The organism is Bacillus proteolyticus (assembly GCF_001884065.1).
Taxonomy (GTDB): Bacteria; Bacillota; Bacilli; order Bacillales; family Bacillaceae_G; genus Bacillus_A; species Bacillus_A proteolyticus.
This window is the reverse complement of record NZ_MACH01000093.1, coordinates 1-57,671: the sequence shown is the minus strand read 5'-3', so window position 1 is coordinate 57,671 and position 57,671 is coordinate 1. Positions and strand designations below refer to the sequence as shown.

Below are 57,671 nucleotides of genomic sequence, written 5' to 3'. Positions count from 1 at the left end.
AGCTTTACCATAAACTTTAGCATGATGTTGCTCAATTACTTTTTGATTTTTACATACCATAAATAGTCCACTTACTGGGAATCCTCCAATATGTTTTGATTCAGGAATACCAGTTTTCTGAAGTAGAGGTAGACTACCGCCACCGCCGCCGATAAAGACGAATTTTGCAGTATGGTGTTCGATTTTCCCACTATTCATATCGTGTACTTTCACTTCCCACAAACCGTTCTTCGTACGTTTAATATTTTCGACACTATGTTTGTAGTTTAGCTCGACATTTTTAGTTTTTAAGTAATCAAACAACATGCGTGTTAACGCACCAAAGTTAACATCTGTTCCAGAATCGATTTTCGTTGCAGCCATTGATTCATTAGAGTTACGGCCTTCCATAATAAGTGGAAGCCATTTTTTTAATGTATCAGGATCGTCAGAAAATTCCATTCCTTGGAATAGAGGGTTTTTTGAAAGCGCTTCAAAACGATTTTTTAGAAACTCGACATTTTTTTCTCCTTGCACCAAACTCATATGAGGTAGTGGCATAATAAAATCTTGTGGATTACGAATTAAATTTTTCTTAACAAGATACGCCCAAAATTGTCTTGAAAGTTGAAATTGCTCATTTACTTTTACAGCTTTACCAATATCTATAGACCCGTCAGATTTTTCGGATGTATAGTTAAGCTCACATAGCGCAGAATGTCCTGTACCAGCATTATTCCATTCGTTAGAACTTTCTTCTCCGGCATTTGCGAGTTTTTCAAATACTTTAATTTCCCATTCAGGTGCCAATTCTTTAAGTAATGATCCTAACGTTGCGCTCATAATTCCAGCGCCAATTAAGATAACGTCTGTTTTTTGCTGCATGTTGCTCATGATAATCTCTCCATCCCCTATATTGGCAAAAAAGAGTAGGTGTTTTTATATCTAAGCCGTAAAAAGAAAACACCACCTAGGCCCCACCTAGGTATTTACCTTTTTTGTCTCAATTATATAACCATCTCATACTCTATTATAATAATTAATAGACTAAAATATCTAGTGTTATCTGATAATTTTAAACTATTTAACGCTTTATTTCGCAGAATTCTTCTGTCATAAGGGTAAAAAGCATTGTAGTAAAGCGGAATTTGGAGAAGAATTCCAGTTTGATGTTATCTCAAAAAAACTTACTAATACATTTATTTTTAAGTTTTTATCTTTAGGAATTTGTAAGAATCTGTTTTTATTACATCTAATTTGAAAAAATAGAGTAAAAAACAAATTAATGGTAAGATTATTCTGAAAATAAAACAGGAGGGATACCAATGCTTACAAAAGAACAAATCGCAAACTTTTTTCGGAATTTTTCTGAGAATGAATGTAAAGGATCTAGTGATTTATACGAGTATTTATCAATAAAAATTTCTAAAGATGAGGAAGTTCTTACGTTAGCTTCCTACGCACAACCTGGTCAACCAATCCCAAACTTATTATTAGGTGCAGTCCATTATTTATTGTTAAAAGGAAAAGAACACAGTTTAAAAAGGTATTATTATAGTTTAGTTGAAGATGCTGATACAAATTTTGAAAATGCCTTTCACCAATTTAAAGATTTTTGCCATGTATATCGTGAAGAAATAATTACTTTATTACAAACGAAACTCGTTCAAACGAATGAAGTAAGACGATGTGCTTATTTGTATCCAAGTTTCTGTTACATATTTAATAAAGTGAACAAACCGTTAGCGTTAATAGAGATTGGTACAAGTTCTGGATTACAACTATTTTGGGATCAATATCGTTATTCATATGGAATGGAAAAAGTGTATGGAAATACACAATCGAATGTTCATTTAACCTCTGAAATAAGAGGGGAGAATATGCCGTATTTGCTAAAACAAAGTCCACCTGTCGTAGAAAGAATCGGACTAGATTTACATGTGAACGATTTAAATGATGACGGAGACTATTTATGGTTACGAGCGCTTATTTGGCCAGAACATAAAGAAAGACTGAAACTATTCGATCAAGCAGCAACGCTTGTAAAAGCAAAATCAGTACAATTAATAGAAGGTGACGGGGTAGCACTTCTCCCGGCCATTGCAAATCAAATAAGTGAAGATGCGGTGATTTGTATTTTCCATACACATGTAGCGAATCAAATACCAGAAGGTGTGAAACATACGCTAGAAAAACAAATTAAAGAAATTGGTGCAAAACGTGATGTATTCCACCTATATAACAACATGTGGGATCGGGATCTTCATGTTGATTATTATATTCACGGAAACGAATATTGTGAAACGGTTGGGGAGACGGAAGGGCATGGGAAATGGTTTAGTTGGGGGCTTGGGGATGAGTCGCTTTGTTAATGTAATCCTATAGGATGGGGAACTTTTGTTTTAAAATTAAAATTTTTTGATTAATATGATAATAATTTATGGTAAGTTGTATATAAGGATAAGATAAAAAGGATGATAAGCATGAAAAAGAGACCAGAAGCAAATGAATATAACCCGTATTATTCAACGTACATAAACTTAATACCAGATGGAGATATCATACATATTCTAGAGCAACAAATGAAGGAAACGAATCTTTTATTGAAGGATATTTCTGATAGTGATGGACATTTTAGATATGCTCCTAATAAATGGAGTATAAAAGAAGTAATCGGTCATATTGCGGATACTGAACGTATTATGGCGTATCGATTGCTTTCCATAGCAAGAGGCGAGACAGCAGAACTTCCTGGATATAACGATGATATGTATGTTCTTAGAGCAGCTTTTGATAAGCAATCTATGCAAGATCTTCTTGAGAATTTAACAGTTGTTCGCCAATCTACTATGCATTTGCTTAAAAGTTTAGATAAAGAAGCTTGGTTACAAAGGGGAATTGCGAACAATTCTGAAGTCACGGTTCTTGCATTAACAAACATAATTGCTGGTCATGAGCTTCATCATCGTCAACTTATAAAAGAACGTTATTTGGGTTCTAAGGCATATCCAGCATGTTAAAATATGAAAATAAAAAGAGAATGATTCATAGGGTATTTTTGAATTATTCTCTTTTATTATTCTGCGTATCAGTGGAGTTATAAATGTTTTTTTACAAGGTTTATTCCTTCTCGTTGATGCTAATAGGGGGCACTATATTTGTAATGTAGTTGGTATGTATGTTAGTAGGAAAACAAGTACAATCTCGTTAAAAGGATAATTTTGTTTACATAATATTATTATGTAAACAAAATTAATGAATATACAACTTGTTAAATAGTTAATTATTTTTGATTTTTCAATGGCTGCATAAGTATGATGTTTGTAGGGGGGCGATCATATGAGTAAACACAAAAAAATCATAGCGATTTCAGGCAGCATTAGGAAAGGATCATCCAATACAAACATATTAAAAACTTTGGCCGCATTTATTCCAGATGGAGTAGATTACACTATATATAAAGGAATAGAGGAACTTCCTCATTTTAATCCGGATGTAGATCGAGTGGGAGCACCGGTTGTTGTTCAAGAGTTTCGAAAGGCATTAAGCGAATCACATGCACTGATTATTTGTACACCGGAGTATGCAAAAGGTATACCAGGAGTTTTGAAAAATGCATTAGAATGGCTTGTGTCTTCAGCGGAACTATATAAAAAACCAGTGGCGATCATAACAGCTTCACCGTCAATTGCGGGAGGGGATAAAGCCCATGAATCTTTGTTACTTACACTAGGCATGTTAGATACAGTTGTCGTTCAAAATGGCTCGTTATTAATCCCGTCTGTACGCACTAAATTTAGTGATGATGCAAAAGTTACAGATGAGGGAACAAAACAAGCTCTAATTTCTTTAATTCATAGTATAGTAGACGAAACAAGGGAATAATGATTTATTTTATATAAAGGCAATACTACTGTTAGTTTAAAGTAGTATTGCCTTTTAATTTTCTTTTGGTTGAAATTTTGTAATAACGATTAGGAAATCATGTCACCTATTTTAAGGTTTAGACAAAATATATATTAATTAAGGCTCGGGCTCGCGTCTTTTTTCGTCTTGGTCAAATAAATAACTAAGCTCAAGATTGTTAAGAGGAAGAGTACGCTTGTTCCAACCGTACCGAGACCAAGACCACCGGAATCGTGAGGCTGTGATAAATAATCGCCAAAAGAGGCGCCGAAAGGACGAGTTAAAATATAAGCGATCCAAAAGGCCAACACTGCATTTAATTTGAAGCGGTAGTAAGCGACGGTTACAGCACCAATTAATGCAGCGAATATGAGCGCTGAAATCCAGTAACCTAAGTTGAGACTCTCTGCTACGAGATCACCAGCTGCAGTACCTAAGGCGAAGGTGAACAGGATAGCCAGCCAGTAGAATGCTTCTCGCTTTGTCGTGTAAATAGAGTGAATGGACAATGTCTTCTCACTCGCGTACCAAGCGGCAAAAGTCGCCAGTAGCGCGAGGGTGAAAAAGATGGTGGTCGTCTCTAAAGCGACCCCGAAGTTGTCCGTAAGATTGTCAGTGACCAGCGTGCCGACAACACTAATCAGCAAGACAGTGAGCCAGTAAATCCCTGGAACATACTTCTTCAATCTGAACTGGAAGAACAGTGTGATGAGCAAGAGAGCACTCATAACAAATGTCGTTTTAGTCAAGCCAAAGTTCAAGTTGGTATTTAAGAAGTCCGCACCTGTTTCGCCCACTGTAGTTGCCATGATTTTGATAATCCAGAAGAAAATCGTGACTTCTGGAACTTTGCTCAGCATCTGCCAACCTCGTGATGAAACGGAAGTGACTTCATCAGGAAGAGGGATATTATCTCTATTCTTATTTTGGTCCGTCTCATAATTTTTCATATATGATTCCTCCTTACTAGTTATTTATGTATAAACAGAGTGTAACTAATAAGAATGAGATTCAGATGAAATTAGGATGAAAAGAACATTAAAAAAAGATGAAAAAAGAAATGAAATACATCCAGCATTGAAAAAGAACGATTCTTTCCATAATTTTTATGGAAAGAATCGTTCCTTTTTTGCTAGAAATATAAACTATAAATTTCAGTATCGACTATTAAAAGGGCGGAATACTTTGCGGGAAGTTGAAAATGTGTTGAATTCCTCTCTAGCGGAATTATATTCTGGATTTCCGGGAGTTACGATACGTCCTGTAAGTTCAATATTTTGATTACTCATTTAAGTCTTCTCTCCTTGTCACAAAATAAAATATCTAAAATGTTATTCGTCAGGTGTAAAATCAAATAGAAAAATAGAACTGACTATACGTTATAAGTAAATGAATGAGTGAGGTTGATTATTCCTAGAATGGGATTTTCGGGTCTATCAGGGAATCGAGATAATAAATAAAAGGCAACACTACATGTATCTCAAATGCAGCATTGCCTTAATAAAGTTAAATATATATGCTTAAAATTTCCCCAGGTAATCCATCAATCTCACAAACTACATCTGATGTAAAACCAACATTTATTAATATTTTTCGAGAGGGGATATTATTTGGATCGATAATTGCCTTTAGTACGTTTACATCTGTCTGCTTCGCTATTTCAATTAATTCTCTTGCAATATAACTACCATATCTTTTTCCCCAGTGTTCTGGCAAAATCATATACCCAATTTCAGCTTCTTTTACATTATCTTCATTCACTGTTACATGTCCAAGGCCGATAAATTCATTTGTTGCACTGTCATAAACTTTATAAGACCCGTACAGTTTATGTTTTTCATTGCGTCTTAACAATTTTTCATAGTCATTTTGCGCTTCTTCTAACGGAATGGAGCGCTCTGTAATTTGTGCCATGACTTTTTCGTTCGATACGAGCTGGAAGTATAGATTAAAATCTGTTGCTTCAAATTTTTTGAAATGTAGCTTATGCATATGACTCCTCCAAACTAATTTTCATTTGTTCTTCAGAAAAGATAAACGATAGTTAAATAGTGAATTCTATTTTATTGCCTTCCGGGTCACTAATTAGATATTCACTTTATTAAATTTGCAACCATATTGCAAGGAATAGGAATGGACGTTAGGAAAAATCAAATTGTAACGAAAAAGTTTAAATAATGGTATTAGATAATTTTTAGGTCATAACATGCATACAATGTCTAATTAAGTGAATTACGTACGTCGAAATTGCAAATAAGGAGGGATGTTTGTGGGGCAAATTGAACAAATGATGATTGTCGGCATTTCCATGTCTTTTATACTGTCCATTATGATATTAGGGTCTACATATTATAATCCTCGCCTTTGGTTAAATGATTATCCGAAAGAAATTCAAAAAGTAGTTTTGCCAAAATCGATAAATGAAAAAAAACAAACGTTTTATTTCGGAATTATTTACAATATTATTCTCTTCGGAACACCGTTTATTTCTACATATATACTACACCACCATGGAAAGTTATTGTATATTGAGGCCTATTTACATACTTTGGGGATTCTAATGATTTTCAATTTAGTAGATTTATTAATAATCGATTGGCTTATATTTTGCTGGATTACTCCAAGGTTTGTTGTTATTCCTAGTACAGAAGGGATGAAAGGGTATAAAGACTATATGTTTCACTTAAGAGGTGCAATAGCCGGAACACCATTTTTAGCAATTGTAAGTTTATTTTTGGCAGGAATCGCGACAACTATTTAGTATAAGGAAGAGGGAGATGAAACGTTAATACTTATACTTAAAGGAGAAAATAATGAGCCTTTTGATTAGAAAATTAGAAATTATGTTATTTAGGTTAAAGGATAGGTGTACCTCATGAAAGAAGTAAGAAAGATCATTCAAACTAGGAAAACAGGAGTAGACGAAATAGGTATAAAGGAAACTGAAGAAAAGTTAGGTGCTATTTTCCCAGAGCAGTATAGGCACCTTTTCAAATTAGTTAATAATGCTGAAATAGGAGAATGGACACTGTATCCTATTAAAGATAATAGAAATCTTAAAAAAACTTGGGATGATATTATTAGACAAAATGCTGAAATTAGAGATGAAGATATACCAAAAAACTTTATTATAATAGGTGATGATGGCTCAGGAGATAAACTGTGTTTCAAATCAAATAACGGAATAATGGGTGATATAATATATCTTTGGTATCATGAAGGTGCAGAGATTGAAGAATATGCCCCGAATTTAAAAGAGTTTATCATAACAACTGCTCAGGAAGATGACTTTGAGTGTTAATTTCCTTACAGGAAAAGTGAAAAGATTTTTTTGATTTAAATGAAGCGAGGATTAAATATGACAATGGAATTATATGGAACACATTACAATGAAATGAAAGGCTATAGAGTAATGGAAGGGAAAGATTCATATAATCATTATTTCGGTGGTCAAGATTGTGAATTACCACTATGTAAGTTATGCGGTGAGAAAATGCATCAAATCTTTAGTTTAGATTTGAAAAATGAGAGGCTTGCTGAACTTAAAAATGATGAAATGAATGTGTTACCATTCGTCTCTTGCTTGAATTGTGCGATGGTGTGGGAGCCGCAATATTTTCAATTAAGTAATGGGGGCAAAACGGTACAAATGATAAAGCAAGACAATACGGAAGAGTGGATTATGGAAGATGAGTATAAGCTACCGGTCAATCTTCCAAAAACTAATGTAAAGCTAACGAATATGAAAAATGAAGATATACCTACTGATGAAGATAGTTACTGGGAAGCTTTTGACTTATTCGGTTCGGAATATGTATGTAGATTGTTGGGAGCACCTTTATACGATGATGTTCCAGAAGATTTAGGATGTCCAACTTGTTCGAAAGAGATGAAATATGTTGCTACAATTACACAAGACCTTGAGGGACGGGAACTTATTTCAGTAGTTGATTTTCAGTTCGGCGAAATGAATATATATTATTATTTATGTAAAGAGTGTTCCGTTATGAAAACTGAAATACAAAGTACATAATAAAAATAAGACTGACTCATTCTGTCAGTCTTATTTTTGCATCGCAACATCATTCAGAATCGCATGAAATATATCTTTTTGCGTGAAATCATCTGTAAATACAGTTTCTCTAGCAACTTCAATTGTATCGTGCGAATTATACCATTTCCGTAATGCATCCTCACCAAATTCATGCCGTTTGTCCCTTGTGTTATGGCGTCTAAATGTTTCCTCCAATGATAGATCGAAGTAATATGTAAACGTATTTTCATCAAAATAATGTATTAATTTTTTCAGCATATCACCGTATCTATGACTGTTTAAAATACCTTCTAAAATAACAAATTCACATTTTCCTTTTCCGTACTTCGTAATTTCAAATAGTAAATCATGAGATAAGTTACTCATCGTGTCGTGTACTTTTAGCATATCTCTACGTACGACGTCTTGAGAGACTAGAAGTGTACCTTGGCCAAAATGTTCTTGCAGTTCTTTTGCGATTGTTGTTTTGCCACTTGCGGGGTTTCCTCGAAGAATGATTAAAGTTGATTTCAAATTCTCATCTCCAAATTGTTTTAGTAAGCGTTTCTCGCCAGTTTGTAGAAGTTATTGTTTTCAAAGTGATATGAGACATCGTAAATAACCTCCAGTTTATTTGTGGTTTGATTATATGAACTCTTTATTTTAAAGATACAATATTTTCTTGAAAAATAAACAGAATTATTGTAAAGTAATGATAATTAAATTTTATATTGTTTAAAAGCTATGAAAGGAAGTAGTAACAAGTATCTTTTCTTTTAGAGAGTCGGTGGGTGGTGTAAACCGATAGAAAGCGCTTGTGAATCCGTCCTTGAGCGAAATGTGGAACCCTTCAATATGAAGTTAGTAATCGTTTCCGGTTAAAAACCGTTAATTTTTTAAGTGGAAAGCTTATATTTTCTATGCTTTCAACTAGGGTGGCAACGCGGGTTAACTCTCGTCCCTTTTATAGGGACGGGAGTTTTTTGTGTTTTTTAGTGAAATTCCCTATCTTAAAAGCTTAATGTGAACGAAGACGGTGACATTAGTCACTTATTAAAGGAGAGATAAGATATGTTAGATGTAAAAGTATTACGTGCTAATTTTGAAGAAGTAAAGAAAAAATTGATTAATCGCGGTGGAAAGTTTCTTGAATTGGATACATTTGAAGAATTAGATCAAAATCGTCGTGAACTGTTAGTAAAAGTAGAAGAATTAAAAAGTAAACGTAATGGAGTATCTGAGCGTATTGCGAAGTTAAAGCGTGAAAAACAAGATGCTAATGAACTTATTAGTGAAATGCGTGAAGTAGGAGAAAGTATTAAAACATTAGATGATGAGTTACGTAATGTAGAAGAGGAATTGAATGCTATATTAATGGCATTACCAAATATACCTAATGAAACAGTTCCTATTGGAGCATTAGAAGATGATAATGTTGAATTACGTAAGTGGGGAGAAATAAACGAATTTTCATTTGAAGCAAAACCACATTGGGAAGTTGCTGAAAAATTAGGGTTATTAGATTTTGAGCGAGCAGCAAAAGTAACAGGAAGCCGCTTCGTATATTACAATGGCTTGGGAGCACGTTTAGAGCGAGCAGTAGCTAACTTTATGCTAGATTTACATGTTGAAGAACATGGATATACGGAAGTGATTCCACCGTTTATCGTAAATAGCGATAGTTTAATAGGAACCGGACAATTCCCGAAATTTAAGGAAGATGTATTTACATTAAAAGACACAGATTACTCTTTAATTCCAACGGCGGAAGTACCATTAGCGAACTATTATCGTGACGAAATATTAAATGATGCAGAATTACCTATTAATTTTACCGCTCATACGCCATGTTTCCGTTCTGAAGCCGGTAGTGCAGGACGTGACACGAGAGGACTTATTCGCCAGCACCAATTTAGCAAAGTTGAAATGGTTAAATATACTAAGCCAGAAGAATCATACGATGAGTTAGAAAAATTAACTGCGAATGCCGAAAGAGTACTACAATTGTTACGATTACCTTATCGAGTTATCGTATTATGTACAGCTGATATAGCATTTCCAGCTGCGAAAACATATGACATTGAAGTTTGGTTACCAAGTTATGGGGGATATCGTGAAATATCTTCTTGCTCAAACTGTGAAGATTTCCAAGCGCGTCGTGCAAGCATACGTTTCCGTCGTACACCAGGTGCAAAACCAGAATTTGTGCACACATTAAATGGTTCTGGGTTAGCTATAGGGCGTACAGTAGCAGCTATTTTAGAGAACTACCAACAAGAAGACGGCTCAGTTATAATCCCAGAAGTATTGCGTCCATACATGGGGGGAGTAGAGGTAATTAGATAAGAAAGATGTTGATGTAAAATAAAGTTTAACAGTTTATAAAATACTAGTAACGAGGTGCTACATGTTATTTCAAAACAATAATTTATCGGTTAGATATGTAATAGAAGAAGATGCACCTATCATCTCTAAATGGTTAACAGACCCAGAAGTCCTACAGTTTTATGAAGGAAGAGATAATCCGCAATCTGTAGAAGAGGTACTTGCTCATTTTATACATAATCCAAACAGTAATGAAAAAAGATGCTTAGTAGGATTTGATGATATGCCGATCGGTTACATTCAAATGTATCCAGTTGATTTTGAATGGAAAGCGTTATATGGATATGAAGAATCACAAAATGTATGCGGAATGGACCAATTTATCGGTGAACCACTCTTTTGGGGAAAGGGAATTGGAACAAAACTCGTTCAAGCAGCAATTACATACATTATGAAAGAAGTGGGTGCAGAAGCAATTGCAATGGACCCTAAAGTAAATAACGAACGTGCGATAAAGTGTTATGAAAAATGCGGATTTAAAAAAGTGAAGATTTTAAAGGAACATGAACTGCATGAGGGGAAATTAGAAGATTGTTGGATGATGGAATATAAACAATTATAATGATTTATGAAAGGGCTTATACAAACAAAGGGAGCTGTGTGAGATGAAAAAAGCATTAATAGTTATTGATGTGCAAGCGGGTATGTATACAGCGGGAATGCCAGTATATAATGGGGAAAGGTTTTTACAAACATTACAAGAACTTATTGGGGCATGTCGTTCAAATGATATTCCAGTTATTTATGTACAACATAACGGGCTGAAAGATCATCCTTTGGAAAAAGGGACAGATGGTTGGAAAGTGCATGCGGCAATCGCACCACAAGAGGGTGATAGTATCGTTGAAAAGACGACACCAGATTCATTCTATAAGACAAACTTAAACGAAGTGTTACAAGAAAAAGGAATTGAGCACGTAATAATTTCAGGAATGCAAACAGAGTACTGTGTGGACACGACAACGCGCAGAGCATGTAGTGAAGGGTACAAAGTAACGTTAGTGAGTGATGCGCATAGTACGTTTGATACTGATGTATTACGTGCTGAAGATATTGTGAAGCATCATAACGCAGTGTTTGGAGCATTTGCGGATGTTGTTGCATTTAAAGATTTGAAAGTGGAATCGTAAGTGGCTGTCTCTAAAAGAGTGGCCGCTTTTTTTATTTGAAAACAAGTTGTCGAAGTGAGTCGATAAATCGATTTCAAATAAAAAAATGCCGGAAAAGTTCGATTTACGGTCGATATAGAGTGAGGGAATCACTTGCTACGTGTTGATTAATCCAAATACATAAAGCGACCAAATCTCGAGCAACGTACTTACTTTTACGTTTTACGAAACCCGTCTCCTGCGCGAGCTGTTGAAGGATGTTTGGAGATAGAAATCACTGTAGTTTTTCAGCGAATAAATGAAACTCATCTTGAATCGATAAAGTCATACAAAACACCATCCTTTCTGTATATTTCAAAAAAAATAGCATCTTTTTTGATTATATGGATACAAATTAATCTTAGCTTGATAGCGATGTGGTGCTATCCCTCGAAGAAAAAATTCACTATCACAATCCGTATAATTAGTATTTTGCACTTCTCTACTAAATACACATCTACAAATTAGACATTCCCCTGTTCCTATACTTTATTATGACTCCTTAGGAAGTTTTCTCTGTTTTAAATACCCAGTGTAGAAGAGCTGGTTGATAATTTGGTATCATCCACTCAAAAATTTTGCCGATAAAATGGGCGGCAATTAGTGTACCGATTCTAATTGAGCCTAATGATTGAATGAAAATTACACATATTGTACCAGCCACACAAATATTTATTAAATCGCTTGAAATTTTTGCTTTACCGAATTTCAAATTAAATTTTTCACTAATTGCATAAGTTAACGCATCGTACGGCATTAATGGGAGTTTCGCTGGTGTATAGCCCATATAAAAATAGATGAGGAGTGATTTTTTTATTATGAATAATGACAGATTATAATAATTAGAGTTATAAGAGATGTGATTTTTAGTATATTTTCTCTGTTGGTGTATATATGTTGTTTTTATTCTTTTTGGATTTCAAATGAAATTTCTTTAGCTGCTTCTAAAGCTATTTTTTTCGCTTCTGTTTTAAAATTGGCTGCTGCTAAAACGTATCCACATCGATGTCCCATTGATGAAGGTGGTTTTAAGATAGTTCCTTTTTTAGGTTTTATATAAACTTTCTCTACACCAGGATATTTAGAACTACGGTTTTTCCCAGTAACTCGAATTAGTTTTCCTTTAGATTTAACTGTTAGGTAATGAGCGTACACATATTTATAATGTTTTTTATTTAGTGAAGTTTTATTTCCTAACATTAACTGAATAGTCTCTTGCACTAAGTTGATTCCATGTCCAATTTCAATTATGTCATTCATTGCTCCACCTGATATTCTGGGATTTATCTCAATTAATTTCCAAACATCTTTTATTCTCCGGAGTTCTAGATGACACGCTCCATTTTTCATATTAAAAGCCTGAATTACAGAGTTAACTGCATTGCAAAGACTATTGTATAGTCTTTTGTCTACCTGTCCTAGTAAAGAATAACCAGTAACAATAAAGCGTTCAAAAAGTGTAATTTCTTGTTCAATTACTGCTATAATATGGACTTTTCCATCTTGAACTAAAATTTCAACTAAGTACTGAGGTCCATCTATATATTCTTCAAGTAGAATTTCTTCATTAGGTAGTTTTTTTAAAAGACTTTGTATAGATAAGATTAATTGATCTTTATTTTTTACTAATAATACATCTTTGGATCCTGTTGATTTAGGGGATTTTACAATAAGAGGGAAATTCATCTCTTTAGTTTTTTCAAGAAAAGATGATAATGATTCTGTTGGTTTGTAAATTAAATATTTGAGTGAGATTGGTAATTCTTTAAGTACATTACGAGTTAATATTTTGTTTTCCATACGATAGATAGCTTTAGTAGATACAGTATGTGAGTTTGAGCAAAATTTTTCTGATAAACGCGCAGCCACATAAACATAAGGGTCAATAAAACTAAATATCCCTTTTATGTTTTTTCCTGATTTATTTAATTTTTCAATTGTTGTAATTATATTATCATAATCATTTATATCAGTGAAAATCATCTGATGTACATCAGGGAATATAGTGCGTTCATTAATAAATTTTGTTTTTTTAGTTAATAAAACAGTAAAGAAATTAAGTTTTTCAGCTGCTTTGATTGCTTCCCTACTTGATCCAGATTTATTTGTTTCAATGAAAACGATAGTATCCATTTTATGCCACCCTAACCTTAATTATTTTATAAACCCTTAGATTTATTATTTCTATAGGTAGAATATTAAAATGAGGCTAAGCTTGTTCTGGATTTTTCGAAAAATGGTTGAATGAGGAAGAACATGAATATATATATAATGAATTTGATATTTGTTTTGAAAAACATCTTTAGAAAGAAGGGAAGAAGAACTAACATGACTATAATTGGAATGCTTCATCATCGGAAAGATCCGAATGACGTAAAGAAAGCATATACTTATGCTGCTGTAGCTAAAGCTGAAGGTGTGGAATTTTTTTATTTTACTTTAGGGAAAGTAAATATAGAAACGAAGAAGATTTTAGGTAAAACTTATGAAAATGGTAATTGGATTGAACAAGAATTTTCTTTTCCAGATGTTATTTACAATGCAAGTGTTCATGTTAGTGATAAAAATCAGCAAATCTATGATTATCTACATGAAAAAGTTCCTTTTACAAGTCATTCAATTGGAAATAAATTAAGTGTATATAACAGAATAAATAGAGCAAAAAAATTTAAGCAATATCTTATTCCTTTTTATGAATTAAATGATGTTAATAAGTTTTTTGATATGATTAATCGTTATGAAAAACTTATTATTAAACCTATTTCTGGACATCAAGGTAGTGGTATTGTTTTCATTGAAAAAAATGGGATGAATTACAGTATGAATGAGTCAGAACAAATTTCATCTATTAATAAAAAACAATTACGGAGCTTTATATCTGATAAGATTCAAGAGCAAGGTTACATAGTTCAACAGTTTATTTCATGTCAAATGAAATCTGGTCATGTTTATGATTTCCGATTGCATGTTCAAAGAAATGGGGAAGGCAGGTGGGTTGTTACTTCTATATTCCCGAGAATAGGTCCATTAGGAAGTATTGTATCAAATATGGCTAAGGGTGGTTATAGTACTTATTTAGATGTTTTTTTAAAAGCCGAGTTTGATAACGATTGGTATAATATTAAAAGGTATTTAGAACGATTTGCAGTAACTTTTTCTAACCATTTTAATTCTTTATTTAGGGATGTATTATTCGATGAGTTAGGAATTGATGTAGGGATTGATAAAGATCAAAAATTGTGGTTATTTGAGGTGAATTGGAGACCAGGGGTACCTAATATATTTAATCTTGAACTAGATGTAGCTAGAAATTTAATTCACTATGCTAGATATTTGGCTGATAAATCTAAATAAGAAAAGAAAATAGAAAAATATAATCAAACCTAGAAACCTTTATATACCAATGTTTCTACTAATCTCTCTTTCTATATCCCCTATAAGGCTTTTCTCCATGCATTCCAAAATTCGGCGGATGCTGGACTGTCGCCAAGCCGACTTACCTAATACGAGAAAAATACCGGAACCCGGTAATACACCCTTCATTGTGGGTGGGGGCACATATTTATAAAAAAATACGCTTGTCCAATCCATTATCATTCTCCAGTCATTTAATATTACAAAGGGGGGAGAATATGGAAAACAATGAAAAAATCACGTTTCGATTTGTAAAAAAAGATGGAGAAGAAATTAATTTGGGAAATCTTGCTGATAAACGAAAAATTGTCATTGTCATTAATAATCAGATTACATTTGCACCGAATACAACACAAATTGCCAGTGGAGCCGGACAAAATAGTGCAGCAGGAAGTAATGCAGCAATCGATTCATCGAATACCCGACAGCAAGGAACGGTGGGCGCTGGAGGCGAAGCTATAAATAAAGGAATTAGTGGGGACCAGATTGAGCCGCATAAAAAGAAAAAAGAAACTTCGGATGAAGAGGAAGAATTTGTAATTATCATCAATAATCAAATTAATAAAACCCGTAAGGAACAGGCTGGTGCTACTCAAGTGGCAAGTGGTGGTGGAGAAGACAGTGCAGCGGGAACCAACGCTGCCATCGAAAGTTCTAATACCAAACAGCAACATGCAGTGGGAGGCGGAACGGATAGTTCGGCAGAAAATGCAGGTGAAGAAGGTGACCAAATAGAAAAATGCGATTAAAGAAAAGGGCAGAATCTGGATCTTCGGATACAGATTCTGCCTTTTTCTTTAATTAGTTATTACAGTTAAGATGGTTTACTCTCGATAAACACTGTTTTTTACTTTTTTAGAAGGGGTAGCACACATGCCATGCTCATCAACATTAGCGTTTTATTACACCAAAAAACAAAAAAATGTACAATTCCTCTTGGAGATGTCAATTTATTCATTTTGGGGTATTTGCTTTTTTTAGCTTGATGGCGATGGAGCTCCTTCATCAAAACATTACTTCTTTTTATCTTTATCCAACACATTCTGTTCTTCAGCAAACTCTGTACCGTATGCAAATCGGCGATTAATACGAATATTATCGTTGTTATGACGAGTACGTGAATGAGAAAAGCGATGGACGATTACTTCTGATAACGTAAAGACGATGGCAGAAAGGATACTGCCCCATGCGATTTGCATGTAGTTGTCTAATAAAATATTTCCGAAAATCCAAACGCTTAAATACGTAAGTAAGAAATCCGTCATAATGGCAGCAGAATCGCCAATTCGATTTAAAATGATTTTATCAACAAACATATAAGAAACGATTGTAACAAATAGACTAAAAGAAATAATTTGGACGAACGTAGCGGGAAAAAATAAAGCTAATCCGATACTAAAAGCGATAATACATGATATAAATTTGATTACTATTACAGTAAAATCATTCAATATTTACACCTCCGATTTATACATAGTTTTGCAATAAATTCAGGAGTTCATACATTGTTACGGATTTATTTAGATAAAACTTTTTCATGTTTGAAATTTTATCTAAATATTATAAAAACAACAAAAAAATGTTATAGTAAAATGAGAGTAGATGACATTTTTAGGTAAGGGGGAATCCGGAATGTGGATTACTTCAGAAGTAGAAATTCCTGATGAGTTAATTGATCATCTTGAACAAGGGAAGTTAGTACTATTCGTTGGAGCGGGAGTGTCTATGAAAGGGAAATCAAACTTACCGAATTTCGATGATTTAGTTGATGAAATTTCGAAAGCTTTATATGTCGAAAAACGTGAGATGACAGAACCACACGATTATTATCTTGGTAAAATTGCGAAAACGAAAGATGTACACCAAGTTGCAAGAGATCTTGTTAATATAGAAAAATCAAAACCGAATCCATTACATTATGCCATTCCAAGGTTGTTCCCGTTAGATACGGATGTTCGCATTGTAACGACAAACTTTGATCAACATTTTACGTATGCAATTAAGGAAATGAATAGAGAGCTAAATATTTATTATGCACCTGCATTACCGACAGGGAGAGCGTTTAAAGGCTTAGCTTACATACATGGGAATATAGAGCAGGAGAAAGAAGCTTTAATTTTAACAGATGGTGATTTTGGAAGGGCTTACTTAACGGAAGGTTGGGCGAGGAGATTTTTAGTTGATTTATTCTCGAATTACACCGTTTTATTCGTTGGGTATAGTCATAATGACCCAGTAATGAAATATTTAGCAACAGGTTTACCACCGAGTACAAGGCGTTATGCTTTCGTCGCACAAGGTGATAATACATACCATTGGGAGCATTTGGGAATAAGGCCGATTGTGTATCCAAATAAAGCAAATAATCATCAATCACTTGTGAAAGCGGTGAAACGATGGGCGGAATTAATGGGAGATAATTATATTACGAAAAGAATGCGTATTCGTGATATTGTAACTGTTCCTCCCTCAGTAGAGCAGGAGCAATTATCCTATATAAAACAGTCAATAAAAAAAATAGAAACCGTTCGGTATTTTGTTGAATTTGCTCGTGATTATGAATGGGTGGAATGGCTTGAAGCAGAAGGTAAACTAAGAAATTTATTTCTGCTTACAGCAAAGTATGATGAAGTTGATGAATTACTTGCGGAATGGTTAGTGGAGCAATTTCTATTTAGTCATCAAAAAGAACTGTTTCAATTGATTTTTAAAAATTATTCTAAAATATCCCCGTTATTATGGCGAACAATTTGCACTTACTTAAACGAAACGAAAGAAATGATGGATCCTTTGTTGTTTGCAAGATGGACATTGCTTTTATTAGAAACGGCAGAGAAAGATAGTAGCTCAATTGAAATGATCTCATATTTATTGCAAAAATGTTCTTTCCCTGAACATAAAGAAATTGGATTGTTGTTGTTAACATTTATTTTGGACGGGAAACTTAAACTGAAGCGTGTAAGAAGATGGGGAAATGATACGCAAGAGTCGATAGAACTCGAAGAATCGAGTCGTTTGCCAGTGCCTATTTTTTCTCATGTGGAGCGAGTTTGGAAAGAGAAAATGAGACCACATATTGCGTACTATGCAAATCCGATTATGGTTATGGGATTAGAAAAGATACAACTATTATCATTAAGACAACATGCGCTAAAAAAAAGAGATAGAGAAATTTTGGTGCAGGAGTTACAACAAAATGACTTCACATTTTTAATTCAAATTGTAAAAGAGTGTCTTACATATTTATGTGAAAACAATGAGAATAAAGCAAATTATTATATTACAGAAATGATAGAAACGGAAAGTGTACTTCAAAAGCAAATTGCGATTGAAGCAATGATTAAAAATGTATTCGTTACAGCGGATGACAAACTGAAATGGTTGTTACATGCAGATGTTCTTTTAGATTTCACATGTAAACATGAGGTTTTTCAACTTTTAAAGAGTTATTATGTAGATGCTTTAAAAGAAACGAAAGAAGAAGTAGTTCAATATGTATTAGAGTACCTTGCGGAAGAGAGGGCGTTTGATGCGTGTCTCATCTTAGACTTATTATTTACATGCGATTCAAATAGTCAATGCACGATAGATGGATATAAATTAATGAAACAGAAACACCCTCATTTTTCTTCTGATCGATACAGTATTCCAAAGAAAGAGTCAAATGAACAACGTATTACATGCAATGTAACAGCGGATGGATTACTGCAGCTGAAAGACGATGAAATAGTGGAGCAAGTGTGGCAATTTTCACAAGATGGTGTTTTTGAACAACGTCATTTTTTAGAGATGCTATCAAAAGCGTGTAAATTGAATGTAGAGTGGAGTATTTCGTTTGCATACCAACTAGTAGGCGTACACGAAATAAGTAATGAAGTATGGTTTGTTTGTATTAGAGAGTGGCGAAATAATAGGAATTTGACGAATGAGCAAATTCAAAAGATGATACCGTTATTACAGAAATTTGTTAGAAACACCGCGTTTCATTGGTTAATTAGTAGTTTTCTATATGAAATTAGTAATCGATTAGAAGAGTTAGATGTAAAAAGTATACGAGTTGTAAAGCGCTTTGCTTTTTCAGTATTTCCACAAGTTATGAGAGGGGAAACAGATTTTAAGATTGGAAAACAAGAGTTTTACAATGAATCTATACAGCATCCTGTTGGAAAGATGACAGCTGTATTACTAAAACTTTTAGCATATGATCATTTATACGATCGTAATGTGTATGAATATTTATTTTTATTTGAGGAACAGGTAAGGGTTACTTCGGATAGAACGAAATATATGTTTGCTCGTTTAACAGCAGATATTACGTTTTTATATCATATTGAGAAACAATGGTGTCGAAAATATCTTTTACCGTACTTAGATTTAAAGAAAGAAAGTGAGCTTACGAAATATGCGTGGGCAGGATTATGTTATACGCAAATTAATGTACCTTTATTTACAGAGATAAAGAAATATATTAAGTATGCGGTAGAGCATATAGATGTACTTCACCCCCATACGAGAGAAGCGTTTTTAAAATGGCTTAGCTTTGTATTTATTAAATGCGTATTATATTGGGAGCAAAAAACAGATTGGTTATATCCATTTTTTATGCAAGAAAATGAAGAGAATAAAATTAAATTTATGCAGTATTTATGCTATTACGTAAAAACGTTAAGTGGCAAGGAACAACAAAAATTTTGGACAGCTTGGCTTAGTGGTTTTTTAAGGGAGCGTCCGAAAATAGGTGTAATAACAACGAGAGAACATGTCATGTTCTTACGCATTATTTTATGTATGGATGAGGTTTTAGAAAAGGGACTAAATATTATTTCGAGTAAATTTCAGGGTGTGGAAGGGCAATGTAATCAAAAAGAAATGAAACAGTTATTTATAGAGATACTTGAAAAGAACGAGAGTATGAAAGCGTATAAAGGATTGTTTGCAGATGTGTTTTTTACTTTACTTCAGACGTGCCAAGAAGCAGATTTACTTGAAAATGAAATCATACAAATAAAAGAATTATTAATCCAGTATGGAGTAGAAAAACACGTGTTAAATTTAATAGAAAATGAGATAATTCGCATCGGAATTGTAATGGGGAATTTACAAGAGGAATTATAGGGCGAAAACGGAAATTTAAAAAATAAATAAAAAGTTGTTGACAGTGTTTTGAAAAGCGTTCTATAATACGAATCATACTTATTCAATTTCAAACACATTTGAATAAACAAAGTGCAATGAAGAGATCACAGTAGTGGTTAGTCTTACTGTAACAGAGAGCTGGTGGGTGGTGTGAACCAGTACAGGGATAATCATGAATTACAGTCTTGGAGCATCTTTTTCGTAGTAAAGATAGCATTGTCTTTATGAAGAAAGAGCGGTCAATTGATCGTTAACAGTGAAGAGAGGTAGACGGAAAGTTAGTCTACAACTAGGGTGGTACCGCGATAAATATCGTCCCTACTGATTTATTCAGTAGGGACTTTTTGTATTTTGACGGTCCAACTTGAAAATATAATAAACATGCGTTGAAAGGAAAAGAAGTAGTTGTTGTTTCCCTGTAACAGAGAGCTGGTGGGTGGTGCGAACCAGTACAAAAACAAGAGCGAATTACAGTCCTGGAGCATCTTTTTCGTAGTAAAGATATGTATCTTTATGAAGGGAAAGACGGTCACATTGATCGTTAACAATGAAGAGAGGTAGACGAAATAAGTCTACAACTAGGGTGGTACCGCGATAAATATCGTCCCTACTGATTCAATCAGTAGGGCTTTTTTGTACAAAAAAGTGCCTTATTAACTAGTAGTTAGTGTCTTTATGGTAATTATTAGTTTAAAATAAGAAGAGGTATCGATTCCACTTTAAATTTGTATAATTAACCAGTTCAGAAAATAGAGAATTTTTTATTCTCTTACTATACTTTTAAAACATTAGAGGAGGATTTCCAAATGGCAAATCACGAATTAGATCAATTACGTAAACAGGTAGATGAAATTAACTTACAACTATTACACTTATTAAACAAACGCGGTGAAATCGTTCAAAAAATCGGGGAGCAAAAACAAGTACAAGGTACGAAACGTTTTGATCCAGTACGTGAGCGTGAAGTACTGGATATGATCGCAGAGCATAACGAAGGACCATTCGAAACGTCAACAGTTCAACATATTTTCAAAACGATTTTCAAAGCAAGCTTAGAATTACAAGAAGATGATAACCGTAAAGCGTTACTAGTATCACGTAAAAAGAAAAAAGAAAATACAATCGTTAATGTGAAAGGCGAATTGATTGGAAACGGAACACAAACGTTCATTATGGGACCTTGTGCGGTAGAAAGCTTAGAGCAAGTTCGCCAAGTAGGGCAAGCAATGAAAGACCAAGGTTTAAAATTAATGCGCGGTGGTGCTTTCAAACCAAGAACATCTCCATACGATTTCCAAGGTTTAGGAGTAGAAGGTTTACAAATTTTACGCCAAGTAGCAGATGAGTTCGACTTAGCGATTATTAGTGAAATTTTAAATCCGAACGATGTGGAAATGGCATTAGAATACGTTGATGTAATTCAAGTTGGCGCACGTAACATGCAAAACTTCGATTTACTACGAGCTGTAGGTAAAGTTAACAAGCCAGTATTACTAAAACGTGGGTTAGCAGCAACAATTGATGAGTTCATTAATGCAGCGGAATACATTATTGCGCAAGGTAACGACCAAATTATTTTATGTGAGCGTGGTATTCGCACATACGAAAGAGCGACACGTAACACATTAGATATTTCAGCAGTTCCGATTTTAAAGAAAGAAACACATTTACCAGTTATTGTAGACGTAACACATTCAACTGGACGTAGAGATTTATTATTACCAACAGCGAAAGCGGCACTTGCAATTGGAGCAGATGCAGTAATGGCAGAAGTACATCCAGACCCAGCAGTTGCGTTATCAGATTCTGCGCAACAAATGGATATTCCAGAATTCCATAGATTCATGGATGAGTTAAAAGGTTTCAAAAATAAATTATCTTAATTCCATATCATATATGCGCTGAAGAGGAAACAGTAGTGCTTATCTCACTGTTAAAGAGAGCTGATGGTCGGTGTGAATCAGCACAAAGGTAAGCATGAATTACAGCCTTGGAGCATCTTTCTCGCCAACTTTTGGAGGGAAAGACGGTCAAACGATCGTTAAAGAAGAAGAGAGGTAGACGATAGTTGTCTACAACTAGGGTGGTACCGCGATAAACATCGTCCCTACTGAGCGCTCAGTAGGGACTTTTTTGTACAAAAAAATAGTAGAGGGGCAAGAGAAATGAGATACATTACAGCTGGAGAATCACATGGTCCGCAGTTAACAGTTATTTTAGAAGGTGTACCGGCAGGTTTAACATTAACAGCGGAACATATTAATAAAGAATTATTAAGAAGACAAAAAGGACATGGGCGCGGAAGACGCATGCAAATTGAAACAGATACGGTTGAAATTGTAAGTGGTGTTCGTCACGGGATGACACTTGGCTCACCGATTACGTTAATCGTAAAAAATGATGATTTCAAACATTGGACGAAAGTAATGGGTGCAGACCCGATTTCAGAGCAAGAAAGTAAAGAAATGAAACGCACAATTACAAAACCACGTCCAGGACATGCAGATTTAAACGGAGCTATTAAATACGGTCATCGTGACATAAGAAACGTATTAGAGCGCTCATCTGCAAGAGAAACGACAGTTCGTGTAGCTGCTGGTGCAGTTGCGAAACAAATTTTGAAAGAATTAGATGTAGAAATCGCAGGACATGTTCTTGAAATTGGTGGAGTAAAAGCGAAGCCTATTACTCACTTGCCGATAGAAGAAATTCAAACGATAACTGAAAATTCACCTGTTCGATGTTTAGATAAAGAAGTAGAACAAGAGATGATGGATGCGATCGATAATGCGAAAAGTAGTGGAGATTCAATCGGTGGTATTGTCGAAGTCATTGCAGAAGGTATGCCAATTGGTGTTGGTAGCTACGTTCATTACGACCGCAAATTAGATGCAAAACTTGCCGGTGCTATTATGAGCGTGAATGCGTTTAAAGGTGCTGAGATCGGAATTGGTTTTGAAGCGGCAAGACAGCCGGGAAGTAAAGTGCACGATGAAATTATGTGGGATGAAGAAAATGGATACACAAGAAAAACAAATAACGCCGGCGGTTTAGAAGGCGGTATGACAACAGGAATGCCAATTGTCGTAAGAGGCGTAATGAAGCCAATTCCTACATTATATAAACCGTTAGCAAGCGTTGATATTGATACGAAAGAAGCATTCCAAGCGAGTATTGAAAGATCTGATAGTTGCGCAGTGCCGGCAGCAGGTGTTGTCGCTGAATCTGTTGTAGCATGGGAACTTGCAGATGCACTAGTCGAACAATTCGGAAAAGATCGCATGGAACTATTAAAGCAAAATATTACGCAACATAACAAATACGCAAAAGAATTTTAATAAAAGGGTGGGTTTAACGTGCAAGTAAAAGATCAACTATCATCATTACAACCATATAAACCAGGTAAATCACCAGAACAAATGAAAGAAGTGTACGGAGATCATTCATTTGTGAAATTAGCATCGAATGAAAATCCATTCGGTTGTTCACCACGTGTTTTAGAAGAATTGCAAAAGTCGTGGTTGGAACATGCTTTATATCCTGACGGAGGTGCTACAACGCTCCGTCAAACAATCGCAGAGAAATTACATGTTCAAATGGAACAAATACTTTGCGGTAGTGGTTTGGATGAAGTCATTCAAATAATAAGTCGCGCCGTGTTGCGAGCTGGAGATAACATTGTAACGGCTGGCGCAACATTCCCACAGTACCGTCATCATGCAGTTATTGAAGGCTGTGAAGTGAAAGAAGTTGCTTTAAATAACGGTGTATACGACTTAGATGAAATTTCGTCAGCAGTTGATAACAATACGAAAATCGTTTGGCTTTGTAATCCGAACAACCCCACAGGCACATATGTGAATGAGCAAAAATTGACTCAGTTCATTGAAAGCATTAGTGAAAATACGTTAATTGTCATTGATGAAGCGTACTATGAATACGTAACAGCAAAAGATTTCCCTGAGACATTACCGCTTTTAGAAAAACATAACAACATTCTTGTACTTAGAACGTTTTCTAAAGCGTACGGATTAGCCTCTTTCCGCATTGGTTATGCGATTGGACAGGAAGAGTTAATCGAGAAATTAAATGTCGTACGTTTGCCATTTAACGTATCTTCATTAGCGCAAAAAGCAGCAACGGTTGCATTTAACGATGAAGCATTTATTAAAGAAATTGTACGTGTTAATACAGAGGGAATACAACAATATGAAAGTTTTTGTAAGGAAAACGAAATTCCATTTTATCCGTCGCAAACAAATTTCATTTTCTTGACGGTAGATAATGGTGGAGAGATTTATGAAGCTTGTGCACACGCAGGGTTTATTATTCGTCCGTTCCCGAATGGTGTCCGTATTACAGTCGGCACAAGGGAGCAAAATGAAGGAGTGATTTCAGTGTTAAAACAACACTTTGAAAATAAAAAAAGTAAGTCTCGAGATGAGGCAGATGTGTAAAAAGGTAGTATTAATTGGAACAGGTTTAATAGGAGGTTCTCTCGCATTAGCAATTAAGAAAGAACACGAAGTAACGATAACAGGTTACGATATATTTAAAGAGCAAGTAGAGCGTGCCAAAGAATTACACGTAGTAGATGAAGTAGCAGTTGATTTACAGCGTGCATGTGAAGAGGCACATTTAATTGTTTTTGCTTCTCCAGTTGAAGAAACGAAGAAGCTATTACACAAACTTGCGTCATTTCGTTTACGAGAAGATGTTATAGTGACTGATGTTGGTAGTACAAAAGGGTCTATTATGAACGAAGCGGAAGCTTTATTTTCAAAGGAAGTTTCTTTCATTGGTGGACATCCGATGGCGGGTTCTCATAAAACGGGAGTTGAAAGTGCAAAGGCACATTTATTTGAAAATGCATTTTATATTTTAACACCGATGAACCATGTGCCAAATGAACAAGTGGAAGAACTAAAAGGTTGGTTAAAAGGAACAGGATCACATTTTCTTGTTTTAAATACGGAAGAACACGATTATGTAACAGGAATTGTTAGTCATTTTCCGCATCTTATCGCAGCAGGTTTAGTAAAGCAAGTTGAGAAACATGCAGGAGATAATCCACTCATTCATCAACTAGCTGCTGGCGGATTTAAAGACATTACACGCATTGCATCTAGTAGCCCGAAAATGTGGAGTGATATTGTAAAGCAAAATCGCGGGCATTTATTGGAACTATTAGAAGAATGGATCTCAGAAATGGAAGAGTTATATAAGACTGTTTCTAAAGGAGATGCAGGTGAAATACAAAACTATTTCGCTGACGCAAAAGAATACCGTGATTCTTTACCAGTGCGAAAAAGAGGTGCAATTCCTGCCTATTATGACTTATACGTCGATGTTTTAGATAAAGTAGGGGCCTTAGCTCATATTACGAGTATTTTAGCAGAAGAGGAAATTAGCATTACAAACTTGCAAATTTTAGAAGCACGCGAAGGATTGCTCGGGGTACTTAGAATTAGCTTCCAAAGAGAAGAAGATCGTATGAAGGCAAAGCTGGCGCTAGGAAAAGAAGAATACCAAACGTATGAAACAATTTAAAAAGAGGGTGATAACGTGAAAGAAACTACAATACAAACAGTAACTAACGGATTGAATGGAGCAATTACAATACCTGGTGATAAATCCATTTCGCACCGTGCTGTCATGTTCGGTGCGATTGCAGAAGGAAAAACAACAATTAAAGGGTTCCTACCTGGTGCAGATTGTTTAAGTACAATTTCTTGTTTTAAAGAAATGGGAGTAGACATTACGCAAAATGGTGATGAAGTCACTGTAGTTGGGAAAGGATTAGAAGGTTTACAAGAGCCGAAAACTGTATTAGATGTTGGTAATTCTGGTACAACAATTCGATTAATGTCAGGTATATTAGCAAACACACCATTTTTCTCTTGCGTACAAGGTGATGCGTCTATCGCAAAAAGACCGATGAAGCGTGTCACAAACCCGTTAAAACAAATGGGCGCAAACATTGATGGTCGAGAAGAAGGAACATTTACACCGCTCACAATACGTGGCGGAGATTTAAAAGCAATTGAATATATTTCTCCTGTTGCAAGTGCACAAGTAAAGTCAGCTATTTTACTTGCAGGTCTTCGTGCAGAAGGTGTAACAGCTGTTACAGAACCACATATTTCACGCGACCATACGGAAAGAATGCTTGAAGCATTTGGTGTTAACGTAACTCGCGAAGGGAAAACAGTGAAGCTGTCAGGTGGACAAAAATTAACAGCAACAGACATTCAAGTGCCAGGTGACGTATCATCAGCAGCATTTTTCTTAGTAGCAGGTGCAATCATCCCAAATAGTAAACTAGTATTACAAAATGTAGGAATGAATCCAACTCGTACAGGTATTATAGATGTTTTAGAGAAAATGGGTGCTACGTTCACTGTAGAGCCAATTCATGAAGGTGCATCAGAACCAGCTGCAAACATTACAATTGAAACATCTTCATTAAAAGGGATTGAAATTGGTGGAGATATTATCCCAAGATTAATCGATGAAATTCCTGTTATCGCTTTAGCGGCAACACAAGCAGAAGGTATTACAGTTATTAAAGATGCACACGAGTTAAAAGTAAAAGAAACAAACCGTATTGATACAGTCGTTGCGGAGTTAACGAAACTAGGAGCTCGCATAGAAGCAACTGATGACGGCATGATTATATACGGAAAATCAGCTCTAAAAGGCAATACAGTAAATAGTTATGGTGATCACCGCATTGGAATGATGCTTGCGATTGCCGGCTGCATTGCTGAAGGAGAAACAACAATTGAAGATGCAGAAGCAGTTGGAGTATCATACCCTACATTCTTCGAAGAACTTCAAAAGTTAGCGAAATAATAGGATGAAAAGCAGATATACAGTATAAATATACATTAAGCTCGTAAGGACATTATAAGCAAGCTACTTATAATGTTAAAAATGAACTATTTAACAACAATAGTACTTTTGAGACAAGGTTTTTCCCTTAACGTTGAAAAGAAGCCGAACAAGAAGAGCGGTACCTATTGATTTTAATCGTTTTCATTTAATTAATAAACTGGACAATTGATAAAACATTTCAACTTAGAAAGGAAAAAATATTTATGATAGTAGAAATCGTAAATAATCAACAACAATTAGAAGATGCTTACGCTATTCGACAAAAGGTTTTTATAGAAGAACAACAAGTCGATGTAGAAGAAGAAATCGATGAACATGACAAAACCGCTACTCATTTTGTGTTATACGATAATAGCAAGCCAATTGGAGCTGGACGTTTTCGTATTGTAGATGGCGTTGGTAAAATTGAACGAATTTGTGTAGTGGCAACTGATCGCAAAGCAGGTTCTGGAAAATTAATTATGAATGAAATTGAGAAGTTTGCACAAAATCAGGGCATTTCTAAAGTGAAATTGAATGCCCAAAAACATGCAATTGGTTTCTATGAAAACTTAGGGTATGAAAGTATTTCTGAAGAATTTATAGATGCGGGTATTCCTCATCGCACAATGATTAAGAATCTGTAAATAGAACGATAATGCGGGGGATTAATTTTCTATAACTTTACAACGAGAAAAATCACCCTAATATTATTTAAAGTGGTAAATGTGCCTTTGTAAGTCATATTAACTAACTAAAGCTTAATTTCTCCCTTACTATACCGAGAAATTAAGCTTTTTTATTATGGGATTTACTTGACGTTGTAAATCCGTATTTTCCTACCAATCTTATCTGGGATTCAAAACGTTGATATATTTCTAATCATCAACCCGAAACATTCAAAATGATAGTACAATACATATAGGGAATGGGGGAGAAAAAGATGAACGTCATACAATTAAAAGAAGATAAATTCAGAGAAGCATTATGTTTATCAGAATACGCTTTTCAATATAAAGCAGATGAGGAACGAGTGCAGCAACAAATGACTCGAATGAAAGAAAGTCATGAAATATACGGCATTATGGAAGGGGAAGACTTAGCAGCAAAATTGCATCTTATTCCGTTTCATATTTACATAGGCACAGAAAAATTTAAAATGGGAGGCGTTGCAGGGGTAGCGACGTATCCGGAATATAGAAGAAGTGGGTATGTAAAAGAGTTACTTCAGCATTCACTGCAAACGATGAAAAAAGCTGGTTATACAGTATCGATGTTACATCCATTTGCTGTTTCATTTTACCGCAAATACGGCTGGGAGCTTTGTGCAAATCGCCTTGTATGTCATATGGAGAAGAGCGATTTGATTATGAAAAAACAAGTAAATGGTATTGTGAAACGTTTTAATAAAGAAAACCATCCAGAAGAAGTAGAGAAAATTTATGAAACATTTGCAGAACGCTTTTCAGGTATGCTAGTTCGCAGTGAAAAATGGTGGTTACAAGCGGTCTATCATGATTTAACATTAGCGATTTACTATGATGAAAATAAAACGGCAGCTGGTTACGTGTTATATAAAATAGAAAATTATAAAATGACAGTAGAAGAATTTGTTCCACTGCATAATGAAGCGAGAAATGGCCTATGGAACTTTATTTGCCAGCATGATTCTATGATTAAAGAAGTTGAAATGATATTAAGTGAGAAAGAACCGTTGTTATATACATTGCAAGAGCCACGCGTGAAGGCAGAAATAAAACCATATTTTATGGGAAGAATTGTAGATGTGGAGCAGTTCTTAAAACAATATGAGTTGAACTGGAACGATGCGCAGCAAGAATTGATTTTACACGTTACAGATTCATTTGCTCCGTGGAATAACGTAACGGTGAGACTTGCAAATCAGGAAATAACAATTATGAAAGAAGAAACAATAGATAAAGGAATTAAGCTGGACATTAATGCGCTATCTACAATAATGTTTGGCTATAAACGTCCGTTAGAGCTAAGTAAGCTTGAATTAATTAGTGGAAGCGAAGAGGAGATACGAACATTTGAGAATGTAGTCCCGGTGCGTGAAGCGTTTATTTATGATTTCTTTTAATTGTATATTTGAAAGTGAACTGTACCAAATAAAGTTTTGGTACAGTTCACTCTTATTTTGTTGTTTTTTGTCGTTAAGTCGATATATCTTGAAAATCGCTGATAAAATTTGAGTTGCGCTGATATATTCTGAAAATCGCCGATAAAATTCGAGTTGCGCTGATATATCTTGAAAATCGCCGATATAATTTCACTCACAGATATGGGATTAAAAAACGTAACTGTGTAGCACACTTGACTTTTAATCCATGTAATTTATAATTAAAAACGGAATGAATTTTCATTCCTGAAAATTGAGGTGGGAAAAGTGGCTAAAAACAAACAAGAGGATATTTTTGATGCTGCGATACAACTTTTCGCAGAGCGTGGTTACGATGGTACGACAATTCCGATGATCGCTGAAAAAGCAAAAGTCGGCGCTGGTACTATTTATCGCTATTTTGAAAATAAAGAGGCACTCGTTAACTCATTATTTTCAAAAAGCATGTTGCAATTATCTGAAATACTAAAAACTGATTTTCCTGTTGAAGCAAATATTCGTGAACAGTTTAGTCATATTTATAACCGTTTATTTGAATTTGCGAGAAACAATGTGGATGCTTTTCTTTTTACAAATTCTCACTGTGATAGTTATTTTCTTGATGAACAGAGTAACAAAATATTTGACGATTTTATAGGCTTCTTTATGAATATTATAGAAGATGGAATCGCAAAAGGTTTTCTTCGTCCATTGCCTCCAGTTGCTTTAATTATTATTGTATATCAACCGTTAGAAAAATTAACTAAAGTAATGGCAACAGGGCAATTAGAATACTCAAAAGAATTAGTAAAAGAATTGGAAGAGAGCTCTTGGAATGCTATTAGAATCATTTGATTCTATAGCTCTATATGGACAGGAATGAACATTCATTCCTAAACAAATATAAAAAACGATTACAGGAGATGATATATCTGTACGGTTAAAGGAATGAATATTCATTCCTTAGGTAGTGGTTTAATAGAATTGAAAAAAATTAATAGGATAATAGGAATGAACGTTCATTCCGAAATGATAGTTTTAAAAGAGTGGGAATGAATATTCATTCCGTACTTAACGTGAAACGCTAAAAACGGGAGATGATTCAAATGAGCAAGCTAAAAAGTTGGAGAAGTTTATCTTTTCTATTATGGATAGTTATTACTATTACAATGATCGTAACGATGCCTAATATGGATAAATTAGTGAAAGAAAAAGGGCACATTACGATTCCTAAAACAGAACAAAGTAGTATTGCTGACAAAATGATAAAAGAAATGGATAAAGACGGGACTGAAAAATACGAAATTATAGCCGTTTTTAATAGTGGAAATAAAGCTGCTTTAACTACTGAGCAAAAAGAGGAAATAACAAAAACAATCAACGCCCTGCAAAATGAAAAAGAGCAATTAGGAATAAAGGAAGTTGTTTCACATTTAGATAATAAAGACTTGGAGAAACAATTAGTTTCTAAAGATAATACGACTATTTTAACGCAAATATCAATAGATAAAAAGCATGGTGAAATATCAAAAGTTGCAAATAATCTTCATAAAAAAGTACAAACGAAAGGGGTAAAAACGTACTTAACAGGAAGTGACTTAATAGCGGGTGATTTTCTTAAATCTTCTCAAGAGGGAGTGAAAAAGACTGAAGTTATTTCAATCATTTTCATTCTTGTAGTATTAATCCTCGTATTCCGTTCACCAGTTGTTCCGATTGTTTCTCTTCTTACAGTCGGTGTGTCGTATTTAGTTTCAATGGGGATTATTGCTCATCTTGTAGATCAATTTAATTTCCCATTTTCAAACTTTACGCAAGTGTTTGTAGTCGTCGTCCTGTTTGGAGTAGGAACAGATTATAACATTTTATTATTTACGAGATTTAAAGAAGAATTAAGTAAACAAGAAAATGCATTTTTGGCCACGAAAGAAACATTTAAATCGGCAGGTAAAACCGTATTATATAGCGGTATAGCGGTACTAATTGGTTTTGCATCACTTGCGTTAGCGAGTTTTAAATTATATCAATCTACTTCAGCGGTAGCAATTGGTGTTTTAGTATTACTACTCGTATTAACGACTTTAAATCCATTTTTTATGGTGCTTTTAGGAAAAGGAATGTTTTATCCAGTTAAAACATTTAAAGGTCATGAGGATAGTCGCTTATGGGGATTCTTTGCGAAAAACTCAGTAGCAAGACCATTTGTTGCTTTAATCATCGTATTCGTGATATCGATTCCTTTCGTATTAAAATACTCTAACATACTTAATTACAATGATTTATTTGAAGTAGATAATAAGTATGAATCAAAGATGGGGATTAACGTCATAGAAGATCATTTTCCTCCTGGTTTTTCTTCACCAAGTACGTTAGTCATTCAATCGAATAACAAGTTAGATGAGGCGACCTCCCTACAAACTTTAGATGAACTAACTGATAAAATTTCGAAAGTTAAAGGAGTTTCAGAGGTATATTCACCGACGCGTCCAACCGGTGATAAGATAAAAGAATTATATATAAATAAACAAGCCGGAGAACTGAATACAGGATTAGGAGATGCCAATGGTGGCATAAAAGAAATCAATGATGGATTAACGGATGCGAAAGATAAAATGAGTAGTAATGATTCAAATAGTCTCGCAAATGTTCAAAAGTTAATTGATGGAACGAACGAGGCGAAAAACGGTGTATCAGCATTAGGGACTGCTTTAAATCAATTATCGAATGGCATAAACGACGGTGCCAAAGGAGCGCAGCAAATCGAGAGTGGTTTAGCTTCAGTAAACGAAAATATAAGTGTATTATCAAATGCAACTTCACAGCTTCATGCTGGTTATGCACAGTTAGAAAAAGGTTTAAGTTCTTACGATCAATATTTCGGAAGTATTTCTCAAGCGATTGATGGCGCGAAAAAAGGTTATGAACAAATTGAAATGTTAATGACCAATTTCATTCAAACGAAACCAGAATTAGCAAATGATCCGAACATACAGCAAACGTTAGGAATTGCTAAGGAGGCTCAAAAACAATTAAATATACTTTCAAAAGAATTAAATCAATTAGCAACGCAGCATAAGGTGGCAATGGATTCATTTAAAGAAGCGAATCAATCGTTATTGAAAGTCGATAATGGTTTAAAAGAAATGAATAATGGTGTTAACGAGTTACAAAAAGGAACTACTGGACTGAAAAACGGATTAAACGAAGGGGCTACAGGTTCAAAACAAATTGCGAACAAATCAGCTGAGTTACAATCCGGATTAACGAAAATAAATGATGGGCAAGGACAGTTATTAACTGGACTGAAAGACCTGCAAGAACAGATGGGGCAATTACAATCAGGCTTATCTAAAAGTACAGAAGGGCTTGGAAAAGTAAGTAACGGCCTAGGGGATGCTCAGAAATATTTAGGCGAACTTAATGAATCAAAAAGCTCTGAGAAATTTTATATCCCAAAAGAAGTGCTAGGGGGAGAAGATTTCCAAAAAGCATTGAACACGTACATGTCACAGGATAGAAAGATTGCTAAAATGACCATCATTTTAGATGTAAATCCGTATTCAAAAGAAGCGATGCCAATCATTCAAGAAATTAATAAAACGATAGACGGTACGTTAAATGGTACAGAATTAAAATCAGCAAAAAAAGCGATCGGTGGGACAACAGCTAGAAACGTTGATTTAAAAGAAGTAACCGGGCAGGATTTCTTACGTACTGCTACAATAATGTTAATTGGAATTGCGATTGTATTAATCGTTATTACTCGTTCATTCTTAAATTCAATCTTTATTATTGGATCATTAATATTAGCGTACTTTGCATCACTTGGTATTAGTGAACAAATTAGTGCACACTTATTAAACGTAGGGTCATTAAGCTGGAATGTTCCATTCTTTAGCTTTATTATGATTGTCGCTTTAGGAGTGGATTATAGTATTTTTGTAATGATGCGATACAATGAGCTAGAAGGGGATTCAGTAACGAAAATCGTAAATGCATCTCGTCACATAGGAGGAGTCGTATTATCAGCGGCACTTATTTTAGGCGGAACATTTGCAGCATTAATCCCTTCAGGAGTATTGACACTTATACAAGTAGCATCAGTTGTTGGTATTGCACTTTTACTATTAGCTTTAATCGTGATGCCAATATTGTTACCTGCTTTAATAGGGTTAACGAGTAAAATGAAGAATTACACAAAGAAATTAAGTAATAGAAAATAAAGAATCCCCCCTTTAAAGGGGGATTCTTTATTTAATAAACTTGTCCATCACATCTTTATATTTTGCAAATTATTCGTCTTTTATATTGCCATTCATCTGTAAAAGGAAGTTACCTTTTGTGTATGTATGAGAGAATAACATAGGAGATGAGTTTCCAAATTCATCGTAATATTTCTTAACTTTCTCTTAGTCGTCTTTCTTTGTAATTTCGAATAATCTACTGCCTTCATTTTCACCGAGCGCAGGTACGATAATACGTTTTCCTTCTTTTCGAAGATTACCAAATTCTTTTTCTGAAAGTCCAGTTGGATTTTCTGCTTGTAGACCAGCACTTTTAAATTCAGAGATAATTGAACCTACTGTTACTTTCGTTTCTTTTTTTCTTATTTTGATTCAGTAGGTGTTTTTTGCATTGTTATTACCATCGCAAGCAGTTAAAGAAGCTAAAGATATACATAACGCACCAATTATTAATGTTTTCTTCAAAAAATCCTCCTTAAAGTTTATTTTATTTCTGTACAATCTTGTTTCGTTAAAAAATAAGGATTTTATTCATGGATGAAAGGAGATGAATAGCAATCAACCGTTGCTATTCATCCATCTTCTACTATATAATAGCTATAGTCTACAATAAGTGAATCGTAATTTGCGGTTTTTAAGACAATCGGTGAGAAAACGCTGAAATAAGCGGTATTAGTAGGAGGACACAAATGATTACAGTAAGTAACGTTAGTTTGCGTTTTGCGGATCGCAAATTATTTGAAGATGTTAACATAAAATTCACGCCAGGTAATTGCTACGGTTTAATTGGAGCGAACGGTGCTGGTAAATCAACATTTCTAAAGATTTTATCTGGAGAAATCGAACAATCAACAGGTGACATACATATTACGCCAGGTGAGCGTCTAGCAGTATTAAAACAGAATCACTTCGAATATGAAGAGTTCCCAGTATTAGAAACAGTAATTATGGGTCACACGCAACTTTACAAAGTAATGCAAGAGAAAAATGCCATTTACATGAAAGAAGACTTTAGTGATGAAGATGGTATGCGTGCTGCTGAACTTGAAGGTGAGTTCGCTGAGCTTAACGGTTGGGAAGCTGAGTCAGAAGCTGCAATTTTACTAAAAGGACTTGGTATTGGTGAAGATCTTCATGATAAGAAACTGTCAGAATTAACTGGGGCAGAGAAAGTAAAAGTATTACTTGCTCAAGCTTTATTCGGTAAACCTGACATTCTATTACTAGATGAGCCTACCAACCACTTGGACTTAAAAGCGATTCAATGGTTAGAAAATTTCTTAATGAACTTTGAAAATACAGTAATAGTTGTATCCCATGACCGTCACTTCTTAAATAAAGTTTGTACGCACATGGCTGATCTTGATTTCGGTAAAATTCAACTTTATGTTGGTAACTATGACTTCTGGTATGAGTCAAGCCAATTAGCTTTAAAATTAACACAAGATGCTAATAAGAAAAAAGAAGAGAAAGTAAAAGAGTTACAAAACTTCATTGCACGCTTTAGCTCAAACGCATCTAAAGCGAAACAAGCAACTTCTCGTAAAAAATTATTAGATAAAATTACATTAGATGATATTAGACCATCATCACGTCGTTATCCATTCGTTGGCTTCACACCTGAGCGTGAAATAGGAAATGACTTATTAACTGTTGAAGGTCTTTCTAAAACAATTGATGGCGAAAAAGTGTTAGATAATGTGTACTTCACTTTAAATAAAGGTGATAAAGTTGCATTTATTGGTCGTAACGATATTGCGATGACAACATTATTTAAAATCCTTATGGGTGAAATGGAGCCAGATAGCGGTTCATTCAAATGGGGCGTTACAACATCTCAATCGTACTTCCCAAGAGATAACTCTAAATACTTTGAGAACAGTGACTTCAACTTAGTTGATTGGTTACGCCAATTCTCTCCACAAGATGAGTCAGAAAGCTTCTTACGTGGTTTCTTAGGCCGTATGTTATTCTCAGGTGAAGAAGTTAAGAAGAACGTTTCTGTATTATCTGGAGGCGAAAAAGTTCGTTGTATGCTATCTAAAATGATGTTAAGTGGTGCGAACGTAATCACACTTGACGATCCAACGAACCATTTAGACCTTGAGTCTATCACTGCATTAAACAACGGTTTAATTGCATTCAAAGGTACAATGTTATTCACATCTCATGACCATCAGTTCGTACAAACAATTGCAAACCGCATTATCGAAGTAACACCAAACGGTGTAATCGATAAAGAGGCTACTTACGATGAGTACTTAGAAAATGAAGAACTTCAAAAACAAGTAGATGCAATGTATAAAGGTCAATAATAAATAGTTAAAACCCTCGCTTTCTTTATGAGAGCGGGGGTTTTGTTGAAAAGAAATACAATCTTCGCATTTAAATAAAGCGGGCTAAAATGAATAATTATTCAAAAATAACATTTACGATGGTAAGGGATTTTGATGTTGCACCAGAAGAAGTTTTTGAAGTATGGATAAACCCTGATATGATCAAGAAATGGTTTTTTACGTTGGAAGGGACGAATAAAATAACAAGAAATACTCCCGGGGTAGGCGGAAGCTGGGAAATTGTCGACCATCGTAATGGAAAAGACTATCGAGCAATTGGGGAATATTTTGAAATGAATGTCCTGAAAAATTAGCATTTACATTTAAAATGCCACAGTTTAGTGAATTAGAAGATACAATTGTAGTTGAAATAATGGAGAAACAACAAGGATCTGAAATGACATTTTCACAAAATATTATCGTTCCGCATGAGGAGAATTGGGCAAAATCCGATGTTGAAAAAGCACTTAAAGACTATCATGATGGTTCTGAGCATGGGTGGAATTTAATGTTTATGGGGCTAAAGGAATTAGTTGAAACTGGAGAAATTAGTTATAAAGGATAAGTTTGTAGAAAAAGTGTAGTTTGAGCAAATATTTCAAACTACACTTTTTTTTATGTGAAATATGTACCAAAATTGGAGATAGATTAGTTTGCAAATGAGGAAATAAAGGATTATAGTTTGTGGAGTCAGAATTAGTAGATGAGCCCCTGGAAGAAAAAAGGAAATGTTACAAATTTATTATGTTAAATAGAAACCAAGGTCAAAATGTTTAAAAAGAAATAGTTGAATAAATAAAAGTTACAAATTATAATTACTAATATTCTTCATATAGTTAAACAAATAAAATCTATTTGAAGAAGAAAAATTGAATAGAGAGACAGACTTATACAAAATAAGCCTTGGATGATCAAAAGAGGTGGAGAGATGCAACAATTTTTATTAAAGAGTAAACGAGTATTAAGTAATCATTTTGGATTTTTCGTATTTGCCGTTATTTTACTTTGGTTAAAAACATATGCAGCATATGTGACAGAATTTAATTTGGGGATATCGAACACAATCCAAAAATTCTTACTGTTTTTCAACCCGTTAAGCTCAGCAGTTCTATTTTTAGGTCTAGCATTATTTGCAAAAGGGAAACGAGCTTACATTTGGTTAATTGTTATTAATTTGTTAATGTCTATACTTTTATACGCAAACGTAGTATATTATCGCTTTTTCAGCGACTTTATTACGTTCCCGACATTAACACAATCGAATAACTTTGGAGATTTAGGTGGTAGTATTTTTGCATTGCTACACGTATATGATCCACTATATTTCTTAGATACGATCATTCTAATTGTTTTAGTCGCAACGAAATTTGTAAATCCTAAACCAATCCGTGTTGCGAAGCATAAATTATCGCTAGTATTTGTAGCGGGTATTTTATTCTTTAGCGTTAACTTAGGTCTTGCAGAATCTGATCGTCCTGAATTATTAACTAGAACCTTCGATCGTAATTATATTGTGAAATATTTAGGCGCGTACAACTTTACGATTTATGATGGTATTCAAAGTGCGAAAGCATCAACAGAACGAGCATTAGCTGATGGGGATAATATGACAGAAGTTAGAAACTATCTTTCATCAACGTATGCAAGTCCAAATCCTGAGTATTTTGGTAAAGGAAAAGGAATGAACGTAATTTATATTCATTTAGAGTCATTCCAAAACTTTTTACTAAACTATAAGCTAAATGGCCAAGAGGTTACACCATTCTTAAATTCATTTACAAAAGATGCGAATACGTTATACTTTGATAACTTCTTCCATCAAACAGGACAAGGTAAAACGTCTGATGCGGAGTTCATGTTAGAGAACTCAATGTTTGGATTACCGCAAGGATCTGTTTTTACAAATAAAGCTCATAACACATATCAATCAGCACCAGCTATTTTAGGTCAGCAAGGATACACATCAGCAGTGTTCCATGGTAACTACAAAACGTTCTGGAACCGTGATGAAATTTATAAATCATTTGGTTTTAATAATTTCTTTGATGCGTCATACTATGATATGAACGAAAAAGATGTAGTAAACTATGGCTTAAAAGATAAACCATTCTTTAACGAATCAATTCCGTTATTACAAACGTTGAAACAACCGTTCTATACGAAGTTCATTACGTTATCGAACCATTTCCCTTATCCGATTGATAAAGCGGAAGCAACGATTGAACCAGCTAAAACAGGTGATTCATCAGTAGATACGTACTTCCAAACAGCACGCTATTTAGATGAGTCTGTGAAAGGATTCATGGATTACTTGAAACAATCTGGTTTATACGATAACTCAATTATCGTTATGTACGGTGACCATTACGGTATTTCAGATAATCATAGCGCAGCAATGTCTCAAATAATGGGTAAAGAAATGAACTCATTTGAAAATGCTCAATTACAACGTGTACCTTTAATCATTCGCGTACCAGGAATGGAAGGCGGCGTACAACATCAATACGGTGGAGAAATTGACGTTCTACCAACGTTATTACACTTACTAGGTACAGATACAAAAAATTATGTCCAATTCGGATCAGATTTATTATCACCAGAGCATAAACAAGTCGTTCCGTTCCGTAACGGTAACTACGTAAGTCCAACAGTTACTGCACTTAACGGCAAATACTATGATACGGCTACTGGAAAACCTGTAGAAATAACAGATGAAATAAAACAAAATGAACAAATGGTTCAAAAATCACTAAAATACTCCGACCAAGTTGTTAACGGTGACTTATTACGATTCTACACACCAGAAGGCTTTACTCCAGTAGATCGTTCTAAGTACAACTATAACCATCATGATAAAAATAAAACGAAGGTGAAGACGACTGAAGACGGGGAAACGAAATAAATAATAAAAAATCCTACTCGTATTCCATACGGGTAGGATTTTTTGTTTTAAGAGTTACTTTCGGATTTTTGGAGTGCTACTTTTTTAGGCATAAAACATGCAATAATCAAAGCTACAAAAGATAAGACTAACATAAATACGTAGGCATCACTTGAGCTGAAGATAGAAGATAATTTTGTTACTTGCATAGCTGATATGTTCCCGTTATTACTAGATAACTGTAAAGTATGTGAAGTTGACTGAATCGTATACACTGTGATGATAACTGCTGTTCCAATAGCACCTGCTAATTGGCGAATCGTATTATTTACTGCGGAACCATGTGAACCCAGTTCTCTTGGTAAAGCGTTTAAACCTGCTGTATTTAAAGGCATAGAAATGAAGCTTAACCCAATTCGTAGAATAATGGTACGAACCATTAAATACATATAAGTTGTGGATTCGGTCAAATCAATTACACCCCACATCGAAATAATGATACATGTTAAACCTATAATAAAGAGTGGTTTTGCACCGTATTTATCAAACATTTTCCCGGTGATAGGTGATAAGAAGGCATTAATGACAGCTCCGGGTAATAGAAGTAGACCGGATTCGAATGCAGTAAAACCTCGTCCATTTTGTAAGTAAATCGGTAATAGAATTAAATCCGCATACATAATCATCGTAATTAGTATATTAATGATTGAAGTAAGAGTGAAAATTTTATATTTAAATACGGATAAGTTTAGTAGTGGATCGCTAGACTTTATTTGACGTAAACAGAATAGAGTTGTAACGATTATTCCGATGATAATTGTAGTAATAACAACTGGATGATCCCATCCTTTGCTTCCTGCACTACTAAATCCAAAGATAATACAACCAAAGCCAATCGTTGATAAAATGACACTTACGATATCTAATTTTGCTTTTGTTGTTTCAGCAACATTCATTAAATATTTTAGAGCAAGAATAATAACGATTAATACAAATGGAGCTAATCCAATAAATAACCATCTCCATGAAACATATTCAATGATAAATCCAGATAATGTTGGAGCGATGGCTGGCGCAAAAATGATGGCAAATCCGATGGTCCCCATAATACTCCCACGCTTTTCACTAGGGTATAAATATAAAATAACAGTCATCATTAGCGGCATAATAATTCCTGCTCCAACTGCTTGAATCATTCTTCCTGTTAACAGAATGCCAAAATTCACGGCACATGCACAGAGAACCGTCCCAATAAACAAAGAGAGCATCGAGCTAATAAATAGCTGCCGTGTTGTAAATCGTTTCATTAAAAACGCAGTAATTGGCACGAGAACACCATTTATGAGCATAAAGCCTGTTGATAGCCATTGCACTGTTGCAGCCGTAACACCAAATACTTCCATTAAATTACTCATCGCCACATTTAATAGCGTCTGATTCAATGTTGATAAAAAACAGCCGGCAATGAGCACAACTAATATAATTTTTTTATTTCTTTCTGATATTTCCTTTTGCATTGGCAAACTCCTTCATTGTTTTCTTGATTTATCGACAATGTGTCGATAAAATTAATGGTAACAAAATAAATTTTCTTTGACCATGAACAGTTTTGTTGAAAATGTTCACTACTCGACATATAAGGTATGCACTGTCGAGTAAGTAAAGAGAAAATCTATAAAGGAGTTTCAAAATGTCTACACCTAAAAAAGAAGATCCTCGTACAGTTCGTTCAAGGGAAATGTTTAAAAATGCTGTTTTTTCTCTCCTATGTGAGAATCTTAGTACTTCAAGTTTAACGGTTCAGAAAGTCGCAACAAAAGCAGGATTAAATCGGACAACATTTTACTTACATTATCAAGATATTCAAGATTTACTAGACCAAATCACAAATGAGATTTTAAACGAGCTTTCTAATAAAATTGTTGATTTAATACATGCAAAAGATTTATCAGAAAAACAAAAGCTAACACAATTACTTGATTATTTATATATCCATCGAAATTATTTATTTATATTATTTAAAATGAATCAATTTGAGGAACAACTATTTTTATTTTTAAAGCAATTAATAGAAACGAGAAGAGAGAATACGAAAAAGGATTTGCCAGATGACTATGTTGCGGTTGATATTAAAACAGCCTCTTTGGTAGGTATCATCATGTGGTGGATAAGGAATGGACTTCACTTTAGTTCAGATTATATCGCAAATCAAATTTATTTCATGTATAAATAATGATTTTAAGGATCGGAATTAATAGAACTTTATAAAACAAAAAGTTCCGAGAAAGAAAGGGATAGTCATGAATTTTAAAAATGAAAAAGTAGCATTACGCTTAGAGGTTGTAAATTACCAATTTAATGATGCAAAAGACGAGTGTGATAGAAATTGGTTAAGAGTAAAGGCAAAACTATCAGAAGAAAATAAAGTTTTTGAAACGATGGATCCTTTTTTACAAACATACGACTTACAGTACATGAAAAAATGGTTTGAATCTTTACCAAATCCTACATATAACGAACTAGATTTCATAGAACCAAATTTAGCGTTTGAATTTATGGGGGAAAAATCAGGGGAGTTTAACATTGTTATTCACTTATCGCTGGAACTTAACCCCGCATGGTGTAAGGAAGAAGAGTACGAATTTTCTATCGGTATAACTCAAGATGATAGAGAGAATATTATTCGTTCTATTGAAGAGCAACAAAGGAAATTCCCAAAACGATAAAAAAAGACTTGATAACCTACAAGAGGGAATCAAGTCTTTTTATTACATACGATTATCATGCCAGAAGTTTAATGGGAAGTGTTCGTTCTCATTATAGGCTTCTAATTCATATCCTTTTTCTTTCAATCCTTTAATTATACCAGGTATTGCTTTTACTGATTGTGGATGAATATCGTGCATAAGGATAACTTCTGTTGGATTTGTAGCACCATGTAGAACGTTTTCTACGATTTTAGCAGATGCAGCGTCTACTGGCATTTTGTTGTATCTCCAGTCTAATGAATCAATTGTCCAGTCCCAAACTTTTAAACCATTTTCGACAACTTTGTTGCGAAGGGCTTCATTTAATCCTGGCATTGAGCCGTAAGCAGGACGTGTTAATACTGGTGATTTTCCTAGAACACCAGAGATTAAGCCTTGGTCTTCTTTCATTTCATCAACGTAATGACCTTCTGTGTAAAGCTTCTTGTAGTTATGAGTCATACTGTGCATCCCAACATAGTGGCCTTCAGCATTTTCACGTTTTACAAGATCAGGGAAAGCTTTCACGTTTGAACCAATTAGGAAGAATGTTGCTTTTGCATTTTCACTCTTTAACATATCTAAAAGCTCAGCTGTGTATTTTCCAGGACCATCGTCAAATGTTAAGTAAGCGACTTTTCTAACTTGCCCGTTATAGTGCTTTGGAGCTTCTTTCGGAGTAAGGGACGTTTGAATTTCACTTACAAGTTGAACAGATTTCGCTTCATCCTCTGTACTTGCTAGAGCGATATGTGTTGATCCATAAGCAGCTTCGTATGTAAATAATACCCCAGCGCAAATCAACAGAGCCCTTTTCACTAAAGTTGTCATCCGAATTCCATTGTGCATAATTTTCCTACTCTCTATAAAAGTTCTACTCTACTATATTAGCAATTTTAGAGGGGGAAATGCAAAAAAACTTTTTTACAAACGCAAAAAAGTTTGTTAAAAAGTATGCAAGATTTCACGGTTTTGCAGGTTTGAAAAAATGAAACAAGAATTAAATGAATGGAACTGTATGTAAAATGGTTCATTCATGTTTTTTGTTTTAGAAAGGGAGGATAAGTATGAAAAAATTAGCTTGTTTACATGCTCATCATTCAAATATTGAATACATTGACCGAGTGTTGCAATCTTTTGAAATAGAAATACTCCATTTTGTAGATCCAATCTTATCACACAGACTAAAAATAGAACGAGAACAAGCACGAAATGATTTAAAAGATATTATAAAGTATATAGCTGAAAGTGATGTAGATACACTTTTAATAACTTGTACAGATTATATCACGTTATTAGATGAGGATTTCAAAATAGACATACCTATATTGAAAATTGATGAGCCATTCTTTGAAATGATTTGTCAGGTTGAAGAGCCACAGACAATACTATTTACAAATACCCGTACTGTTTCAGGAACGATGCAACGTTTAAGAATATACGCTCATCAGAATAATAAATCCATACAAGTAAAAGTAGAAGTGATAGAGGGGATATTTGAGTTAATTATGCAAGGTCACAAAGAAGAGCATGATGCTAAATTAGAACAGTATTTATATGAAATTATGAAAGATAGAAACGAAATGTTTTCAGTTGCACAATTATCAATGGTAGACGCTGCTACAAGGGTAGAAAATATAATAGGGAGGAACATAATAAATCCGTTGAATGCGCTAGTGGAGTATTGTATACAGAGTGTGAATGAACAACCGTGTGAAAAATAAAGAAAAGGATGTTTTTTGTTTTAAAGAATATCAATAAAAATTTCACATACCGTATTTAAAAAATAAATATAGGAAAACCAAAAAATAATGTAGAATATATCGTACATACATATATGAAGTCAACATAAAACATAAAAGAGGTGGGCATATGTTACTTGAAGAAGTAATGCAGCAACTGGAAGAGTATGGGACAGAACAAACTCGTAAGACATATAAAAACCATGGGGCGAAAGAGCCGTTATTTGGAGTTAGTTTTGCGAATTTAAAATTGTTAAAAAAGAAAATAAAAAAGGATCATGATTTAGCAATTTCATTATGGGAAACGAAAAATATGGACGCAAGGACTTTAGCAACGATGATTTTAGATCCGAAGAAACTAACATCAGAACAGCTAAATAGATGGGTTCAAGATGTTGATTATTATTGTTTAATGGACGTTCTTATGACAGCTATATGTACGTCGCCAATCGCGATAGAAAGAATGGAAGAATGGACAAAGTCTGATGATGAATGGATTGGAAGAGCTGGTTGGTCATTATTAGCGAATATCGCAATAAAAAATAAAACGTTAGACGATGACTTCTTCGTACCGTATTTAGAAGAGATCAAGGTTCATATACATAATGAAAAAAATAGAAAAAAAGAAGCGATGAATAGTGCTTTAATTGCGATAGGGATTCGAAATGAAGCTTTAGAGCAACAAGCAATTGAATTTGCACGCGAAATTGGAAAAGTAGAAGTTGATCATGGTGCAACGTCATGCAAAACGCCAGATGCAGAAGCTTATATCAAGAAGACACGAGAAAGAACTGAAAAAAAGAAAGTAAAATAAGAGAAGGGGAAAGGCTATGGGACCAATTGAAGCGGCACGAAGCATAATTGCATCACAATTTTCGAATTGTGATGTTGCTTTACTAGGGGGAAGTGCTGCTAGAGGAGAGGCTACGAAAACATCTGACCTTGATATTGTAATATTTGACCAAAGTTTGTCATCTTGTTATAGAGAATCTTTCTATAGTAATGGTTGGCCTGTTGAAGTGTTCGTACATAATTTTGAAACGTATAAAACCTTTTTTAAAATGGATTGTGACCGCGGGAGACCTTCGTTACCACAATTAGTTTCAGAAGGGATTGCATTAAAAGGGGAGAATGAAATTGTTGAGAAATTAAAAAGAGAGGCGAATGATTTACTAAATAAAGGACCAGCAAAATGGACCGAAGAAACGATGAAGCAGAAGCGATATTTTATTACGGATGCTTTGGATGACTTTATTGGTGCAACAAAGAGAGAAGAAGAGTTGTTTATCGCAAACTTATTAGCTGATTTAGTACATGAATATGTTTTGAGGGTAAATGGACAATGGCTTGGAAATTCAAAATGGTTTATTAGAGTGTTAAAAAGATATGACGAACAATATGCAGACCAATTTGTAGCAGCTTTTGATCATTTTTATAAAACAGGAGATAAAAATGAATTAATTAGTTTTATAGAAAGAACTCTAGATCAGTATGGAGGAAGAGTGTTCGAAGGGTTTTCTATCGGAAAATGAAAAGGGGATAGCAAAATGAATGTACCATTCGTTCAATTAAGAGAACTGACACTAGATGATGTAGAAGATCGATATCAATGGTCATTAGATATAAAAGTAACAAAACATTTAGTCGTACCAGATCAATATCCACCGTTCACTCGTGAAGATACGAGAAAGTGGATTGAAGCATGCATAAGTCGAGAGAATGGCTATGAACAACGAGCTATCGTTACAAAGGAAGGTGTACACATTGGATGGGTAGACCTAAAAAACTTTGATCAAACAAATAAAAATGCTGAATTAGGAATTGCAATTGGAAATAAAGAATATTGGGGTAAAGGATATGGAATGGCAGCGCTATACAGTATGTTACAAATTGGCTTTTCTGCATTCGAATTAGAAAAAATATGGCTACGAGTAGACGAAGATAATTTACAAGCTAGAAAGAGCTATGAAAAAGCTGGATTTGTTTGTGAAGGAATAATGAGAAATGATAGATTACGTCATGGTGAATTCATTCATCGCTATCGTTATAGTATGTTAAAAGAAGAATATCAATCTTTATTTAATAGTCTATAAAAATATTATGTTAACTAAAGGGGATAGGGAAATGATTCGATTACTTACTAAAGAAGATGCGGAAAAATATTGGGATTTACGTTTACAAGCATTACAAGTAAATCCAGAGGCATTTGTAACAACTTATGAAGAGGCAATTCGTCAGGAAAATCCTATTGAGCGAGTTGAAGGTAATTTGACATCTACTACTAGTTGTACATTCGGTGCATTTAATGAAGAAAATCAATTAATCGGAGTTGTCACTTTATTAAGGGAAGAGAAAGATGCCTATAAGCATAAAGGTCATATCGTTGCGATGTATGTAGATGCACAAAATAGACGTAACGGACTAGCACGTGAATTAATTGCAAATGCAATTCAAAGAGCGAGAGAAATAAAACTTGAGCAATTAAACTTAGGTGTTGTATCCACAAACGAACCAGCAAAAAGATTATATGGATCAATGGGTTTTAAAACCTACGGAATTGAAAAGAGAGCTTTAAAGATGAATGGTGTATATAGTGATGACGAATATATGGTGTTGTTTCTTTAAAAGAAGGGGGTTATTATGAAAGATCTCTATTTAGAAAAAGATATGAACCCGCAAGTAGCCATTTTATATGCAACAGTTCTTGATACATTTAAACGATTGCAAAATTTAGTAGAAGGTACAGAAGAGGACGAACTATCCTTTAAAGGGTCTGAAAATAATGAAAATAGTATAGGGCAGCTACTTCAGCATTTAGCAGTTGTCGATTTACACTGGGTATATCGTTTAAGAGGAGAAGAAGTTCCACAGGGGCTTAAAAATAAATATGGGCCTATGTTGAATGAAATAGGAGAATTGCCAAGTTTAAGAAAAGATACATTGCAAGAATTAATGCAAGATTATGAAGCAGTGCAACATATGTTTTATGAGGAATGTATGAAACTAACAGAAAATGATTTAACCCGGGAAGTGTCCTATGAAAAGGGAGAAAGTGCGACTATAAGATGGGGAATATGGCATATAGCTGATCATAATCGGTACCATCAAGCACATATAAATCGATTGAGAAAATTATACAAAGAACATCACTTACATATAATCTAAATGTAAGTGTGAAAAACTCCCCTTAATTAATAGATTAGGGGAGTTCATTTTAAATTGGCTTTTGTTTCTTTTCTTCCCAAGTTAACATCAAATTTTTATGGTATTCTTTTGGTTGCTCAATTAAATACCAGTAAATTCTATGCGCAATTGTTGGCTGCCATTTTTTATGGCGTATTCTTATATTTTCGTGATGAGTATAGTGAGTGGAAATTACAGTCGCTTTTGTTTCTGGGAAACCGCTGTATACAATATCTTCTATCTCATACCAATAAACTTTATTCCCATCTAAATCAATAATTATACCTTCATCATCCCAATAAAAAACGGTGTTCTCTCTTCTTTTTTTCAAAAGATAAAAACCATAGTATAAAAAAAGGCCTGGGATGATTAAGATTAGAATACCAAGGAAGAAAAACTCATCTATTAAAGCTAAAATACAAATGAAAAGAAAAGAAAGTCCTGCAGCTAACATCATTAAGGTGAATACCATGGAAATTTTATATGTTTTCAATATGATCACATCCAAATAACTAATTTATTCCTTAAGTTAAAACTCTTCATCTGTACGATATGCACCGATCATTATGCATACAGCGGATATAAAATACATACACATTTCGATTAGCGTAATTCACGAAACGAATGCTGTAGCGATTCCTCTTAATGTTATTTTAATATATTGTATAATAAATAAAAACATTATTATTTTTATAAGTTAATATTCTGTTGAAAAATTTTGCATTCGAATAGATTGAAAGTTATTTAATAAAAAAACTATTATAAGGGGTTTTATAATGAAAGCTATTGCAGTAGGGATATTGGCATCGTTTTTCTTTGCCTTTACCTTTGTGTTAAACCGGTCGATGGACTTAGAAGGTGGGAGTTGGATTTGGAGTGCATCACTACGGTATTACTTTATGGTTCCAATGCTACTACTTATTGTCATGTATAGAGGGAACTTAAAACAACTCTTTCAATATATGAAAAACAATCCGAAAGAATGGTTGTTATGGAGTATTGTTGGATTTGGTCTCTTTTATGCACCGCTTAGTTTCGCGGGTGCGTTTGGACCGGGGTGGCTTGTCGCTTCGACTTGGCAAATTACAATAGTTGCAGGGATTTTGTTAACACCATTTTTTGCGGTAGACCCATTACATAAAAAACTTCCAATGAAGGAATTAGTAATGTCAGGCATTATTTTATTCGGTGTTGTTCTTATGCAAGTAGAACATGCTTCTTCTTTAGGGATTCGTGAAACAATTTTATGTGTAGTTCCTGTACTCATTGCTGCGTTTGCATATCCACTTGGAAATAGAAAAATGATGCAAGTATGTAAGGGTGAATTAGATGTCTTCCAACGAGTTCTCGGTATGACATTAGCAAGTTTACCATTTTGGTTTTTACTTTCTGGTTATGAAGTATCTACAAGCGGTTTACCGTCAAGTAGTCAAGTTTTTCAATGTTTTATTGTAGCGATTAGTTCAGGTTTAATTGCTACAGTATTATTCTTCTTTGCGACAGATCTTGTAAAAGATGATCCGCAAAAATTAGCAACAGTCGAGGCGACACAGTCTGGTGAAGTTTTATTTGCTTTAGTAGGAGAGCTGATCTGGTTATCGGCTCCAATTCCGTCTTCTTTATCGTGGGTTGGAATGAGTCTTGTAATTGTCGGAATGATACTTCATAGTTATGTAGCTGTAGTTGTGAAAAAAGAAGAAAAAATAACGGCGTAAAAAGATTAGCTCTTTTTCAATAAAGAGCTAATCTTTTTTCATGAGAAAGGATGGAGATAGAGTGTTACAACGTGTTGAGCATATAGAAATAGATCCTATAAAAAAAGTATTAAAGCATGCGACCGGTCCGAGTGAAGAAAGCTTAATTAAAGCAGTTTCAATGTATAAAAATGATCAGGCAGTGCTATATAAATATGGGAATAAGGGTTGCATAGGTATAGCGTTAATTCATACAAATAGAGCGAGAATGTGTCACATAGCTGTTGATGAAAAATATCGTAATCAAGGAATTGCACTTCAAATGATTAAAGAAATAATTAGGGAATATGAGTTAACATATATTGAGGCTGAGACAGATACAGAGGCAGTCGGATTTTACAAGAAATGTAACTTTAAGATTGAAAGCTTAGGAGAGAAATACCTGGGAGTAGAGAGGTTTTATTGTTATTTAGAGAATGAATAAAATACATAGCTCATCATTTGTGATGGGCTATTTCATATTAGTATAAATTAAGATTGTTAGATTGAAAGTTTTTCATTGCGTTCACTTTTTTATATTTATTTCAAATTAATATACCATAATTTAACTGTTTCCAATATGATAAAAACGATAGACGTATAGTAATCGGAATGATTAGGTTAAAAATTAAGAAAAATATGATAATATATGTATGTATTAGTTTAAAGCAAAATGGGGGAACAATCGTGAAAATGAATGAAATAGTGGCGAGTACAAAACTTCCACATACAATCGAAACAATTACAAACGATTTAAAAACCTTAGGGATAGAAAAAGGAATGACAGTTATTGTTCATTCATCATTAAGTTCAATCGGTTGGATATCTGGTGGGGCAGTTGCCGTAGTAGAAGCGTTAATGAAAGTTGTTACAGAAGAAGGAACGATAATTATGTCAACCCAATCTTCAGATTTATCCGATCCAAAACATTGGTCAAGACCACCTGTACCAGAAGACTGGTGGCAAATTATCCGGGATAATGTTCCTGCATTTGAACCACGTATAACACCAACAAGGGCAATGGGAAAAGTAGTTGAATGTTTTCGTACATATCCGAATGTATTGCGCAGTAATCATCCGCTCAGTAGTTTTGCAGCATGGGGAAAACATGCAGAGGAAATTATAGCGAATCATTCACTTTCCATAAGTTTTGGGGAAGAATCGCCCTTACGAAAAATATATGATTTAGATGGATACATATTATTACTTGGTGTCGGATATGACTCCAATACATCCGTACATTTATCTGAGGTACGTACAGGTTCACGCGAGTTAATAAAGGTAGGAGCGCCTATTATAGAAGAAGGTGTAAGAGTATGGAAAGAGTTCGTTGAAATGGATTACGATTCTGACACGTTTGTAGAAATGGGAGTTGAATACGAACGGAAAGGAACAGTTACGCGTGGGAAGATAGGGAATGCGACTTGCCGTTTTATGAGGCAACGTGATGCAGTTGACTTTGGAACAGAGTGGTTTCGTGCGAAAAATCAGTAAGGGATGGTTATGATGAAAGGGAAAAAAGTATTAATTACGAGCGGCGGTTGCCTAGAAAAATGGGATCAAGTACGCGGACATACAAATTTGGCAAAAGGTACGATTGGAAGAATTATTGCAGAAGAGCTAATGACAAAAGGAGCAAATGTAATATATTTGCATGGCTATTTCGCCGAGAAGCCAATGGATGTAAATAACCAATTAGAATTGCATCCATTTGAGGGGATTATTGACTTACAAGATAAGATGAAGAGTATTATTACACATGAAAAAATTGATGCGGTTATTATGGCTGCTGCTGGATCAGATTGGGTTGTCGAAAAGATTTGTGATCAAGATGGAAATATTCTTAATATGAACGGAAAGATTTCCAGTGACATCGCTCCAATTATTCATTTTCAAAAAGCACCAAAAGTATTAAAACAAATAAAGAGTTGGGATCCAGAAACGATACTCGTTGGCTTTAAACTGGAAAGTGACGTAAATGAAACAGAACTTATTGAAAGAGCGAGTAAAAGGATGGAAGATGCGAAAGTGAGTGTAATGGTAGCAAATTCACCACATTCATTATATTCTCGCGGCGCTGTGCACCATGTTATTGGACAAGACGGTAATGTGAAGTTATGTAATGGGAAAGATGAAACAGCAAAAGAAATTGTCATTATGTTAAGGCACTTATGTAATCCTATCACTTCTATGTAAATTTAAGCTTTTAGAAAGAGATGCAGTCGCATAGTATGTAATGGAGTTAATATTAAATCAGTGAGGGAACTTATCCCTCACTGATTATTAAATCGAATTAATGGAATAGACCATTAGCTGCTCGTAAATGTGTAATACATGTTATATGCATAATGAACATTTTGTGAGGAGTGGATTTTATGGAACATTTATTGAAGCAAGCTATTAAACTTAGAAATGAAAAGAAATATGCACAGTCTAGGGAGATACTTATAGGATTAACAAATTTTACGAGGGATGCAGAAGTACTATATCAATGTGCCTGGATACATGATGTAATGGGTCTTGAAAAGGAAGCGGTTCCGTATTATGAACAGGCGATTGCGAACGGACTTGATGGTGAATCCCTTTGCGGTGCGTATATCGGTCTTGGCAGTACGTATCGTTGTATAGGGGAGTATGATAAAGCGATTACTGTATTAGAAGCAGGGATAAAGCAGTTCCCGGAAAATGACGTGATGAAAGTGTTTTTATCACTAGTGAAATATAACGTAAACGATCATGAATCCGCGATGAAATTATTGCTTGAAACGGTCGTAAAAGTAGAGGAAGTAAAAGAATTTGAACGTGCCATTTTATTTTATAAAGACCATTTAAATGAGGTTTTTGAATAGAGGAGTGAAAGCATGAATGTCACTATATCGCGGAGGAGAACGGGTGCTTGGTTTGGAATCGTATCATTAATTATGTTGTCAAACTATTTATTGTATGCTCTTCCAATTGTACCAGCTGCTCCGAAAGAAGTCGTGCTTGGTTCGTTATTAGATTTTATGTTTGTAATTCCAGTTATCACATATTTCTTTATTATACGGAAAAGGTATTCGTTAACATATATGTTTCCTGTAGTTATAGCAGGATACGTGTTCGCAAGATTTATAATTCCTAGTGATTATTTACAAGCTTTTTCATTTGTTTCGTATGTAATAGTTGCTGGAGAAATTTTGTTCGTATGTTTTGAAGTGTTTCTGATATATAAAATTATTAGAGTTCTACCTAAAATAATAAAACGATATAAAGAATATAGAAGTGAGTATTCTTCATTTTCTTATGCGATTGATCAAGCATTTGATGATACTATGAAAAGAAGTAAGTCAGTAAATATCATTCTTACTGAGTGTAAATTATTCTATTATGCTTTTTTATCGTGGCGTGTAAAAGTATCAGAAAGTGAATTCACATACTCATATCATAAAAAGACCGGTGCAATAGGTGTTTATATCATGATTATTCATGCAACTTTAATTGAAAGTATCGGTTTTCATTATTTACTTCATCAATGGAATCCAGTAATAGCTTGGATTTTACTTATCTTAAACATATATGCAATGTTTTATTTTTTAGCTGAAATACAAGCGATACGTAAAAATCCAATTATCGTTGCGGAAGAAAAAGTAATTATTCAAATTGGATTAGGAAAAAAAATCGTTATACCATTTACACAAATTGATAACATTGCGTTTTATAAAGGCGAACTTTTAAAGAAAGAGGTTCTTGACGCAACTGTTATGGAATTTATAAAGGAACCTCCAACTTTTGAAATAACGTTAAAAGAGCCAATTAAAGCGCAGTTGTTATATGGATTTTCTAAAACAGTAAATCGTGTGCATTTAAATGTGGATGAGGAAAGAAAATTTTATGATGCGGTTACTGAAAGGTTAAAACATATGAATGGTGGATAGTGAAAAACTCCTTCTAAATAAGAAGGAGTTTTATTGTGTAATTGTAGACCGTACACTTCTTTATCGCTATATAAACGGATATAATTAAGACTAGAAATAGCATAAGGGGAAACAAAAAATGAATAAATTACGAACGCCTAAAAGTGAAATTATAGAAAGAAAAAATCGGTATGACTCAACAATAATAGATCACAATTGCTTAATACTTGAAAAGAAATCTCAAAGTATCATGTTATTTCATGAGGTTCAGTATTCATTTACGATGAATACAAATGATTCGAGTTTAACAATCCCAAAAGGAAGTTACACCATTGCATACTACTGGGAAAATCGTCCGTACAATTTATACATATGGAGAGATAAGAACGGAATGTATTTAGGCGCTTATTTTAATATTGTAAAAAATACGCACATAACAGACGAACTAGTGTCATTTGAAGACTTAATTATTGATATTTTGGTACTTCCAAGCGGAGAATGTTTTATTTTAGATGAAGATGAATTACCTGAGCCTTTAGAGGGTTTTGAGGGTGGTTATGTGAATGAAGCTCTTTATGTATTAAAGGAAATAATTCAAAAGTCGCTTCCTCAAATGATTGTAGAGACAGAAATGGTGCAGCTAAAATAAAGTTTAATCGATTTGAAAAGAAAATACGTGTTTAATGAGAATGAGTAGTCTCAAGTTATATGATCTAACTTTTTGGATAAATCTAAGGTTAGAAGCATATTTCTTGGGATTACTCTTTTTTTGTAGGAATTTTGTTGCTTAGTTTCTAAATTGATTTTTAAATTTATCAAATAAGATTGACTGAATCAAGTTCAGTCATTTATGATTGAATCAGATTCAGTCGTGGCAAAAAACATAGTAGGAGATGACGTATGAAAAGAATATCAAAAGAACCAGATATAAGACGCCAAGAGTTAATGGATATTGGTTTTGAACTATATATGAAAAATGGTATGGGAGGATTTAGCATTAAAGATGTTGTGAATCGTGCGGGTGTAGCAACAGGGCTTTTTTACTATTACTTTAAATCTAAAGAAGATTTTGTTGATGAGACTTTAAATAGCTTCATTGTGAAAAATATGGAGTTAATCGAAGAAATACTTATTTCAAATGAACGGTCTGTAATGCAGAAGATGAAAGATTCTCTAGATATATTTTGGACATTTATTGAAAAATTAGCACCCTATAAAAATATGAGTTCGTTTCAGACGGAACAACATTTTCAACTGGAACAGAAATTATTCACACGAATGCAACCGTTAATTCGACAAGTAATTGAAGAAGGAGTGAAAACGGGGATTTTTTATACTGACAACTCATTATTAGCTTCTGGATTTATTTTATACGGTCTTAGCAGTATTGCCCATTCAGAAGTAAAGTTGAGTCTAGATACGAAGCAAGAAATGGTTAATTTAGTATTAACTACACTACGATACGATCAAAAAGAAGGTGAATATAAATGAAGATTATTATCGATGGAAACAATATTTCGCAAGAGAAACTTACAAAATGGAAAAGAGAACGTATTAAAAAAGTTTTAAATACATTAGGATATAAAGAGCCTGAAATAAATGATACAGACGCCATGATAAAAAAGCTAACGGAAGTAAAGATGGGATATTCATATAATGAGATGTATGATAAGTTGAAATCCAAACTTAGATTAAGTGGAATAGGTATGCGTATTTGTTCTGTTTTATCTGGCGATAGACGAAAATTTTCAAAAACAAGTATCTATTTAGACGGGATTAAAGCAGAAGAAGCTATAAATGGAATTGATAGTTTTATGCTTGAACAATCACGTGAAAATAATCAAGTGAATTTATCAGCTTGTCCTGATCACTATGTACTAAGACCCTTTGGGGAAAATGAATTAGAGGTTATCGAAACTACAGGTAATTCTCCGTTCCCGGTTCAATTTTTCATTGTTTTTGGTGACGAAACGGGATTAAAAACACCTAGAGATAAGTCTTATCAATACCAATCAACAGGTGTTGCACGTATGAAAGATGGTACTATTATTGGTGGAGTTCGACATCAATTTAAAGATACTTATACTGGGTTAGAAGTACGTCTAGTTGTTGAGTTCCCAGCACTTTGTCCTAATAGCCTTATTAACTCACATCAAATGCATTTAGCATGTGAGTTTTCTTATTGGTTACAGCGGATTAAGGACCATGAAAAATACCTTTCAAATAAAGAAATATACTATTTTTATGAATATAAATCGAACTGTATTTCAAACAAACAGTAACGATGTTCAAGCAAATCATATGTGTCCTTTAATAAAACCCAGTTAACTTATCGAAAATACCTTTGGTTTTTTTTATATAAAAAACGAATTTATTCATTTATATGAATCAGTTCAAGGAGGGGGAAGAAGTGGCAGAACTGTTATTCCTTTTATTAAAAGACGAGAAGCAACAAGAAAATAAAATCGTTGGTGAAATGATAGCTGATGCATATGCTTTAATAAAATAGTGAGAAATAAAAAACTCGCAATTTTTTAAGCTTGCGGGTTTTCATCGTAAACAATTAATAAATATGGTAAAATTAAGAGGTAACTTATGGTACGGTTGGTTGTTCAATTATCACTTCTCCAGGTAGGAGGGGGGTGATAATTCGTGAGTGAAATTGCGTTGCTGCTGCAAGGTGGACTGTTTCTCGTTGCATTGTTAACGTTTATTGTCGTCTTAATTGACAAGCTCAAAAAATAACAACCCACCTATGCCTATAGAAAGTGGGTTGTTGTGTTTGTACGAAACAAATAGGATAAATGAACAATCCAATCTGCTAAGTTACGTGGACTAGTGTGTAGCCGCACACTAGTCTTTTTTATTTATATACAGTTTTTAATTGTTTTATGTGATTGTATTGTTCTATTCATACTCATTATAACACAGTGTCTTTTCATGAAGAAAGGAGACCGTATGTTCTGGTGTCAATTAAATAGAAGGTTTAGTTTCTTTAAATAGCCCGTCCATATATTGTTTTAAGCTTTCTACAAAAAATCCTTTTTTGTCTACATTATTTACGCCGACAATTGGTGATGGAAGATCGTACCTTTTTTCTGATAAATGAACAACAACATCAAAAATATCAAATAGGCGAATGAAGCAGAACAGCCCGTCTTTATCACTAAGTAAAATAAAGTAATGGTTTTCACTCGTTGTATTTAATGTATTCCATAAAGAACTTTTGCTTAAGTCACGGACGATACTCTTTTCCTTTAATTCCATGAAATCGGCATTTAATAGAATGTTAGAAATATCAATCGCATCTGGATCGTCAAAGTAGCCATCAATTGTTTGTACAGCAAAAGTATAGGCCATTTTTAATACACTCATTTTATATTTACGGTTATCTAAAAGTAATTCACGTTGAATAGAACTAGCTACTTTTGTTACACGCTCTTCTTTCCAAATTTCATTGTGTAGTGAAATATCGTGCTTTTTACATAGTTTCATAATTAATGCATTGGAATAAAGTATTTCATCACTTACTTCTACAACATCCGTTTCAGCGGCTGCCAGCTCTTCACCGTGTTCATTCGTATAGAGAGGGGAGTCGATTTGTTTTTTCATTTGCTCAATCTTATATTGACTTAGCTTATGCCTAATTAAAGGACGGTCAACATTTGTTGTCATATGTTCATGACAGGAATCACAAATGGAGTTTGTGAAATAATATCCACATAATATCTCTGGTATGACATATTGTTCGCTAAGTTCTTTCGTATCTTTTCTGCAAATGATGCATTGTGTCATATTTATCACCTTTACCCACAAATTTGTATGTAATCTCATTGTAGTGTATTTAATGGTATTTTGGAATATTGTAAAGGAAAATATTATGTGAAATTCATGTTTATTTTGGTACAATGAAAAGAAGTGCTAGTTTAAAGGAGGATGTTTTTTTGAAATCGAAAGTGCACTTTTGGACATTAGAAGTGCTGATGGTTGTAGGAATTATATTTATTTGCACAAAAATATCGTTTCTATTTCAACCGATTGGTATCTTCATATCAACATTATTTTTCCCAATTTTAATCGCGTTATTTTTATACTTCATTTTTAATCCATTGTTAGTCTTTTTGGAGAATAAAAAAGTACCGAGAGGTTTAGCGATTTTACTATTGTATCTTTTTATCATCACATTAACTGGAGTTGCTATTGGAGTAGTCGTTCCAACGATCTCACAGCAGCTAATGGATTTAGTGAAAAACATGCCGACTTATATAAAAGAGGGAAAAGTATACATACAAGATCTATCCCATCATAAATTATTTGAATGGCTATCTACACAAAACTACGTTTCCATTGAAACAATTGAGAAAAATGCAATTGAATACTTAAAAGAAATACCAAACACAATTACGTCGAGTGCAACGGCTTTATTTGGTATTATCACGAACGTGGCATTAGTTATTTTTACAGTACCGTTCATTTTATTTTATATGTTTAAAGATGGACATGCATTTCCAGGAAAAGCCGTTAGTGTATTACCAGAGTCTTACCGTGAAGAAGGACTTCGTATCATAAAGGAAACGAACGAAACATTATCTGCATATATTCAAGGTCAAGCGCTCGTTTGTATGTTTATTGGTGCCTTTACATTTACTGGTTATTTAATCATCGGTTTACCGTATGCTTTTGTTTTAGGGATTATCGCAGCACTTACAAATATAATTCCGAACTTAGGTCCTTTTATCGGAGCAGCACCAGCTGTTATTGTAGGTCTATTCGTATCTCCGATGCAAGCTCTGTACGTAATTATTATTGTAACAATTGTACAGCAGTTTGAAAGTAACATCATATCTCCACGTATTATGAGCTCGAAATTAAACATTCATCCGTTAACGATTATTATCCTTATTTTAGGGGTAGGGAACTTTGCTGGAATTATCGGAATGATTTTAGCGGTGCCTGTTTATGCAGTAACGAAAACAGTTGTTTCGAACTTAGTGAGATTGTTTAAAACGAAACGAAGTAATCGGAAATAGAAAAAATTAGGGAAGATACACCGCTGAAAAAGTGGTGTATCTTTTCAAATTTTTAGAGTGTATGAAATGCGTATTATTATATATTTTTTACACATCAAATTAACTGCAATGCATGTATAAAGTATTCCTGTTAAACTACGTGGAATCCCTCTGAACTATCCAAATCATTTCTTTACACCGCGTTTTTAACATCATAATCGACTCCTTTCGTTTCTAATATAATTTCAAATAATTATAGGTGAGTGTAGTACTTGCTTCTACGATCACGAATTTCATCTATAATCTTTTTATACTGTTTCTCTTGTTTTACTTCATCTGCAGATATAGTTTCTTTTTGAATCGTAATGGTTAAAAAGAAAAGGTGAAACTTCATACATGAATTCCTCCTTTCAAATCGGAATTACAGGTGACTACAATAATGACTTTGTCGTTCTTTGACGTTGTCCATAGCCTGTTCAATTTGTCGGTCATGAAGCGTATCAGACTCAGATAGTTTGTTTTTTTGAATGGTAATCGTTAAAAAGAATACTTTGAATTTCATTGGATTTTACCCCTTTATAATTTATTTAGTAAAGACGATTGTAATAAGAGGACTGGCGCTCTTTCACTTCGTCCATAATGTTTTTGATATGTTGTTCACGTAAGATTCCAGCTTTAGTAAATTTTCGTTTTTGAATGGTGATAGTTAAAAAAAATGCTTTAAATTTCATTAAGATATTGCCCCTTTATAATTTATTTAGTAAAGACGATTGTAATAAGAGGACTGGAGCTCTTTCACATCATCCATAATATTTTTAATTTGTTGTTCACGTAAGATTTCAGCTTTTGAAGGTTTACGTTTTTGAATGGTAATCGTTAAAAAGAAAGCCTTAAATTTCATTAG

Annotated in this window: 55 protein-coding genes, 7 pseudogenes and 4 other annotated features (1 of these 66 running past the window's edge); of the genes and pseudogenes, 44 read left to right on the top strand and 18 right to left on the bottom strand. The window is 34.1% G+C overall.

Annotated elements, in window-relative coordinates:
• Positions 1-873, bottom strand: partial view of a malate:quinone oxidoreductase gene (locus BAQ49_RS17080; protein ID WP_071746337.1) — the 5' portion only. It extends 630 nt beyond the left edge of the window; 873 of the gene's 1,503 nt are visible here — the first part of the coding sequence; the start codon lies at positions 871-873; its stop codon lies beyond the left edge, outside the window.
• Positions 874-1,304: 431 nt separating this feature from the next.
• Here BAQ49_RS17080 and BAQ49_RS17075 point away from each other — a divergent pair, with 431 nt between their 5' ends.
• The 3 genes from BAQ49_RS17075 to BAQ49_RS17065 all read left to right on the top strand — a co-directional run bounded on the left by BAQ49_RS17075 (position 1,305) and on the right by BAQ49_RS17065 (position 3,864).
• Entirely contained in the window at positions 1,305-2,351 is a 1,047-nt protein-coding gene (locus tag BAQ49_RS17075) for a DUF2332 domain-containing protein (RefSeq protein ID WP_071746336.1), read from the top strand.
• Positions 2,352-2,462: 111 nt separating this feature from the next.
• On the top strand, positions 2,463-2,999 hold the full coding sequence (locus tag BAQ49_RS17070; protein ID WP_071746335.1) for a DinB family protein: 537 nt from the start codon (positions 2,463-2,465) through the stop codon (positions 2,997-2,999).
• A gap of 319 nt (positions 3,000-3,318) precedes the next feature.
• A complete protein-coding gene (locus BAQ49_RS17065) occupies positions 3,319-3,864 on the top strand; it encodes an NADPH-dependent FMN reductase (RefSeq protein ID WP_071746334.1) in 546 nt (181 codons plus the stop codon).
• Positions 3,865-3,998: 134 nt separating this feature from the next.
• Here BAQ49_RS17065 and BAQ49_RS17060 read toward each other — a convergent pair whose 3' ends face one another.
• The 3 genes and pseudogenes from BAQ49_RS17060 to BAQ49_RS17055 all read right to left on the bottom strand — a co-directional run bounded on the left by BAQ49_RS17060 (position 3,999) and on the right by BAQ49_RS17055 (position 5,877).
• On the bottom strand, positions 3,999-4,835 hold the full coding sequence (locus tag BAQ49_RS17060) for a COG4705 family protein (protein ID WP_071746333.1): 837 nt from the start codon (positions 4,833-4,835) through the stop codon (positions 3,999-4,001).
• Positions 4,836-5,084: 249 nt separating this feature from the next.
• A pseudogene (locus tag BAQ49_RS33620) lies at positions 5,085-5,174 on the bottom strand (BBE domain-containing protein); the annotation flags it as partial.
• Positions 5,175-5,391: 217 nt separating this feature from the next.
• Positions 5,392-5,877: a GNAT family N-acetyltransferase gene (locus BAQ49_RS17055; protein WP_071746332.1), complete on the bottom strand. Its 486-nt coding sequence runs from the start codon at positions 5,875-5,877 to the stop codon at positions 5,392-5,394.
• A 277-nt stretch (positions 5,878-6,154) separates the two neighbouring features.
• Between BAQ49_RS17055 and BAQ49_RS17050 the strand changes: the two genes are divergently transcribed.
• The 3 genes from BAQ49_RS17050 to BAQ49_RS32365 all read left to right on the top strand — a co-directional run bounded on the left by BAQ49_RS17050 (position 6,155) and on the right by BAQ49_RS32365 (position 7,918).
• Positions 6,155-6,646: a nitroreductase gene (locus tag BAQ49_RS17050; RefSeq protein WP_071746331.1), complete on the top strand. Its 492-nt coding sequence runs from the start codon at positions 6,155-6,157 to the stop codon at positions 6,644-6,646.
• Between the two features lie 114 nt (positions 6,647-6,760).
• Positions 6,761-7,186 (top strand): SMI1/KNR4 family protein, encoded by a 426-nt coding sequence (locus BAQ49_RS17045; RefSeq protein ID WP_071746330.1) that lies wholly within the window; start codon positions 6,761-6,763, stop codon positions 7,184-7,186.
• A gap of 57 nt (positions 7,187-7,243) precedes the next feature.
• Complete coding sequence (locus BAQ49_RS32365; RefSeq protein WP_071746329.1) at positions 7,244-7,918, top strand: hypothetical protein; 675 nt, start codon at positions 7,244-7,246, stop codon at positions 7,916-7,918.
• 30 nt (positions 7,919-7,948) lie between these two features.
• Here the strand turns inward: BAQ49_RS32365 and BAQ49_RS17035 are convergent, their stop codons facing one another.
• On the bottom strand, positions 7,949-8,452 hold the full coding sequence (locus BAQ49_RS17035) for a kinase (RefSeq protein ID WP_071746328.1): 504 nt from the start codon (positions 8,450-8,452) through the stop codon (positions 7,949-7,951).
• Positions 8,453-8,653: 201 nt separating this feature from the next.
• Positions 8,654-8,884 (top strand) — a binding site (T-box leader).
• A 105-nt stretch (positions 8,885-8,989) separates the two neighbouring features.
• Between BAQ49_RS17035 and serS the strand changes: the two genes are divergently transcribed.
• From serS to BAQ49_RS17020, 3 genes are all read left to right on the top strand, one after another.
• Positions 8,990-10,264 (top strand): serine--tRNA ligase, encoded by a 1,275-nt coding sequence (gene serS, locus BAQ49_RS17030; protein WP_071746327.1) that lies wholly within the window; start codon positions 8,990-8,992, stop codon positions 10,262-10,264.
• 61 nt (positions 10,265-10,325) lie between these two features.
• Complete coding sequence (locus tag BAQ49_RS17025; protein ID WP_071746326.1) at positions 10,326-10,865, top strand: GNAT family N-acetyltransferase; 540 nt, start codon at positions 10,326-10,328, stop codon at positions 10,863-10,865.
• A gap of 43 nt (positions 10,866-10,908) precedes the next feature.
• Positions 10,909-11,433, top strand: coding sequence for a cysteine hydrolase family protein (locus tag BAQ49_RS17020; protein ID WP_071746325.1), 525 nt, complete (start codon positions 10,909-10,911; stop codon positions 11,431-11,433).
• Between the two features lie 118 nt (positions 11,434-11,551).
• On the opposite strand, the pseudogene BAQ49_RS17015 reads toward BAQ49_RS17020, so the two are convergent.
• From BAQ49_RS17015 to BAQ49_RS17005, 3 genes and pseudogenes are all read right to left on the bottom strand, one after another.
• Positions 11,552-11,740 (bottom strand): annotated as a pseudogene (locus tag BAQ49_RS17015) (IS4 family transposase); the annotation flags it as partial.
• A gap of 213 nt (positions 11,741-11,953) precedes the next feature.
• Positions 11,954-12,298: pseudogene (locus tag BAQ49_RS17010) on the bottom strand (DUF6198 family protein); the annotation flags it as partial.
• Between the two features lie 56 nt (positions 12,299-12,354).
• Positions 12,355-13,584 (bottom strand): ATP-grasp domain-containing protein, encoded by a 1,230-nt coding sequence (locus tag BAQ49_RS17005; protein ID WP_071746324.1) that lies wholly within the window; start codon positions 13,582-13,584, stop codon positions 12,355-12,357.
• 123 nt (positions 13,585-13,707) lie between these two features.
• On the opposite strand from BAQ49_RS17005, the gene BAQ49_RS17000 reads away from it, so the two are divergent.
• Both BAQ49_RS17000 and BAQ49_RS16990 read left to right on the top strand, forming a co-directional pair.
• Positions 13,708-14,805, top strand: coding sequence for a YheC/YheD family endospore coat-associated protein (locus tag BAQ49_RS17000; protein WP_071746323.1), 1,098 nt, complete (start codon positions 13,708-13,710; stop codon positions 14,803-14,805).
• Positions 14,806-15,083: 278 nt separating this feature from the next.
• A complete protein-coding gene (locus BAQ49_RS16990) occupies positions 15,084-15,614 on the top strand; it encodes a hypothetical protein (RefSeq protein WP_071746321.1) in 531 nt (176 codons plus the stop codon).
• Between the two features lie 264 nt (positions 15,615-15,878).
• Here the strand turns inward: BAQ49_RS16990 and BAQ49_RS16985 are convergent, their stop codons facing one another.
• Positions 15,879-16,316 carry a YndM family protein gene (locus BAQ49_RS16985; protein WP_071746320.1) on the bottom strand — a complete coding sequence of 146 codons (438 nt, stop codon included), beginning with the start codon at positions 16,314-16,316 and terminating at the stop codon, positions 15,879-15,881.
• A 151-nt stretch (positions 16,317-16,467) separates the two neighbouring features.
• Between BAQ49_RS16985 and BAQ49_RS16980 the strand changes: the two genes are divergently transcribed.
• The 10 genes from BAQ49_RS16980 to BAQ49_RS16930 all read left to right on the top strand — a co-directional run bounded on the left by BAQ49_RS16980 (position 16,468) and on the right by BAQ49_RS16930 (position 33,222).
• On the top strand, positions 16,468-19,980 hold the full coding sequence (locus tag BAQ49_RS16980) for a DUF4020 domain-containing protein (protein ID WP_084667483.1): 3,513 nt from the start codon (positions 16,468-16,470) through the stop codon (positions 19,978-19,980).
• Between the two features lie 107 nt (positions 19,981-20,087).
• Positions 20,088-20,324, top strand: a binding site (T-box leader).
• Positions 20,325-20,378: 54 nt separating this feature from the next.
• Positions 20,379-20,613 (top strand) — a binding site (T-box leader).
• A 194-nt stretch (positions 20,614-20,807) separates the two neighbouring features.
• Positions 20,808-21,884, top strand: coding sequence for a bifunctional 3-deoxy-7-phosphoheptulonate synthase/chorismate mutase (locus tag BAQ49_RS16975; RefSeq protein WP_001273572.1), 1,077 nt, complete (start codon positions 20,808-20,810; stop codon positions 21,882-21,884).
• A 9-nt stretch (positions 21,885-21,893) separates the two neighbouring features.
• Positions 21,894-22,113, top strand: a binding site (T-box leader).
• Positions 22,114-22,166: 53 nt separating this feature from the next.
• Entirely contained in the window at positions 22,167-23,339 is a 1,173-nt protein-coding gene (gene aroC / locus BAQ49_RS16970) for a chorismate synthase (RefSeq protein WP_071746318.1), read from the top strand.
• Between the two features lie 18 nt (positions 23,340-23,357).
• Positions 23,358-24,458: a histidinol-phosphate transaminase gene (gene hisC, locus BAQ49_RS16965; protein ID WP_071746317.1), complete on the top strand. Its 1,101-nt coding sequence runs from the start codon at positions 23,358-23,360 to the stop codon at positions 24,456-24,458.
• Positions 24,451-25,551 carry a prephenate dehydrogenase gene (gene tyrA, locus BAQ49_RS16960; RefSeq protein ID WP_071746316.1) on the top strand — a complete coding sequence of 367 codons (1,101 nt, stop codon included), beginning with the start codon at positions 24,451-24,453 and terminating at the stop codon, positions 25,549-25,551. The genes hisC and tyrA overlap by 8 nt, the downstream gene beginning before the upstream one ends.
• 15 nt (positions 25,552-25,566) lie before the next feature.
• Entirely contained in the window at positions 25,567-26,856 is a 1,290-nt protein-coding gene (aroA, locus tag BAQ49_RS16955; protein WP_071746315.1) for a 3-phosphoshikimate 1-carboxyvinyltransferase, read from the top strand.
• Between the two features lie 245 nt (positions 26,857-27,101).
• Positions 27,102-27,524, top strand: a complete 423-nt coding sequence (locus tag BAQ49_RS16950) for a GNAT family N-acetyltransferase (protein ID WP_071746314.1) — start codon at positions 27,102-27,104, stop codon at positions 27,522-27,524.
• Between the two features lie 296 nt (positions 27,525-27,820).
• Positions 27,821-28,981, top strand: a complete 1,161-nt coding sequence (locus BAQ49_RS16945; protein ID WP_071746313.1) for a GNAT family N-acetyltransferase — start codon at positions 27,821-27,823, stop codon at positions 28,979-28,981.
• Positions 28,982-29,287: 306 nt separating this feature from the next.
• Positions 29,288-29,854 (top strand): TetR/AcrR family transcriptional regulator, encoded by a 567-nt coding sequence (locus BAQ49_RS16935; RefSeq protein ID WP_071746311.1) that lies wholly within the window; start codon positions 29,288-29,290, stop codon positions 29,852-29,854.
• A gap of 251 nt (positions 29,855-30,105) precedes the next feature.
• On the top strand, positions 30,106-33,222 hold the full coding sequence (locus tag BAQ49_RS16930; RefSeq protein ID WP_071746310.1) for an MMPL family transporter: 3,117 nt from the start codon (positions 30,106-30,108) through the stop codon (positions 33,220-33,222).
• Positions 33,223-33,291: 69 nt separating this feature from the next.
• Here BAQ49_RS16930 and BAQ49_RS33615 read toward each other — a convergent pair.
• Positions 33,292-33,708: pseudogene (locus BAQ49_RS33615) on the bottom strand (stress protein).
• Positions 33,709-33,932: 224 nt separating this feature from the next.
• On the opposite strand from BAQ49_RS33615, the gene BAQ49_RS16920 reads away from it, so the two are divergent.
• The 3 genes and pseudogenes from BAQ49_RS16920 (at position 33,933) to ltaS (ending at position 38,481) form a co-directional block, all read left to right on the top strand.
• The gene (locus BAQ49_RS16920) at positions 33,933-35,558 is read left to right on the top strand and encodes an ABC-F family ATP-binding cassette domain-containing protein (protein WP_000633869.1); all 1,626 of its coding nucleotides are present in this window, start codon (positions 33,933-33,935) and stop codon (positions 35,556-35,558) included.
• A gap of 89 nt (positions 35,559-35,647) precedes the next feature.
• A pseudogene (locus BAQ49_RS16915) lies at positions 35,648-36,144 on the top strand (SRPBCC family protein).
• A gap of 363 nt (positions 36,145-36,507) precedes the next feature.
• Positions 36,508-38,481: a lipoteichoic acid synthase gene (gene ltaS / locus BAQ49_RS16910; protein ID WP_071746309.1), complete on the top strand. Its 1,974-nt coding sequence runs from the start codon at positions 36,508-36,510 to the stop codon at positions 38,479-38,481.
• A gap of 47 nt (positions 38,482-38,528) precedes the next feature.
• Here the strand turns inward: ltaS and BAQ49_RS16905 are convergent, their stop codons facing one another.
• Positions 38,529-39,977: a DHA2 family efflux MFS transporter permease subunit gene (locus tag BAQ49_RS16905; RefSeq protein WP_071746308.1), complete on the bottom strand. Its 1,449-nt coding sequence runs from the start codon at positions 39,975-39,977 to the stop codon at positions 38,529-38,531.
• Positions 39,978-40,150: 173 nt separating this feature from the next.
• Here BAQ49_RS16905 and BAQ49_RS16900 point away from each other — a divergent pair, with 173 nt between their 5' ends.
• On the top strand, positions 40,151-40,693 hold the full coding sequence (locus BAQ49_RS16900) for a TetR/AcrR family transcriptional regulator (protein ID WP_071746307.1): 543 nt from the start codon (positions 40,151-40,153) through the stop codon (positions 40,691-40,693).
• A gap of 67 nt (positions 40,694-40,760) precedes the next feature.
• A complete protein-coding gene (locus BAQ49_RS16895; protein ID WP_071746306.1) occupies positions 40,761-41,186 on the top strand; it encodes a WapI family immunity protein in 426 nt (141 codons plus the stop codon).
• A 42-nt stretch (positions 41,187-41,228) separates the two neighbouring features.
• Here BAQ49_RS16895 and BAQ49_RS16890 read toward each other — a convergent pair whose 3' ends face one another.
• Positions 41,229-42,056 carry a peptidoglycan-N-acetylglucosamine deacetylase gene (locus BAQ49_RS16890; protein WP_071746305.1) on the bottom strand — a complete coding sequence of 276 codons (828 nt, stop codon included), beginning with the start codon at positions 42,054-42,056 and terminating at the stop codon, positions 41,229-41,231.
• Positions 42,057-42,274: 218 nt separating this feature from the next.
• Between BAQ49_RS16890 and BAQ49_RS16885 the strand changes: the two genes are divergently transcribed.
• The 6 genes from BAQ49_RS16885 (at position 42,275) to BAQ49_RS16860 (ending at position 46,114) form a co-directional block, all read left to right on the top strand.
• Positions 42,275-42,931, top strand: coding sequence for an aspartate/glutamate racemase family protein (locus tag BAQ49_RS16885; protein ID WP_071746304.1), 657 nt, complete (start codon positions 42,275-42,277; stop codon positions 42,929-42,931).
• A 148-nt stretch (positions 42,932-43,079) separates the two neighbouring features.
• Complete coding sequence (locus BAQ49_RS16880) at positions 43,080-43,763, top strand: DNA alkylation repair protein (RefSeq protein WP_071746303.1); 684 nt, start codon at positions 43,080-43,082, stop codon at positions 43,761-43,763.
• A gap of 16 nt (positions 43,764-43,779) precedes the next feature.
• Positions 43,780-44,481, top strand: coding sequence for a nucleotidyltransferase domain-containing protein (locus BAQ49_RS16875; protein ID WP_071746302.1), 702 nt, complete (start codon positions 43,780-43,782; stop codon positions 44,479-44,481).
• 15 nt (positions 44,482-44,496) lie between these two features.
• The gene (locus BAQ49_RS16870; RefSeq protein ID WP_071746301.1) at positions 44,497-45,042 is read left to right on the top strand and encodes a GNAT family N-acetyltransferase; all 546 of its coding nucleotides are present in this window, start codon (positions 44,497-44,499) and stop codon (positions 45,040-45,042) included.
• Positions 45,043-45,073: 31 nt separating this feature from the next.
• Positions 45,074-45,574 carry a GNAT family N-acetyltransferase gene (locus BAQ49_RS16865; protein ID WP_071746300.1) on the top strand — a complete coding sequence of 167 codons (501 nt, stop codon included), beginning with the start codon at positions 45,074-45,076 and terminating at the stop codon, positions 45,572-45,574.
• Positions 45,575-45,589: 15 nt separating this feature from the next.
• Positions 45,590-46,114, top strand: a complete 525-nt coding sequence (locus tag BAQ49_RS16860) for a DinB family protein (RefSeq protein WP_071746299.1) — start codon at positions 45,590-45,592, stop codon at positions 46,112-46,114.
• A 49-nt stretch (positions 46,115-46,163) separates the two neighbouring features.
• Here BAQ49_RS16860 and BAQ49_RS32355 read toward each other — a convergent pair whose 3' ends face one another.
• Positions 46,164-46,586, bottom strand: coding sequence for a hypothetical protein (locus tag BAQ49_RS32355; protein WP_244159107.1), 423 nt, complete (start codon positions 46,584-46,586; stop codon positions 46,164-46,166).
• Between the two features lie 322 nt (positions 46,587-46,908).
• Here BAQ49_RS32355 and BAQ49_RS16850 point away from each other — a divergent pair, with 322 nt between their 5' ends.
• The 11 genes and pseudogenes from BAQ49_RS16850 (at position 46,909) to BAQ49_RS33610 (ending at position 54,503) form a co-directional block, all read left to right on the top strand.
• The gene (locus BAQ49_RS16850; RefSeq protein WP_071746297.1) at positions 46,909-47,847 is read left to right on the top strand and encodes a DMT family transporter; all 939 of its coding nucleotides are present in this window, start codon (positions 46,909-46,911) and stop codon (positions 47,845-47,847) included.
• 61 nt (positions 47,848-47,908) lie between these two features.
• Positions 47,909-48,310, top strand: a complete 402-nt coding sequence (locus BAQ49_RS16845) for a GNAT family N-acetyltransferase (protein ID WP_084667479.1) — start codon at positions 47,909-47,911, stop codon at positions 48,308-48,310.
• A gap of 248 nt (positions 48,311-48,558) precedes the next feature.
• Positions 48,559-49,359: an AAC(3) family N-acetyltransferase gene (locus BAQ49_RS16840; RefSeq protein ID WP_131802724.1), complete on the top strand. Its 801-nt coding sequence runs from the start codon at positions 48,559-48,561 to the stop codon at positions 49,357-49,359.
• Positions 49,360-49,371: 12 nt separating this feature from the next.
• On the top strand, positions 49,372-50,061 hold the full coding sequence (locus BAQ49_RS16835; RefSeq protein WP_071746294.1) for a phosphopantothenoylcysteine decarboxylase domain-containing protein: 690 nt from the start codon (positions 49,372-49,374) through the stop codon (positions 50,059-50,061).
• A gap of 179 nt (positions 50,062-50,240) precedes the next feature.
• Positions 50,241-50,714, top strand: coding sequence for a tetratricopeptide repeat protein (locus tag BAQ49_RS16830; protein WP_071746293.1), 474 nt, complete (start codon positions 50,241-50,243; stop codon positions 50,712-50,714).
• Between the two features lie 12 nt (positions 50,715-50,726).
• Complete coding sequence (locus tag BAQ49_RS16825) at positions 50,727-51,779, top strand: hypothetical protein (protein ID WP_071746292.1); 1,053 nt, start codon at positions 50,727-50,729, stop codon at positions 51,777-51,779.
• A 118-nt stretch (positions 51,780-51,897) separates the two neighbouring features.
• Positions 51,898-52,407: a ribonuclease FAU-1 family protein gene (locus BAQ49_RS16820; protein ID WP_071746291.1), complete on the top strand. Its 510-nt coding sequence runs from the start codon at positions 51,898-51,900 to the stop codon at positions 52,405-52,407.
• 251 nt (positions 52,408-52,658) lie between these two features.
• Positions 52,659-53,249: a TetR/AcrR family transcriptional regulator gene (locus tag BAQ49_RS16815; RefSeq protein WP_071746290.1), complete on the top strand. Its 591-nt coding sequence runs from the start codon at positions 52,659-52,661 to the stop codon at positions 53,247-53,249.
• Positions 53,246-53,971, top strand: a pseudogene (locus BAQ49_RS16810) (hypothetical protein); the annotation flags it as partial. The gene BAQ49_RS16815 and the pseudogene BAQ49_RS16810, both read left to right, overlap by 4 nt.
• Positions 53,972-54,153: 182 nt before the next feature.
• Positions 54,154-54,267: pseudogene (locus BAQ49_RS16805) on the top strand (alkanesulfonate monooxygenase); the annotation flags it as partial.
• A 143-nt stretch (positions 54,268-54,410) separates the two neighbouring features.
• Positions 54,411-54,503: a putative holin-like toxin gene (locus BAQ49_RS33610; RefSeq protein ID WP_001289319.1), complete on the top strand. Its 93-nt coding sequence runs from the start codon at positions 54,411-54,413 to the stop codon at positions 54,501-54,503.
• 228 nt (positions 54,504-54,731) lie between these two features.
• Here the strand turns inward: BAQ49_RS33610 and BAQ49_RS16800 are convergent, their stop codons facing one another.
• Positions 54,732-55,553, bottom strand: a complete 822-nt coding sequence (locus tag BAQ49_RS16800) for an HNH endonuclease (protein ID WP_071746288.1) — start codon at positions 55,551-55,553, stop codon at positions 54,732-54,734.
• Between the two features lie 149 nt (positions 55,554-55,702).
• Between BAQ49_RS16800 and BAQ49_RS16795 the strand changes: the two genes are divergently transcribed.
• The gene (locus tag BAQ49_RS16795) at positions 55,703-56,788 is read left to right on the top strand and encodes an AI-2E family transporter (RefSeq protein WP_071746287.1); all 1,086 of its coding nucleotides are present in this window, start codon (positions 55,703-55,705) and stop codon (positions 56,786-56,788) included.
• Between the two features lie 232 nt (positions 56,789-57,020).
• Here BAQ49_RS16795 and BAQ49_RS16790 read toward each other — a convergent pair whose 3' ends face one another.
• The 4 genes from BAQ49_RS16790 to BAQ49_RS16775 are packed head-to-tail and all read right to left on the bottom strand — an operon-like array spanning position 57,021 to position 57,668.
• The gene (locus BAQ49_RS16790; protein ID WP_071746286.1) at positions 57,021-57,161 is read right to left on the bottom strand and encodes a YrzI family small protein; all 141 of its coding nucleotides are present in this window, start codon (positions 57,159-57,161) and stop codon (positions 57,021-57,023) included.
• A 27-nt stretch (positions 57,162-57,188) separates the two neighbouring features.
• Positions 57,189-57,329, bottom strand: coding sequence for a YrzI family small protein (locus BAQ49_RS16785; protein ID WP_000669808.1), 141 nt, complete (start codon positions 57,327-57,329; stop codon positions 57,189-57,191).
• Positions 57,330-57,354: 25 nt separating this feature from the next.
• The gene (locus BAQ49_RS16780) at positions 57,355-57,498 is read right to left on the bottom strand and encodes a YrzI family small protein (RefSeq protein WP_071746285.1); all 144 of its coding nucleotides are present in this window, start codon (positions 57,496-57,498) and stop codon (positions 57,355-57,357) included.
• A gap of 26 nt (positions 57,499-57,524) precedes the next feature.
• On the bottom strand, positions 57,525-57,668 hold the full coding sequence (locus BAQ49_RS16775; protein ID WP_071746263.1) for a YrzI family small protein: 144 nt from the start codon (positions 57,666-57,668) through the stop codon (positions 57,525-57,527).
• Positions 57,669-57,671: the final 3 nt, after the last annotated feature.

What these genes read in the sequence shown, in the direction of transcription:
- BAQ49_RS16825 (WP_071746292.1), top strand. Translation starts at nt 50,727, where the DNA reads ATGAATGTCACTATATCGCGGAGGAGAACGGGTGCTTGGTTTGGAATC.
- BAQ49_RS16850 (WP_071746297.1), top strand. Translation starts at nt 46,909, where the DNA reads ATGAAAGCTATTGCAGTAGGGATATTGGCATCGTTTTTCTTTGCCTTT.
- BAQ49_RS32355 (WP_244159107.1), bottom strand. Translation starts at nt 46,586, where the DNA reads ATGTTAGCTGCAGGACTTTCTTTTCTTTTCATTTGTATTTTAGCTTTA.
- BAQ49_RS16785 (WP_000669808.1), bottom strand. Translation starts at nt 57,329, where the DNA reads ATGAAATTCAAAGTATTCTTTTTAACGATTACCATTCAAAAAAACAAA.
- tyrA (WP_071746316.1), top strand. Translation starts at nt 24,451, where the DNA reads ATGTGTAAAAAGGTAGTATTAATTGGAACAGGTTTAATAGGAGGTTCT.
- BAQ49_RS16885 (WP_071746304.1), top strand. Translation starts at nt 42,275, where the DNA reads ATGAAAAAATTAGCTTGTTTACATGCTCATCATTCAAATATTGAATAC.
- BAQ49_RS16880 (WP_071746303.1), top strand. Translation starts at nt 43,080, where the DNA reads ATGTTACTTGAAGAAGTAATGCAGCAACTGGAAGAGTATGGGACAGAA.
- BAQ49_RS16930 (WP_071746310.1), top strand. Translation starts at nt 30,106, where the DNA reads ATGAGCAAGCTAAAAAGTTGGAGAAGTTTATCTTTTCTATTATGGATA.
- BAQ49_RS17060 (WP_071746333.1), bottom strand. Translation starts at nt 4,835, where the DNA reads ATGAAAAATTATGAGACGGACCAAAATAAGAATAGAGATAATATCCCT.
- BAQ49_RS32365 (WP_071746329.1), top strand. Translation starts at nt 7,244, where the DNA reads ATGACAATGGAATTATATGGAACACATTACAATGAAATGAAAGGCTAT.
- BAQ49_RS16980 (WP_084667483.1), top strand. Translation starts at nt 16,468, where the DNA reads ATGACATTTTTAGGTAAGGGGGAATCCGGAATGTGGATTACTTCAGAA.
- ltaS (WP_071746309.1), top strand. Translation starts at nt 36,508, where the DNA reads ATGCAACAATTTTTATTAAAGAGTAAACGAGTATTAAGTAATCATTTT.
- BAQ49_RS16895 (WP_071746306.1), top strand. Translation starts at nt 40,761, where the DNA reads ATGAATTTTAAAAATGAAAAAGTAGCATTACGCTTAGAGGTTGTAAAT.
- BAQ49_RS16865 (WP_071746300.1), top strand. Translation starts at nt 45,074, where the DNA reads ATGATTCGATTACTTACTAAAGAAGATGCGGAAAAATATTGGGATTTA.
- BAQ49_RS17075 (WP_071746336.1), top strand. Translation starts at nt 1,305, where the DNA reads ATGCTTACAAAAGAACAAATCGCAAACTTTTTTCGGAATTTTTCTGAG.
- aroC (WP_071746318.1), top strand. Translation starts at nt 22,167, where the DNA reads ATGAGATACATTACAGCTGGAGAATCACATGGTCCGCAGTTAACAGTT.
- BAQ49_RS16835 (WP_071746294.1), top strand. Translation starts at nt 49,372, where the DNA reads ATGAAAGGGAAAAAAGTATTAATTACGAGCGGCGGTTGCCTAGAAAAA.
- BAQ49_RS16920 (WP_000633869.1), top strand. Translation starts at nt 33,933, where the DNA reads ATGATTACAGTAAGTAACGTTAGTTTGCGTTTTGCGGATCGCAAATTA.
- BAQ49_RS16990 (WP_071746321.1), top strand. Translation starts at nt 15,084, where the DNA reads ATGGAAAACAATGAAAAAATCACGTTTCGATTTGTAAAAAAAGATGGA.
- BAQ49_RS16870 (WP_071746301.1), top strand. Translation starts at nt 44,497, where the DNA reads ATGAATGTACCATTCGTTCAATTAAGAGAACTGACACTAGATGATGTA.
- serS (WP_071746327.1), top strand. Translation starts at nt 8,990, where the DNA reads ATGTTAGATGTAAAAGTATTACGTGCTAATTTTGAAGAAGTAAAGAAA.
- BAQ49_RS16780 (WP_071746285.1), bottom strand. Translation starts at nt 57,498, where the DNA reads ATGAAATTTAAAGCATTTTTTTTAACTATCACCATTCAAAAACGAAAA.
- BAQ49_RS17045 (WP_071746330.1), top strand. Translation starts at nt 6,761, where the DNA reads ATGAAAGAAGTAAGAAAGATCATTCAAACTAGGAAAACAGGAGTAGAC.
- BAQ49_RS16775 (WP_071746263.1), bottom strand. Translation starts at nt 57,668, where the DNA reads ATGAAATTTAAGGCTTTCTTTTTAACGATTACCATTCAAAAACGTAAA.
- BAQ49_RS16950 (WP_071746314.1), top strand. Translation starts at nt 27,102, where the DNA reads ATGATAGTAGAAATCGTAAATAATCAACAACAATTAGAAGATGCTTAC.
- BAQ49_RS17065 (WP_071746334.1), top strand. Translation starts at nt 3,319, where the DNA reads ATGAGTAAACACAAAAAAATCATAGCGATTTCAGGCAGCATTAGGAAA.
- BAQ49_RS17000 (WP_071746323.1), top strand. Translation starts at nt 13,708, where the DNA reads ATGAATATATATATAATGAATTTGATATTTGTTTTGAAAAACATCTTT.
- BAQ49_RS17005 (WP_071746324.1), bottom strand. Translation starts at nt 13,584, where the DNA reads ATGGATACTATCGTTTTCATTGAAACAAATAAATCTGGATCAAGTAGG.
- BAQ49_RS16975 (WP_001273572.1), top strand. Translation starts at nt 20,808, where the DNA reads ATGGCAAATCACGAATTAGATCAATTACGTAAACAGGTAGATGAAATT.
- BAQ49_RS16900 (WP_071746307.1), top strand. Translation starts at nt 40,151, where the DNA reads ATGTCTACACCTAAAAAAGAAGATCCTCGTACAGTTCGTTCAAGGGAA.
- BAQ49_RS17070 (WP_071746335.1), top strand. Translation starts at nt 2,463, where the DNA reads ATGAAAAAGAGACCAGAAGCAAATGAATATAACCCGTATTATTCAACG.
- BAQ49_RS16800 (WP_071746288.1), bottom strand. Translation starts at nt 55,553, where the DNA reads ATGACACAATGCATCATTTGCAGAAAAGATACGAAAGAACTTAGCGAA.
- BAQ49_RS17055 (WP_071746332.1), bottom strand. Translation starts at nt 5,877, where the DNA reads ATGCATAAGCTACATTTCAAAAAATTTGAAGCAACAGATTTTAATCTA.
- BAQ49_RS16815 (WP_071746290.1), top strand. Translation starts at nt 52,659, where the DNA reads ATGAAAAGAATATCAAAAGAACCAGATATAAGACGCCAAGAGTTAATG.
- BAQ49_RS16860 (WP_071746299.1), top strand. Translation starts at nt 45,590, where the DNA reads ATGAAAGATCTCTATTTAGAAAAAGATATGAACCCGCAAGTAGCCATT.
- BAQ49_RS16890 (WP_071746305.1), bottom strand. Translation starts at nt 42,056, where the DNA reads ATGCACAATGGAATTCGGATGACAACTTTAGTGAAAAGGGCTCTGTTG.
- BAQ49_RS16875 (WP_071746302.1), top strand. Translation starts at nt 43,780, where the DNA reads ATGGGACCAATTGAAGCGGCACGAAGCATAATTGCATCACAATTTTCG.
- BAQ49_RS16945 (WP_071746313.1), top strand. Translation starts at nt 27,821, where the DNA reads ATGAACGTCATACAATTAAAAGAAGATAAATTCAGAGAAGCATTATGT.
- BAQ49_RS17025 (WP_071746326.1), top strand. Translation starts at nt 10,326, where the DNA reads ATGTTATTTCAAAACAATAATTTATCGGTTAGATATGTAATAGAAGAA.
- BAQ49_RS17020 (WP_071746325.1), top strand. Translation starts at nt 10,909, where the DNA reads ATGAAAAAAGCATTAATAGTTATTGATGTGCAAGCGGGTATGTATACA.
- BAQ49_RS16840 (WP_131802724.1), top strand. Translation starts at nt 48,559, where the DNA reads ATGAATGAAATAGTGGCGAGTACAAAACTTCCACATACAATCGAAACA.
- BAQ49_RS16830 (WP_071746293.1), top strand. Translation starts at nt 50,241, where the DNA reads ATGGAACATTTATTGAAGCAAGCTATTAAACTTAGAAATGAAAAGAAA.
- BAQ49_RS16905 (WP_071746308.1), bottom strand. Translation starts at nt 39,977, where the DNA reads ATGCAAAAGGAAATATCAGAAAGAAATAAAAAAATTATATTAGTTGTG.
- BAQ49_RS16820 (WP_071746291.1), top strand. Translation starts at nt 51,898, where the DNA reads ATGAATAAATTACGAACGCCTAAAAGTGAAATTATAGAAAGAAAAAAT.
- BAQ49_RS16790 (WP_071746286.1), bottom strand. Translation starts at nt 57,161, where the DNA reads ATGAAGTTTCACCTTTTCTTTTTAACCATTACGATTCAAAAAGAAACT.